At 69.0% G+C, this 55488-nt stretch carries 56 protein-coding genes and 3 pseudogenes; 26 read left to right on the top strand and 33 right to left on the bottom strand.

The features are described 5' to 3' along the window. Nucleotides 1-86 precede the first annotated feature (86 nt). Genes N415_RS11035 through N415_RS11025 form a run of 3 tightly spaced genes read left to right on the top strand, consistent with a single transcriptional unit; the run spans nucleotide 87 to nucleotide 2340 of the window. Nucleotides 87-884, top strand: coding sequence for an SDR family NAD(P)-dependent oxidoreductase (locus N415_RS11035; protein WP_068180924.1), 798 nt, complete (start codon nucleotides 87-89; stop codon nucleotides 882-884). Nucleotides 885-897: 13 nt separating this feature from the next. Beyond that, nucleotides 898-1734: an SDR family oxidoreductase gene (locus N415_RS11030; protein WP_068180921.1), complete on the top strand. Its 837-nt coding sequence runs from the start codon at nucleotides 898-900 to the stop codon at nucleotides 1732-1734. A gap of 12 nt (nucleotides 1735-1746) precedes the next feature. Continuing rightward, the gene (locus tag N415_RS11025) at nucleotides 1747-2340 is read left to right on the top strand and encodes a TetR/AcrR family transcriptional regulator (protein WP_068180918.1); all 594 of its coding nucleotides are present in this window, start codon (nucleotides 1747-1749) and stop codon (nucleotides 2338-2340) included. Between the two features lie 7 nt (nucleotides 2341-2347). On the opposite strand, the gene N415_RS11020 is transcribed toward N415_RS11025, so the two are convergent. Further along, entirely contained in the window at nucleotides 2348-3544 is a 1197-nt protein-coding gene (locus N415_RS11020; protein WP_068180915.1) for an acyl-CoA dehydrogenase family protein, read from the bottom strand. Nucleotides 3545-3604: 60 nt separating this feature from the next. On the opposite strand from N415_RS11020, the gene N415_RS11015 reads away from it, so the two are divergent. After that, the gene (locus tag N415_RS11015; protein ID WP_152531325.1) at nucleotides 3605-4249 is read left to right on the top strand and encodes a TetR/AcrR family transcriptional regulator; all 645 of its coding nucleotides are present in this window, start codon (nucleotides 3605-3607) and stop codon (nucleotides 4247-4249) included. Here N415_RS11015 and N415_RS11010 read toward each other — a convergent pair. Next, nucleotides 4212-4820, bottom strand: a complete 609-nt coding sequence (locus tag N415_RS11010; RefSeq protein ID WP_068180912.1) for a TetR/AcrR family transcriptional regulator — start codon at nucleotides 4818-4820, stop codon at nucleotides 4212-4214. The two genes, N415_RS11015 and N415_RS11010, sit on opposite strands and share 38 nt — an antisense overlap. Nucleotides 4821-4891: 71 nt before the next feature. Between N415_RS11010 and N415_RS11005 the strand changes: the two genes are divergently transcribed. Continuing rightward, nucleotides 4892-5995 carry a cytochrome P450 gene (locus N415_RS11005; protein ID WP_068180910.1) on the top strand — a complete coding sequence of 368 codons (1104 nt, stop codon included), beginning with the start codon at nucleotides 4892-4894 and terminating at the stop codon, nucleotides 5993-5995. Further along, nucleotides 5992-6504: a peroxiredoxin-like family protein gene (locus N415_RS11000; protein ID WP_068180906.1), complete on the top strand. Its 513-nt coding sequence runs from the start codon at nucleotides 5992-5994 to the stop codon at nucleotides 6502-6504. The genes N415_RS11005 and N415_RS11000 overlap by 4 nt, the downstream gene beginning before the upstream one ends. A 370-nt stretch (nucleotides 6505-6874) precedes the next feature. Here the strand turns inward: N415_RS11000 and N415_RS32630 are convergent. Then, nucleotides 6875-7390: pseudogene (locus N415_RS32630) on the bottom strand (PPE family protein); the annotation flags it as partial. Nucleotides 7391-7491: 101 nt separating this feature from the next. Then, nucleotides 7492-8127: a helix-turn-helix domain-containing protein gene (locus N415_RS10990; protein ID WP_068180901.1), complete on the bottom strand. Its 636-nt coding sequence runs from the start codon at nucleotides 8125-8127 to the stop codon at nucleotides 7492-7494. A gap of 94 nt (nucleotides 8128-8221) precedes the next feature. Here N415_RS10990 and N415_RS10985 point away from each other — a divergent pair, with 94 nt between their 5' ends. The 6 genes from N415_RS10985 to N415_RS10960 are packed head-to-tail and all read left to right on the top strand — an operon-like array spanning nucleotide 8222 to nucleotide 13214. Continuing rightward, nucleotides 8222-9766 (top strand): MFS transporter, encoded by a 1545-nt coding sequence (locus tag N415_RS10985; protein ID WP_068180899.1) that lies wholly within the window; start codon nucleotides 8222-8224, stop codon nucleotides 9764-9766. Nucleotides 9767-9797: 31 nt separating this feature from the next. Further along, nucleotides 9798-10622, top strand: a complete 825-nt coding sequence (locus tag N415_RS10980) for a class I SAM-dependent methyltransferase (RefSeq protein ID WP_068180897.1) — start codon at nucleotides 9798-9800, stop codon at nucleotides 10620-10622. Beyond that, nucleotides 10619-11422 carry a class I SAM-dependent methyltransferase gene (locus N415_RS10975; protein WP_068180894.1) on the top strand — a complete coding sequence of 268 codons (804 nt, stop codon included), beginning with the start codon at nucleotides 10619-10621 and terminating at the stop codon, nucleotides 11420-11422. The genes N415_RS10980 and N415_RS10975 overlap by 4 nt, the downstream gene beginning before the upstream one ends. A gap of 5 nt (nucleotides 11423-11427) precedes the next feature. Continuing rightward, nucleotides 11428-12312 (top strand): alpha/beta hydrolase, encoded by an 885-nt coding sequence (locus N415_RS10970; RefSeq protein WP_068180984.1) that lies wholly within the window; start codon nucleotides 11428-11430, stop codon nucleotides 12310-12312. Next, complete coding sequence (locus tag N415_RS10965; RefSeq protein ID WP_068180892.1) at nucleotides 12309-12704, top strand: DUF6632 domain-containing protein; 396 nt, start codon at nucleotides 12309-12311, stop codon at nucleotides 12702-12704. Before N415_RS10970 ends, N415_RS10965 begins: the two co-directional genes overlap by 4 nt. Nucleotides 12705-12710: 6 nt before the next feature. Next, a complete protein-coding gene (locus tag N415_RS10960; RefSeq protein WP_081665184.1) occupies nucleotides 12711-13214 on the top strand; it encodes a DinB family protein in 504 nt (167 codons plus the stop codon). On the opposite strand, the gene N415_RS10955 is transcribed toward N415_RS10960, so the two are convergent. Further along, complete coding sequence (locus tag N415_RS10955; RefSeq protein WP_068180883.1) at nucleotides 13185-14306, bottom strand: NmrA family NAD(P)-binding protein; 1122 nt, start codon at nucleotides 14304-14306, stop codon at nucleotides 13185-13187. The two genes, N415_RS10960 and N415_RS10955, sit on opposite strands and share 30 nt — an antisense overlap. 109 nt (nucleotides 14307-14415) lie before the next feature. Here N415_RS10955 and N415_RS10950 point away from each other — a divergent pair, with 109 nt between their 5' ends. Genes N415_RS10950 through N415_RS10940 form a run of 3 tightly spaced genes read left to right on the top strand, consistent with a single transcriptional unit; the run spans nucleotide 14416 to nucleotide 18233 of the window. After that, nucleotides 14416-15027 (top strand): TetR/AcrR family transcriptional regulator, encoded by a 612-nt coding sequence (locus N415_RS10950; RefSeq protein WP_068180881.1) that lies wholly within the window; start codon nucleotides 14416-14418, stop codon nucleotides 15025-15027. 45 nt (nucleotides 15028-15072) lie between these two features. After that, a complete protein-coding gene (locus N415_RS10945; RefSeq protein WP_068180878.1) occupies nucleotides 15073-15870 on the top strand; it encodes a beta-phosphoglucomutase family hydrolase in 798 nt (265 codons plus the stop codon). Beyond that, nucleotides 15867-18233 (top strand): glycoside hydrolase family 65 protein, encoded by a 2367-nt coding sequence (locus N415_RS10940; protein ID WP_068180876.1) that lies wholly within the window; start codon nucleotides 15867-15869, stop codon nucleotides 18231-18233. The genes N415_RS10945 and N415_RS10940 overlap by 4 nt, the downstream gene beginning before the upstream one ends. Here N415_RS10940 and N415_RS10935 read toward each other — a convergent pair. Continuing rightward, on the bottom strand, nucleotides 18227-18796 hold the full coding sequence (locus N415_RS10935) for a TetR/AcrR family transcriptional regulator (protein WP_081665180.1): 570 nt from the start codon (nucleotides 18794-18796) through the stop codon (nucleotides 18227-18229). The genes N415_RS10940 and N415_RS10935 overlap by 7 nt on opposite strands. 62 nt (nucleotides 18797-18858) lie before the next feature. Between N415_RS10935 and N415_RS10930 the strand changes: the two genes are divergently transcribed. Further along, on the top strand, nucleotides 18859-19776 hold the full coding sequence (locus N415_RS10930) for a TauD/TfdA family dioxygenase (RefSeq protein ID WP_068180871.1): 918 nt from the start codon (nucleotides 18859-18861) through the stop codon (nucleotides 19774-19776). A gap of 9 nt (nucleotides 19777-19785) precedes the next feature. Here the strand turns inward: N415_RS10930 and N415_RS10925 are convergent, their stop codons facing one another. From N415_RS10925 to guaB, 3 genes are read right to left on the bottom strand one after another with little or no spacing between them, the layout of a single operon-like run. Next, entirely contained in the window at nucleotides 19786-21522 is a 1737-nt protein-coding gene (locus N415_RS10925) for a GMC family oxidoreductase (RefSeq protein WP_068180868.1), read from the bottom strand. A 51-nt stretch (nucleotides 21523-21573) separates the two neighbouring features. Beyond that, nucleotides 21574-22701: a GuaB3 family IMP dehydrogenase-related protein gene (locus tag N415_RS10920; RefSeq protein WP_068180981.1), complete on the bottom strand. Its 1128-nt coding sequence runs from the start codon at nucleotides 22699-22701 to the stop codon at nucleotides 21574-21576. Nucleotides 22702-22715: 14 nt separating this feature from the next. After that, on the bottom strand, nucleotides 22716-24329 hold the full coding sequence (gene guaB, locus N415_RS10915; protein WP_068108016.1) for an IMP dehydrogenase: 1614 nt from the start codon (nucleotides 24327-24329) through the stop codon (nucleotides 22716-22718). Between the two features lie 140 nt (nucleotides 24330-24469). Here guaB and N415_RS10910 point away from each other — a divergent pair, with 140 nt between their 5' ends. Then, entirely contained in the window at nucleotides 24470-24880 is a 411-nt protein-coding gene (locus N415_RS10910; RefSeq protein WP_066933952.1) for a DUF5319 domain-containing protein, read from the top strand. A 1-nt stretch (nucleotide 24881) separates the two neighbouring features. Here the strand turns inward: N415_RS10910 and N415_RS10905 are convergent, their stop codons facing one another. From N415_RS10905 to N415_RS10895, 3 genes are all read right to left on the bottom strand, one after another. Continuing rightward, nucleotides 24882-25640: an anti-sigma-D factor RsdA gene (locus tag N415_RS10905; protein ID WP_081665179.1), complete on the bottom strand. Its 759-nt coding sequence runs from the start codon at nucleotides 25638-25640 to the stop codon at nucleotides 24882-24884. Next, complete coding sequence (locus tag N415_RS10900; protein ID WP_081665178.1) at nucleotides 25633-26208, bottom strand: sigma-70 family RNA polymerase sigma factor; 576 nt, start codon at nucleotides 26206-26208, stop codon at nucleotides 25633-25635. Before N415_RS10900 ends, N415_RS10905 begins: the two co-directional genes overlap by 8 nt. Nucleotides 26209-26289: 81 nt before the next feature. Further along, the gene (locus N415_RS10895) at nucleotides 26290-27090 is read right to left on the bottom strand and encodes a hypothetical protein (RefSeq protein WP_068180864.1); all 801 of its coding nucleotides are present in this window, start codon (nucleotides 27088-27090) and stop codon (nucleotides 26290-26292) included. Between the two features lie 365 nt (nucleotides 27091-27455). Between N415_RS10895 and N415_RS10890 the strand changes: the two genes are divergently transcribed. Next, nucleotides 27456-27764 carry a WhiB family transcriptional regulator gene (locus N415_RS10890; protein WP_067009583.1) on the top strand — a complete coding sequence of 103 codons (309 nt, stop codon included), beginning with the start codon at nucleotides 27456-27458 and terminating at the stop codon, nucleotides 27762-27764. A gap of 109 nt (nucleotides 27765-27873) precedes the next feature. Beyond that, nucleotides 27874-28214 (top strand): annotated as a pseudogene (locus tag N415_RS33365) (hemerythrin domain-containing protein); the annotation flags it as partial. Nucleotides 28215-28218: 4 nt separating this feature from the next. On the opposite strand, the gene N415_RS10880 reads toward N415_RS33365, so the two are convergent. Next, on the bottom strand, nucleotides 28219-28488 hold the full coding sequence (locus N415_RS10880) for a hypothetical protein (RefSeq protein WP_068180861.1): 270 nt from the start codon (nucleotides 28486-28488) through the stop codon (nucleotides 28219-28221). A gap of 114 nt (nucleotides 28489-28602) precedes the next feature. On the opposite strand from N415_RS10880, the gene N415_RS10875 reads away from it, so the two are divergent. Beyond that, nucleotides 28603-29331 (top strand): superoxide dismutase family protein, encoded by a 729-nt coding sequence (locus N415_RS10875; protein WP_068180859.1) that lies wholly within the window; start codon nucleotides 28603-28605, stop codon nucleotides 29329-29331. Nucleotides 29332-29336: 5 nt separating this feature from the next. Here the strand turns inward: N415_RS10875 and N415_RS10870 are convergent, their stop codons facing one another. From N415_RS10870 to N415_RS10855, 4 genes are all read right to left on the bottom strand, one after another. Then, nucleotides 29337-30437: a ferritin-like domain-containing protein gene (locus N415_RS10870; RefSeq protein ID WP_068180856.1), complete on the bottom strand. Its 1101-nt coding sequence runs from the start codon at nucleotides 30435-30437 to the stop codon at nucleotides 29337-29339. Between the two features lie 94 nt (nucleotides 30438-30531). Next, the gene (locus N415_RS10865) at nucleotides 30532-32034 is read right to left on the bottom strand and encodes an adenylate/guanylate cyclase domain-containing protein (protein ID WP_068180853.1); all 1503 of its coding nucleotides are present in this window, start codon (nucleotides 32032-32034) and stop codon (nucleotides 30532-30534) included. An 87-nt stretch (nucleotides 32035-32121) separates the two neighbouring features. After that, nucleotides 32122-33483 carry an adenylate/guanylate cyclase domain-containing protein gene (locus N415_RS10860; protein ID WP_068180851.1) on the bottom strand — a complete coding sequence of 454 codons (1362 nt, stop codon included), beginning with the start codon at nucleotides 33481-33483 and terminating at the stop codon, nucleotides 32122-32124. 226 nt (nucleotides 33484-33709) lie between these two features. Beyond that, nucleotides 33710-34294, bottom strand: a complete 585-nt coding sequence (locus N415_RS10855) for a TetR/AcrR family transcriptional regulator (protein WP_068180848.1) — start codon at nucleotides 34292-34294, stop codon at nucleotides 33710-33712. An 86-nt stretch (nucleotides 34295-34380) separates the two neighbouring features. On the opposite strand from N415_RS10855, the gene N415_RS10850 reads away from it, so the two are divergent. Beyond that, entirely contained in the window at nucleotides 34381-35397 is a 1017-nt protein-coding gene (locus N415_RS10850; protein WP_068180846.1) for an NAD(P)-dependent alcohol dehydrogenase, read from the top strand. Nucleotides 35398-35456: 59 nt separating this feature from the next. Here N415_RS10850 and groL read toward each other — a convergent pair whose 3' ends face one another. The 14 genes from groL to glmS all read right to left on the bottom strand — a co-directional run bounded on the left by groL (nucleotide 35457) and on the right by glmS (nucleotide 51030). Next, a complete protein-coding gene (gene groL / locus N415_RS10845; protein WP_068180843.1) occupies nucleotides 35457-37076 on the bottom strand; it encodes a chaperonin GroEL in 1620 nt (539 codons plus the stop codon). Between the two features lie 77 nt (nucleotides 37077-37153). Then, complete coding sequence (gene groES / locus N415_RS10840) at nucleotides 37154-37456, bottom strand: co-chaperone GroES (protein WP_007167930.1); 303 nt, start codon at nucleotides 37454-37456, stop codon at nucleotides 37154-37156. A gap of 251 nt (nucleotides 37457-37707) precedes the next feature. Further along, nucleotides 37708-38730, bottom strand: a complete 1023-nt coding sequence (tsaD, locus tag N415_RS10835) for a tRNA (adenosine(37)-N6)-threonylcarbamoyltransferase complex transferase subunit TsaD (protein ID WP_068180838.1) — start codon at nucleotides 38728-38730, stop codon at nucleotides 37708-37710. Next, complete coding sequence (rimI, locus tag N415_RS10830; RefSeq protein WP_068180835.1) at nucleotides 38727-39194, bottom strand: ribosomal protein S18-alanine N-acetyltransferase; 468 nt, start codon at nucleotides 39192-39194, stop codon at nucleotides 38727-38729. The genes tsaD and rimI overlap by 4 nt, the downstream gene beginning before the upstream one ends. Then, on the bottom strand, nucleotides 39191-39829 hold the full coding sequence (tsaB, locus tag N415_RS10825; protein ID WP_152531329.1) for a tRNA (adenosine(37)-N6)-threonylcarbamoyltransferase complex dimerization subunit type 1 TsaB: 639 nt from the start codon (nucleotides 39827-39829) through the stop codon (nucleotides 39191-39193). Before tsaB ends, rimI begins: the two co-directional genes overlap by 4 nt. Further along, entirely contained in the window at nucleotides 39808-40335 is a 528-nt protein-coding gene (gene tsaE / locus N415_RS10820; protein ID WP_152531322.1) for a tRNA (adenosine(37)-N6)-threonylcarbamoyltransferase complex ATPase subunit type 1 TsaE, read from the bottom strand. Before tsaE ends, tsaB begins: the two co-directional genes overlap by 22 nt. Continuing rightward, entirely contained in the window at nucleotides 40328-41380 is a 1053-nt protein-coding gene (locus tag N415_RS10815) for an alpha/beta hydrolase (protein ID WP_193376429.1), read from the bottom strand. The genes tsaE and N415_RS10815 overlap by 8 nt, the downstream gene beginning before the upstream one ends. 52 nt (nucleotides 41381-41432) lie before the next feature. Further along, nucleotides 41433-42611 (bottom strand): alanine racemase, encoded by a 1179-nt coding sequence (gene alr / locus N415_RS10810; RefSeq protein ID WP_068180974.1) that lies wholly within the window; start codon nucleotides 42609-42611, stop codon nucleotides 41433-41435. A gap of 172 nt (nucleotides 42612-42783) precedes the next feature. Beyond that, nucleotides 42784-44169: a glutamate decarboxylase gene (locus tag N415_RS10805; RefSeq protein ID WP_068180825.1), complete on the bottom strand. Its 1386-nt coding sequence runs from the start codon at nucleotides 44167-44169 to the stop codon at nucleotides 42784-42786. Nucleotides 44170-44189: 20 nt separating this feature from the next. Next, a complete protein-coding gene (locus tag N415_RS10800; protein WP_068180969.1) occupies nucleotides 44190-45605 on the bottom strand; it encodes an NAD(P)H-hydrate dehydratase in 1416 nt (471 codons plus the stop codon). A 20-nt stretch (nucleotides 45606-45625) separates the two neighbouring features. Beyond that, the gene (locus tag N415_RS10795; protein ID WP_068180821.1) at nucleotides 45626-47476 is read right to left on the bottom strand and encodes an alpha/beta fold hydrolase; all 1851 of its coding nucleotides are present in this window, start codon (nucleotides 47474-47476) and stop codon (nucleotides 45626-45628) included. A 3-nt stretch (nucleotides 47477-47479) separates the two neighbouring features. Next, the gene (locus N415_RS10790) at nucleotides 47480-48160 is read right to left on the bottom strand and encodes a rhomboid-like protein (protein ID WP_068180966.1); all 681 of its coding nucleotides are present in this window, start codon (nucleotides 48158-48160) and stop codon (nucleotides 47480-47482) included. Between the two features lie 71 nt (nucleotides 48161-48231). Continuing rightward, nucleotides 48232-49110, bottom strand: coding sequence for a DUF4436 domain-containing protein (locus tag N415_RS10785; RefSeq protein ID WP_068180818.1), 879 nt, complete (start codon nucleotides 49108-49110; stop codon nucleotides 48232-48234). Nucleotides 49111-49152: 42 nt separating this feature from the next. Next, nucleotides 49153-51030 (bottom strand): glutamine--fructose-6-phosphate transaminase (isomerizing), encoded by a 1878-nt coding sequence (gene glmS / locus N415_RS10780; protein ID WP_068180815.1) that lies wholly within the window; start codon nucleotides 51028-51030, stop codon nucleotides 49153-49155. Nucleotides 51031-51524: 494 nt separating this feature from the next. Here glmS and N415_RS10775 point away from each other — a divergent pair, with 494 nt between their 5' ends. Then, complete coding sequence (locus N415_RS10775) at nucleotides 51525-51731, top strand: Rv1535 family protein (RefSeq protein ID WP_068180812.1); 207 nt, start codon at nucleotides 51525-51527, stop codon at nucleotides 51729-51731. A 25-nt stretch (nucleotides 51732-51756) separates the two neighbouring features. Beyond that, on the top strand, nucleotides 51757-52596 hold the full coding sequence (locus N415_RS10770; RefSeq protein WP_068180810.1) for a dienelactone hydrolase family protein: 840 nt from the start codon (nucleotides 51757-51759) through the stop codon (nucleotides 52594-52596). A gap of 12 nt (nucleotides 52597-52608) precedes the next feature. Here N415_RS10770 and N415_RS10765 read toward each other — a convergent pair whose 3' ends face one another. Beyond that, nucleotides 52609-53274, bottom strand: coding sequence for a class I SAM-dependent methyltransferase (locus tag N415_RS10765; protein WP_068180808.1), 666 nt, complete (start codon nucleotides 53272-53274; stop codon nucleotides 52609-52611). Between the two features lie 95 nt (nucleotides 53275-53369). Here N415_RS10765 and N415_RS10760 point away from each other — a divergent pair, with 95 nt between their 5' ends. Genes N415_RS10760 through N415_RS10750 form a run of 3 tightly spaced genes read left to right on the top strand, consistent with a single transcriptional unit; the run spans nucleotide 53370 to nucleotide 55291 of the window. After that, on the top strand, nucleotides 53370-53798 hold the full coding sequence (locus tag N415_RS10760) for a MarR family winged helix-turn-helix transcriptional regulator (RefSeq protein ID WP_161630296.1): 429 nt from the start codon (nucleotides 53370-53372) through the stop codon (nucleotides 53796-53798). A gap of 53 nt (nucleotides 53799-53851) precedes the next feature. Further along, the gene (locus N415_RS10755) at nucleotides 53852-54202 is read left to right on the top strand and encodes a nuclear transport factor 2 family protein (protein WP_068180800.1); all 351 of its coding nucleotides are present in this window, start codon (nucleotides 53852-53854) and stop codon (nucleotides 54200-54202) included. Between the two features lie 45 nt (nucleotides 54203-54247). Further along, complete coding sequence (locus tag N415_RS10750; protein WP_068180797.1) at nucleotides 54248-55291, top strand: LLM class F420-dependent oxidoreductase; 1044 nt, start codon at nucleotides 54248-54250, stop codon at nucleotides 55289-55291. A 4-nt stretch (nucleotides 55292-55295) separates the two neighbouring features. Here the strand turns inward: N415_RS10750 and N415_RS10745 are convergent. Continuing rightward, nucleotides 55296-55488: pseudogene (locus tag N415_RS10745) on the bottom strand (hypothetical protein); the annotation flags it as partial.

Genomic DNA, 55488 nt, shown 5'->3' with positions numbered 1-55488 from the left:
AATCCGCAACTTGCTCTCCCACGCTTGCCGACCAGTTGCCACCGGTGTTAAGTTATCCAACTAACTCGATACGGAGGTTCGCACGCATGAGCATCAGTGCAGATCGGTTCGGCCCATGGGCGGTCGTGACGGGCGCGTCGTCGGGAATCGGGCGCGAATTCGCCCACCAGATCGCCGATTCGGGCATCAACGTGGTCCTCGTCGCGCGGCGCCTGGCAGTGCTGCGGGAGCTAGGGGAAGGGCTGAGCCGGGGCTACGGCGTCGACTACCGGGCCGTCGGCGTCGACCTGTCCGACCCGGGCTCGCTGACCCCAATCGTCCAGGCCACCAACGACATCGACGTCGGGCTGCTGGTCTCCAATGCCGGCACGGCCCTGCCCGGCGCCCTCGTGGGCTCCGACCTGCAGGCCCAGCGCGCGATCCTGCGGCTGAACACCGCCGCACACCTGGGCTTGACGCACCACTTCGGTGAACGGCTGGTGCGGCGCGGCCGCGGCGGCATCCTGCTGGTCTCCGCGCTCGGAGCGGTGCATGGCGTGCCCTACATGGCGCACACCGCGGCGACCAAAGCCTACATCACCAGCCTCGGCGTCGGCCTGCACGGCGAGCTGGCCAAGCAGGGGGTGCACGTTACGGTGCTGCACCCGGGGCCCACCCGCACGCCGGCGCTGGGCGACCTGGGCCTCGACCCCGACAAGATGCCGATATCGCCCATGGCGCCGGACGTTTGCGCCCGTGATGCGCTGCGCGCCCTCGAACGCAATCGCGCCAATTGCATACCGGGACGAATCAACCGGGTGACCGCCGCGCTGGTGCCGGCGGCCGTCACCCGCTCGGTGATGTCGCGGATGTTGTTGCGGCCCACCCTGGCCGAGTCCAGATAGGCGCTTGAAATATATGGACAGGCCCATCTGCCTCATCACCGGAGCCACCGACGGCATCGGCAAGGTCACCGCCACCGAGCTCGCCCGCACCGGCTACTGCGTGGTGCTGGCCGCGCGCAATGAGGCGAAGGCGGCAAGCGTCGCAAGCGAAATCGTCGCGGTGACCGGCAACCGCGACGTCGCTTACCTCACCGCCGACCTCAGGTCGCTCGCGCACCTGCACCGGCTGGCCGAGGCGTTTAGGGCCCGCTACCCGCGACTGGACGTGCTGATCAACAACGCCGGCGTCATCATGCCGCAACGCGTGTTGACCGCCGACGGATACGAGACGACGTTTCAGGTCAACTACCTGGCGCAGTTCTATCTCACCCAATTGCTGCTGGGCGAATTGGAAAAAAGCCCGCAGGGCAGGGTCGTCAACCTCAGCTCGAGCGTCTACCGCGCCGGCAAGTTCGAACCGGACAACCTGCAGAGCGAACGCCGTTTCTCGACGATCCGCACGTATGCCGCGTCCAAGCTGTACGTGCTGCTCTTCACCATCGAACTGGCGCATCGACTCCGTTCGACCCGCGTCACCGCCAACGCCGCGCACCCCGGAATCGTCCGTACGCCGATGATGCGCGGGGCCCAAGGGGTCTTCCGCGCGATCTCCTTTGCGGCGCTGCCGTTTTCCCGGTCGCCGCGGCAGGGTGCCGCCACCTCGCTGTTCCTCGCCACCTCGCCGGACGCGGCGGCGGCCTCCGGCCAGTACTTCACCAACGCCGCGCCGAAGAACGTCAAGAGCGCCTACAACACCCCGGAGAACAGGGAGCTGCTGTGGAACCTGAGCATGGCCGCGTGCCGTCTATAGTCCGTGAGTGATATGGCTGACTTAACCGACGCCGGCGAGGCCCCCTTGGCGCCACCGCCCGGCAAGCGCGAGCGACTGATCGCCGCCGCCTGCGACCTGTTCTACCGCCAGGGCATCGCGGGCACCACGCTCGCGCACATCGCCGAGGCCGCGGAGGTCCCGCTGGGCAACATGTACTACTACTTCAAGACCAAAGACGACATCGTGGCCGCCGTCGTCGAGGCGCGCACCGAGGAAATCCGCGCCGCGACCGCGGCGCTGCAGCGCAAGTACGGGAGCCCCAAGGCCCGGCTCAAGGCGCTGGTCGGGATGCTGGCCGAATCGAGCGAGGCTATCGCCGACCACGGCTGCGCCTTGGGGACCCTGTGCACCGAGCTGGCGAACCAACCTGGCCGATCACCTGCACTGACCGCCCCCCTGATGCAAACCCTGCTGGACTGGGCCGAGCAGCAATTCCACGCCATGGGCCGCCGCGACGCGCGCGACCTGGCGCGCGAGCTCGTCATCGCCTACGAGGGCAGCGCGGTGCTGACCAACGCGCTGGCTCAACCCGAGCTGATGGCGCACCAGGCCCGGCGGATGGAAAAGTGGATCAACGCCCTGTAGGTCGGTGTCACATCAGGTGTGTCGGCTGGGCGATGCCGAAGTGGGTTTTGGCGTAACGCTTCAGGGCGGCCGGGCTGAAGTACACGTGCTGGCCGACGGTGTGCAGATCCCGGAAGCATCGTTGCAGCGGATGGGCGGCGTGCACCGCACCCGCACCGGTCAGGCCGAACGCAGTGTCGACCGCTTGGCGCGCCGCGCGCATCGCCTGCTGTGCGGCGAGCTGGAACCGAGCTCGCTGCTCCAGCGACGGCGCGTCCCCGGCGAGGGCGGTGTCCCAGAGGGAGCCGGCCTCGTCGAGAACGAACGCCCGCGCCGACCGCAAACCCGCCTCCGCGCCGGCGAACTCGACCTGCGCGACGGGGTCCGCGGCGAGCGGCTCGAACGTGCCGGCACGGGTCTTCGTGGGCGCCAGGTCGGCGAATTCGTCGAGGGCGCGCCGCGCGATCCCGAGCGGGACGCCGACGAGGGCCACCCCCACCATCGTGAAGAACGGCAGCCGCCACAGCGGCCCGTCATGCCGGGCCGGCCGGAAGAACGGGGCGATGGTGTGTTCCTCGGCGACGCTCAGGCCCCGGGCCACCACGTCGTTGCTACCGGTGCCGCGCAACCCCAAAACGTCCCAGTTGTCGACGATTTCGGCCTCGGCGCGGGGGAAGAACCCGAGGCGCCAGTCCGGGCCCTGTCCCGGAATCATCCGCGGCGCCTGACCGTCGTCGAGTACGAACATCCCCGTCAGTAACCACTCGGCGTGCCGGCATCCGCTCGCGAACGGCCATCGGCCGTCGACGGCGAACCGGCCCGCGCCGTCGGGGACGGCCCGGCCGGTGGGGGAAAACACGGTGGCCGCCAAGAAGTCCGCGTCCGAACCGAACAGGTCTTCGGCGACGGCCGGCTCGAGCCAGGCGGTAAACGCCGGTGCGCCGGCGCCGATGGCCGCGATCCAGCCCGTCGAACCGTCGGCGCGCGCCAATTCCTCGATCATCTCGATGTAGTCGACCGGGGCCACTTCGAATCCGCCGAGCGCGCGCGGTTGCACCGCCCGGAAGATTCCGGCCGCACGCAGCCGCGCCACCAGCTCGATCGGCAGCGTGCCGAGCGCCTCGGCGTCGTCGGCGGCCCGCGTGATCTCCGTTGCCAGGGCGCGTGCTACCGCCGTGGGATGGTCGCCGTCGGCCAAAGTGGCGGCGCGTGTCGCGGTTGTCATGTCGGCTCCCCTTTTTCTGATACAGTAACCTGTAATAGATACAGGAGCATGTACTGAATTATGGGATCTGTCAAGAGCCAGCCCCCGCGCCGCTACGACTCGAGCCGTCGACGCCAACAGGCCCAACGGAATCGGCGCGCGGTGCTCACGTCCGCCCGCCAACGCTTCCTGGCGCAGGGCTATGCCGCGACGACCATCGCGGAGATCGCGCGGGACGCCGGCGTGTCGGTCGAGACGGTGTACAAGGCCTTCGCGACCAAGGCGGGGGTGCTCAAGGCGCTCTTCGACGTGTCCGTCGCGGGCGACGACGAACCGATCCCGATGGCCGAGCGCGACGTCATCCAGAAGGTGCGCGACGCCCCGGACGCCGCCCGCAAGCTCGAGCTCTACGCCAAGCACCTGGCCGCCACCATGCCGCGCAGCGCCCCGGTCCAGCTGCTGGCCCGCGACGGCGCCGCGTCGTCGGCCGACGCCGCGGAGGTCTGGAAGCAGATCCGGCACGAAACCCTCACGGCCATGACGATGTTCGCCGCCGGCCTCGCCGGCACCGGACAGCTTCGGGTCAGCGCCACGCAGGCGCGCGACATCCTGTGGACCTACCACGCGCCCGAGCTCTACGAGCTTCTCGTGCTCGAACGTGGTTGGTCGGCCACCCGCTACGGCAAGTTCATCGCCCAGGCGTGGATCGACGCCCTGCTCGGCTAGCGCCCGACGCGGCCTGGATCACGGCGTCGACGACGCTGCGGATTCGGGCGGCGGCTTGATCGGGGTCGGGCTGACCGGCGTCCAGCCAGGCGATGACGGCGTCGATCGTCATGGTGGGCAGCAGCCGCGCCGCCCAGTTGCGCCAACCTTCGTCGGCGATGCCCTCGAGGTGACGGCGGGTGATCTCGGCCGAACGCTCGACGAGGGTGTCGATGATGTCGCGGAAGTCGGCTTCGCGTGCGGCATGGCGATAGAGCAGCCGGAAGGTGTCGGGATCGGCTGCGGCGGCGCGGATTAGCGCGGGGATGCTGGCGTCGTCGAAGTCGTCGGGGCCGGTGGCTTCGCGAAGGCGCGCGTGACCGCCCTCGATGACCTCCCGATACAGGTCGGCCTTCGAGGCGAAGTGCCGGTACAGGATCACCGGGGTGACACCGGCTTCCGCGGCGATGGCGTCGAGTCCCGTGTTCGCGAAGCCGCCGCGGGCGAAGGCGCGCGTGGCGGCATCGAGTATCTGTTCCCGCCGCTGGGCGCGGGGCATCCGCCGGGTCGACTCGGACCGGACCACCGTCATCTCAGACTCCTCTTGTCTAGAGGAGAGTGTACAAGTAATCTTGTATAACTTGCCGTATACAAGGTGGCGCCATGACAGCGATTCATGCGGTGCGCACGCCGGTCGGCCACGAGGCCTGGCTGGTCACCGACTACGCGAAGGTGCGGCGGCTGCTCGACGACGATCGCCTCGGCCGCTCGCATCGGAACCCCGAAACCGCCTCTCGCACGGGGGAATCCGCGCTGTTCGGTGGGCCGCTGGGCGACTTCGACACCGAGGAGGCCGATCACGCGCGGATGCGCGCACTGCTGCAGCCCCACTTCTCACCGCGGCACCTGCGGTCGCTGGAACCCAGGGTCGCGGCGCTCACCGCCGGCCTGCTGGACGAACTTGCGGCGCAGGGATCCCCGGCCGACCTGCACGCGCGCCTCGCGCTGCCGCTGCCCATCCTGGTGATCTGCGAGCTGCTCGGGGTGCCATACGCCGACCGTGAGCAGTTCCGGGCCTGGGCGGAGGACGCCGGCAACGTGCGCGATCACGCCCGCTCCGAGCGCGGGCTGGCCGAGCTGTTCGAGTACGGCCGCCGGATGGTCGAACGTAAGCGCGCCCATCCCGGCGACGACGTGATGTCGCGGCTGTGCGCCACCGACGGGGTCTCCGACGAGGAGGCCGCCACGATGTCGATGTTCCTTCTGTTCGCCGGGCACGAGACCACGGTGGTCCAAATCGGACTGGGCGCAATGCTGTTGCTGACGAATCGCGATCAATGGCGGGCGCTCGTCGACGATCCCGCGCTGATCCCGCACGCCGTCGAGGAGCTGCTGCGGGCGACGTCGGGTGGCGGCGGTGTGGGCGGAGTTCCGCGCTACGCGCGCACCGACTTCGACATCGACGGCGTCGCCATCCACGCCGGGGACCTGGTGCTGCTGGACATCAACGCCGCCAACCACGACCCCACGGCCTTCGCCGACCCGCAGTGTGTCGACGTCGCCCGCAAGGAGACCGCCCACCTGACGTTCGGGCACGGCGCTCGCTACTGCATCGGAGCCCCGCTAGCCCGCATCGAGCTGAAAACCGTTTTTGCACAACTGATTCCGCGATTCCCGTCGATGCGCCTGGCCGTCGATCCCGAGACACTGCCCACGCGCTCCGACGTGCTGGCCGGCGGTCTCGCTGAACTTCCGGTGTCCTGGTGAGGCTCGTCACGCCGCGCGAACTGGTCAGCGTTTCGGGCGACGCTGTCCCGATTCCGGATCCAAATCGGCTCGTCCACCTGCAGTTTCGCCGGTTCGCCGGCTGCCCCATCTGCAATCTTCATCTGCGGTCGATCGTGCGGCGGCACGACGAGATCGCCGCCGCCGGCGTCCGCGAGGTCGTCGTGTTCCACTCGACCGACGAGGAGTTGCGACGGTACGCGGGCGACCTGCCGTTCGCTGTGGTCGGCGACCCCACCAAGGCTCTCTACGACGAGTTCGGCGTCGGCACCTCGCCACGCTCCGTGTTGCACCCGCGGGCGCTGGTGTCGGCGCTCCGTAGTGGCATGGGCAACGTGAACATGCATCCAACCGGCGGCCACCTGGGCTTGCCCGCCGACTTCCTCATCGGTACCGACGGCCGGGTCCTGGCGTGCAAGCGCGGCCGGCACGCCAACGACCAGTGGACCGTGGACGAGGTGCTCGCGCAGGCCCACAGCGAGAATGCCTGACTTGCTACGGCGGGAGCGGACTGGTCGGCGGAGGCGGAGCAGGCGGAGCCGGTAAAGCTCCGGTAGTGATGAGCGAAACGGCGTCGGCTTCGGCTTCGGCTTCAAGCCCCCTGGCCAGCCTAGCCATTGCGTCGGCGCCCTCTTCCACGCTGCGTTCGACGGCTTGCACCGGTGGTGGTACGGGAATCGCCGCGAGGGGACGGGCAACATTGTTCAATTGCTGGAGGTCAGCCCGGAGCGCGGCTTTGCCCATCTCGGATGCCAGGTCGACAACCACGTTGGCCTGGGTTCGCGCGGGGGCGAGCGCCGCGGTGATTTGACCCCAAGGGGTAGCACCGAGGGCCACCGCCGGAGTCGCCTGGGCCGACGGCAATTGCTGCCAGGGCGCCAGTTGGGCGACCACCGCCGACGCCGCGCTGTGATAGCCCGACAGCGCGGCGACGTTCTGAGCCCACATCTCCTCGTACGCGCCCTCGGTGGCCGCGATCGCCGGGGCGTTGAACCCGAACAGGTTGGAGCGCACCAGCGACAGCAGCTGCAGGCGGTTGCCGGTGACGGCCGCCGGGTGCGTGATCGCCGCCTTGGCCGCCTCGAAGATCTCGGCAGTCGCATTGGCCTGCGCGGCAGCTCCGGCGGCCTGAGCCGCCGATGCGTTGAGCCACTGCGCGTACTGCGTGGCCACGCCCGCCATGGCCGCCGATGCCGGACCCTGCCAGGGCCCGTCCGCCAGGCCCGAGGTCACCGAGGAGAACGACTCCGCCGCCGACCCCAGCTCGTCGCCCAGCCCGGCCCAGCTCGCCGCGGCGGCCAGCATCGGCCCCGAGCCGGCGCCGGTATACATCTGCGCGGACGTCACCTCTGGTGGCAGCACCGCAAAACTCATCAGACCCGTCCCTTCGTTCGGACATGCTCGAGGTGAAAACGGCGCAAAACGATACGACTGTATTGCAGTGTGGACCGAAAATCCACGATTTCGGAAAAGTCGATCTAGACGAGTGCGAATGCGCGGCGCACGGCGTCAACGGTGTCGGAGTCGGGGTCGCCATCGAAGTCGATGCGCCGCAGCGCCGCCCGCCGCTTGGCCTCGCTGGCGCCGAGGCGCGCGGCGACCAGGTCCGCGGCGCTGGCGGTGATCTTCACCGAAGGCTCGCCACGAGCGCCGGCGAGCCGCCCCTGCGTCACGGCGAATTCGAAACGACGGCCGTCGATTTCGATGCGGATCGTCGCCTCCAGGCCCGCCGCGCCGGCCGAATCGAAGCCGAGCAGGATTCCGGCCAGGAACCCGTTCAACGGCGTCGCGGGGCCGTCCCCGATCGGGTCCAGCCGGTCCAGCCCGAACCACGCGACGCTCCGCAGGACGGGCAGCGCACGCTGCCAGCCCATGTCGCTGAGGGTGTACACGGTGCGCCCGATCGGGGCGGGCAGGTCGGTCCGGTCGACGAGCCCGGCCGCCTGCATTTCCTTGAGACGCTCGGCGAGCAGATTGGTCGCAATCCCGGGCAACGCGTCGCGCAGGTCGCCGTAGCGGCGGGGTCCACCGACCAATTCGCGCAGAATCAGCAGCGTCCACCGCTCGCCGAGAACGTCGAGTCCGCGCGCGATCGGGCAGTTCTGGTTGTACATCCGGCGTGACGCCACGAGTCCACTCTAATCGGAGCAGACATCTTTTTCAACTTACTACTTGATTTATCTATCTCATGGCTTTAGCGTCTTGTGCATGAGTACCGAACCCGTCTTCCCGATCTTCAAAAACCGCCCGATAGCCGCGCTCGCCGTCATCTGCCTCGGCGTCTTCGTCATCAGCGTCGATGCCACCATCGTCAACGTCGCCCTGCCCACCCTGTCGCGCGAACTCGGCGCCGACACCGCCCAGCTGCAATGGATCGTCGACGCCTACACGCTGGTCATGGCCGGGCTGCTGCTGTCGGCCGGCAGCCTGTCCGACCGCTACGGCAGGCGGGGCTGGCTCAACTCCGGACTCGCGCTGTTCGCGCTCACCTCCGCCGTTGCCGCGCAAGTGAATTCGGCCGACGCGCTGATCGCGGCCCGCGCCGCGATGGGCATCGGCGCCGCGGTGATCTTTCCGACCACGCTGGGCCTGATCACCAACATCTTCACCGACCCGGTCCCACGCGCGAAGGCGATCGGGCTGTGGGCGGCCATGGTCGGCGTGGGGGTGGCCGTCGGGCCGATCAGCGGCGGCTGGCTGCTCGAACACTTCTGGTGGGGCTCGATCTTCATGGTCAACATCCCCATCGCGGCGCTGGCCATCGTCGGGGGAATCCTGTTCGTCCCCACCTCGCGCGACCCCGCGGCGCCACGCGTCGACGTCCCCGGCCTGATCCTGTCCGCGGTAGGAATCACGACGCTGGTCTACACCGTCATCGAGGCGCCCACCTGGGGATGGACCAACGTCCGCACCGCAGCCGGATTCGCCCTCGCGACAGCCGTTCTCGCCGCGTTCGCGGTGTGGGAGCGGCGCAGCACCCACCCGATGCTGGACGTCTCGGTGTTCGCCAACCGGCGGTTCTCCGGCGGCAGCCTGGCCGTCACCGCCGGCTTCCTTACCCTGTTCGGGTTCATCTTCGTAATTACGCAGTACTTCCAATTCATCAAGGACTACACCGCGTTTCAGGCCGGCGTGCGCCTGCTTCCGGTCGCCGCATCCATCGCGTTGGCCAGCATCCTGGGGCCCCGGCTGGTGGAACGAATCGGCACCACGGCCGTCGTCGCCGGCGGTCTGACCGTGTTCGCCGCCGGCCTGGCGTGGGCGTCCACGGCCGATGCCGCCACGCCCTACATCCAGATCGCCCTGCAGATGCTGCTGCTCGGCGGCGGCCTGGGCCTGACCGTTTCGCCGGCTACCGAGGCCATCATGGGATCGCTGTCGGTCGACAAGGCCGGCGTCGGCTCGGCCGTCAACGACACCACGCGCGAACTCGGCGGCACCCTCGGCGTCGCCATCGCGGGCAGCGTCTTCGCGTCGGTGTACTCCGGACGTCTCGGCACGGCCGCGTTGACCGGACTGCCCGCCGACGCGATGCGGCGCTCGATGGCGGTGGCGCACACGGTGATCGGACGGCTGCCCATCCAACAGGCGGGCCACATCCGCGCCGTCGTGGATCGCGCCTTTCTCGACGGCATGCAGGTGAGCTCCCTGGTGTGCGCGGGCATCGCGCTGGGCTCCGCGATCGTCGTGGCCTGGCTCCTGCCCGCCCGCGCGCGCCAAGCGACGCCGTCCCCCGAACTGGCCAGGGCCTAATAACTCCCAACCACAGAAAGGCACGAAACCAATGAGTACAACCGAAAGCAGCTATGTCCTCGGGCACGCCGACGAAGAGGTGCAGCGGCTGCTCCTGCAAGGACGGCTCTACGACGGCTACACCGAACACGCGCTGCGGCTGGCCGGGCTGCGACCGGGCATGCGGGTGCTCGATATCGGCAGCGGGCCCGGCGACGTGTCGTTCGTCGCCGCCCGGCTGGTCGGCCCGACCGGAAGCGTCCTCGGCGTCGACGCCGCGCCCGCGATGGTCGAACTGGCCCACACCCGCGCCGCCGAAAAGGGCTTGGCCAATGTGCGTTTCACGCAGGCCTCTATCGACTCGATCGCCCTGGACGAACCGGTCGACGCGGTGATCGGCTGGCTGATCCTGATGCACCTGCCCGACCCGGCCGCCACGCTGCGGCGCCTGACCTCCCTGATGCGCCCCGGCGGCGTTGTGGCGTTCGCCGAGATCGATATCACCCGGGCGCGCAGCGTCCCGGAGCTGCCGCTGTTCAGCCGGGTGATCGCGGGCATCGTCCGCGCCTTCGAGGCCATGGGCATCAGCCCGCGGTTCGGCACCACGCTGCACACGGTCTTCGCCGACGCCGGCCTTGGGGCGCCGCAGTTGGCCATCGGCGCGCCGATCGGCACCGCCGCCGACGTCGACATCCTCGCCTACGGCGCGGAAGTCTGGCGGCTCGTCTCGCCCATCGCCGAACAAGGCGGCTTCGGCCTGGATGATCTCGGTGACATCAACGAGTTCGTGCCACGTTTCCGCGAGGAGGCGCTGGCGGCCGGCGCCCTGATCACCATGCCTTCCATCATCACCGCATGGGCAGAGGTGCGGAGATGAACTCCGTAATCCAGGCCCAGTACTCGACAGGCTTGTCCCGCAACAACATCGAACGCGCGCTGCGCTCCGCCGGAATGGACCTCGACCACCTGGCGCCCGCCGACCTGGCGATGCTGGAGGACTTCCACACCATGGGCCGCATCGCCACCGCCCAACTGGTCGACCTGGCGGGGATCACCAATGACAGTGACGTCCTCGACGCCGGCAGCGGCGTCGGCGGCACCGCGCGCTATGTCGCGGACCGCTTCTGCGCTCGGGTCGCCGCGGTGGACCTCACCGACGAATACTGCGAAACCAACCGCTGGCTCAACGGGCTGGTCGGACTCGGCGACCTGATCTCGGTTCGTCAGGCCGACGTCACCGAACTCCCCTTCGCCGACGGCACGTTCGACGTCGCCATCAGCCAGCACGTCCAGATGAACGTGGCCGACAAGGCGCGCCTATACTCCGAGGCGCATCGGGTGCTCAAGGACGGCGGGCGACTCGCCCTGTGGGACATCACGATTGGCGGCGGCATCGAGCTCACCTATCCCCTGCCCTGGGCCGACGAACCCGCGCGCAGCCACCTGGCGACCCCCGACGAGCTGCGCGCCGCGGTCGAGTCCGCGGGTTTCACCGTCACGGCGTGGAACGACCTCACCGACCAGGCGGCCGCGCTCATGCAGGCCATCCTGGCCCAGCCCGACGGCCCGCTGGGCCTGCACGCGTTCGTCACCGACTTCCGCCGAAAGGCCGAAAACCTGACCGGGGCCCTGGCCGACGGGCGCCTGCGCGCCATCCAGGCGCTGTGCGAACGGTGACCACGATGGCCCCCAACGAGATTCCGGAACAACACTACACGCTGGCGTGGAGCGGCGGCCGCGGCGAGGTCAGGTTCCTCCGGCGATCGGACGGCTCCCGGTTGCGCTACTTCACGGCGGGAACCGGCCCACCGCTCGTCCTGCTGCACACCGTCCGCACGCAGCTGGACTACTTCCAGCGAGTGGTGCCGGCGCTGTGGGACGACTTCACAGTGTACGCGCTGGACCTGCCCGGCATGGGCTGGTCCGACGTCGTACCCGGCGCCCGGTACGGGGAGGCCGAATTGCGCTGCGCGGTCGTAGAATTCGTCAGGACTCTAGACCTGCGCGACGTCACGCTGGCGGGCGAATCGATGGGCGGCGCGCTCGCGCTGCTGGCCTCGATCGAGCTGACCGACCGGGTGAGCAACGTGATCGCCTTCAACCCCTACGACTACCCCAATGGCCTCGAACGCGGCAACTGGTTCGCCCGCGTGATCGGGACGGGCGTCCGCCTGCCCGGTTCCGGACCGGTCTTCGCCGCGCTCGAGAATCGCCTCATCCTGCGCGGCGTGCTGGCCGGCGGCTTCGCCGACGCCGGCGCGCTGCCGAAGGACTTCCTCGTCGAGTTGCGCCGCAGCGGTCGCCGCCCCGGCTACCCCCGGGTGAATCGGGCCATCATGCGCGTCCTTCCCGGGCTCATCAACGCGAAAGACCGCTACCCGCAGGTGAAGACGCCGGTCACGCTGGTCTACAGCGAGCACGACTGGTCCCGCCCCGCGGAGCGGGACCAGGTCGCCCGCCTACTGGGTGTCCGGGCCGTCACGGTAAGCGGCGCGGGCCACTTCTCGGCCCTCGAACGCCCCACGGAGATGGTCCGCATCATTGCGCACAGCCAACCGGGTTCATGAGGCAGGCCTGGCTTCGGGTAGTCATCCGGCTGACCGCGGTCGGGTACCTGCTCTTCTTCGTGCCCGACCTGGTGTTCGCGATAACGCATCGGGCCAACGCGCTCTTCGACTGGGGCTCCGGGGGCGACGCGATCGCGGTCATGTTCGCCACCGTCTACATCGTCTGGGCGCTGTTCCTGTTCGCATCGGCGCGCGACCCGCTGGCGAACCGACTCTTCCTCGATTTCAATCTCACCGCCAACGCAGCGCATTTCGGCGTCATGCTGGTCATGGCGATCGCGATGCGCGACGAGCACCGGCATCTGGCCGGCGTGGTCGCGCTCGGATTGCTCACCACCGTCCCGTTGGCCGCGTGTTGGCTACCGGTCCGTCGGCGCAGCGCCCGCCCATAAGCTGTGCTGGTGCAACGGTGCGATGAGTGCGGATTCGCATACGACCTGACCGCCGCAACGCGGGCCGGTGACGAGATCCGGGGTGGCGTTGCCGAATTGGCCCGGCTGCTCGCCACCGTCGAGGCGGCCACCCTCGCGAGGCGCACCGCGCAAAAGCTGTGGTCACCGCTCGAATACGCCTGCCACCTCCGCGACGTACTGATCACGCAGCGTGAGCGGGTGCTGCTGGCCCGACGCGTCGACGTGCCCGCCGCCGTGCCGATGGGCCGCGACGAACGCGTCGCCCACGAGGGGTACGCCGAAAGCGACCCCGCCGAAGTCGCCGAGGAGCTGACGGTCGCGGCGCGGCTGCTGGCGAACACCCTGCGCCGGCTCGACGACGCCGACTGGGAGCTCCGCATCGTCTACAACTGGCCGCGGCGCACCCAGCGGACGCTCCGCTGGGTGGCCGTCAACACGATGCACGAGGTGCGTCACCACCTACTGGACATCGACCGCCAACTTGCCTAGGCCGTACCGGTAGCGGGCCGGGTCAACCGACGGGGCGTGCTCGCGTTGCCACACGGCCGACTCGGCCGAATACCGGGGCCGGGCGGGCTGGGGATGTTGCTGGCGCCTGTCGAAGCGGTCGAGCCGGTGCGCGGGCACCAGGCCGGTCAGCATCAGATTCCCGATCTCGCGCAACACTTTTCCCGGGGTGCGCCGGGTGTCCGCCGCCTCGACGTAGCGGCGGGCGATCGTGAGGAAGTCTTCGGGTTCGACCCCGGCGACGTCGCGCACGTGGGTGGTCGGGCCGCCCACCTCCCAGACTCCCAGCGCGGTCTCGGGCAGGTAGTGGCGCAACCCGGACTCGAAGTACGTGTCGACTCCGAGTCGCTTGGCGTTCACGTGCACCGCTCGCATGAACATCCACGGGGGCATTTCCATGAGGCGGACCCGCCGCCCCATGGCGTCACCCACTATCTCCGCGACCTCTTTGCCGGACAACAGCTTTGGCCCGGTCGGGCGGTAGGCCCGACCGTCGTGGCGATGCGGGTCGAGCAATGCGCCCACCGCGACCCGGGCGATGTCCTCGTTGGACGGGGGCGCGTTGAGTCGTCCCCCGGTGCTCGGTGCCGGCAGCACCCCGAGTTGGACGGTAACCGGCAGCGCCATGAAATAGTTGTCCGCGAAGAAGCCGGGATCGACCGCGACGTGGGCGGTGTCTGGCAACAGCCGAAACAGCTTGTCGGACAACCAGTGCTGGCGCGTCATCAGCGACGGATGCTCGGGGCTGGCCAGCCACTGGCCCAGCGCGACCACCGCCTCGACGCCGGCGTCGCGCGCGGCCACGGCGAAGCTCACCGCGCTGTCGAGCGCGTGCGGGTGGTACGGAGGGTTGAAGAACAACCGGTCCACGCCCTCGACCGCGGCCCGAACCTGTTGAATGTCAAGCATATCCGCCACAGCGACCTCGGCGCCCAACGTCCGCAGCCGGGCACTGCGCGCGTCGTCGCGGCGCACCAGTGCCCGCGTCGGCACGCCCCTTTCCAGCAATTGGGCCACCACGGCGCCGCCTATCCTTCCCGTCGCGCCGGTGACTAGCACACGTGTGTTCGTCATTGAACTTTCCTTCCCTTTCGAGCCGAAATGTGACCGATGGTTACATCCGCAGTATGCGCCGCTAATGTGACCGTTGTCAACATTCCAGCCGGCGTGAGATCGTGATGGCATGAATTCCGTCGGCCCCCCTGCCAAAAGGGGCTACCACCACGGTGCGTTGCACTCGGCCCTGGTCGAGGCGAGCATCGCGCTGGCCCGCGAGGGTGGGCCCGACCGGGTGATCCTGCGCGAGGCGGCCCGCGCCGCCGGGGTGTCGCACTCGGCCGCCTACCGCCACTTCGCCGACCGTGAGGCGCTGCTGGCCGAGGTGTCGAGCTACGCGCGCGACGAGCTCGCCGCGCAGATGCGCCGGCGCGTCAGTCGCACCAACGACCCGCGCAAGAGGCTGCGCGCGGTCGGCACCGCCTACATCGACTTCGCGATGTCCGAGCCGGGATTGTTTCGCACCGCGTTCACGTCGCACCCCGCGACGTCCCCCGGGGCAACCGACACGACCGCCGACCCATTCGGGGTCCTCGGCCAGGTGCTCGACGAGGCCCAAGCGGCCGGCCTGCTGGACGCGCGGCGCCGGCCCGGGGCCGAGATCGCCGCCTGGTCGGCGGTGCACGGGCTGGCCTGCCTGCTGCTCGACGGACCGCTCCCTCAAAGCCCGGCGGCCGTCCGTTTCGCACGGACCCAGGTGTTCGACCTCATCGAGCGCGGCCTGCTGAACGACGCGTAAACGGGTGCCGCAAAGGCCGCGATCCCTGGCGGCAGGCATCTCAGCATGGTGGAGTGGGTATCGCACCAAGTAATCGCCCGATACCCGAGAGTGAGGTCACCTGTGCTGGGTCTGCCGGAGAAGGTGCGCGCCTGCCTGTTCGACCTCGACGGGGTGCTCACCGATACCGCGAGCGTTCACACCAAGGCCTGGAAGGCCATGTTCGACGCCTACCTGGCCGAGCGGGCCAAGCGAACGGGAGAAGAATTCGTCCCCTTCGACGCGGCCGCCGACTACCGCAAGTACGTGGACGGCAAAAAGCGCGAGGACGGCGTCCGGTCGTTCCTTCAGAGCAGGGGAATCGAGCTGCCGGACGGCGATCCGGACGACCCGGGCGACGCCGAGACGATATACGGCCTCGGCAACCGCAAGAACGACATGTTCCAGAAGGTCCTGCGCGACGACGGCGTCGAGGTGTTTGAGGGATCGCGCCGCTACCTGGAGGCGGTCTCGGCCGCCGGCCTCGGCATCGCCGTGGTGTCCTCGAGCGCCAACACCCGCGATGTCCTCGAGATCACCGGCCTCGACCGGTTCGTCCAGAAGCGGGTGGACGGCGTCACGCTGCGCGACGAGCACATCGCCGGCAAGCCGGCCCCCGACTCCTACCTGCGCGGGGCGGAGCTGCTCGATGTCCCCGCGGACGCCGCGGCCGTCTTCGAGGACGCGCTGTCCGGCGTGCAGGCCGGCCGGGCCGGTAACTTCGGCTACGTGGTGGGTGTCGACCGGGTGGGCCAGGCCGAGGATCTGCGCCGCAACGGCGCCGACGTGGTGGTCACCGATCTCGCGGACCTTCTCCAGTCATGATCACTGAAGAGTGCTACCCCGTCGAACCGTGGCAGATCCGCGAGACCCGGCTCGACCTGAACCTGCTGGCGCAGTCCGAATCGCTGTTCGCCCTGTCCAATGGGCACATCGGGCTGCGCGGCAACCTCGACGAGGGCGAGCCCCACGGCCTGCCGGGCACCTACCTCAACTCCTTCTACGAGATCCGGCCCCTGCCGTACGCCGAGGCCGGCTTCGGCTACCCGGAGGCGGGCCAGACGCTCGTCGACGTCACGAACGGCAAGATCATTCGGCTGTTGGTCGAGGACGAGCCGTTCGACGTGCGCTACGGCGAGCTGCTCTCGCACGAGCGCGTGCTCGACCTGCGCGCCGGCACGCTGACCCGCCGCGCGCACTGGCGCTCGCCCAACGGCAAGCAGGTCCGGGTCGTGTCCACCCGGCTGGTCTCGCTGGCCCAGCGCGGGGTCGCGGCCATCGAGTACGTCGTCGAAGCGGTCGAGGAATTCGTGCGGGTCACCGTGCAGTCCGAGCTGGTCACCAACGAGGACCAGCCCGAGACCTCCGACGACCCGCGGGTATCGGCGATCCTGGAGAACCCGCTCGAGGCCGTCGACCACGAAAAAACCGAAACCGGAGCGCTTCTCATGCACCGGACCCGGGCCAGTGCGCTGATGATGGCCGCCGCGATGGACCACGAGATCGAGGTTCCCGGCCGCGTCGAGTTCAGCACCGACGCCCGTCCCGACCTGGCGCGCACCACGGTGATCTGCGGGCTGCGCCCGGGCCAGAAGCTGCGCATCGTCAAGTACCTGGCGTATGGCTGGTCGAGCATGCGCTCCCGCCCGGCGCTTCGCGACCAGGCCGCCGCCGCGATCCACAGCGCCCGCTACAGCGGCTGGCAGGGACTGCTGGACGCGCAGCGGTCCTACCTCGACGACTTCTGGCAGAACGCCGACGTCGAGGTGGAGGGCGACCCCGAATCCCAACAGGCCGTCCGGTTCGGGATGTTTCACCTGCTGCAGGCGAGCGCGCGCGCCGAGCGCCGCGCCATCGCGGCCAAGGGGCTCACCGGAACCGGCTACGACGGCCACGCCTTTTGGGACACAGAGGGTTACGTGCTGCCCGTGCTGAGCTACACCGCGCCGCACACCGTCGCCGACGCGCTGCGGTGGCGGGCGTCGACGCTCGACCTCGCCAAGGAGCGCGCGGCCGAGCTCGGCCTCGACGGCGCCAGCTTCCCCTGGCGAACCATCCGCGGGCAGGAGTGCTCGGCCTACTGGCCGGCCGGGACGGCGGCCTGGCACATCAACGCCGACATCGCCATGGCCTTCGAGCGGTACCGCATCGTCACCGGCGACCAGGAGCTGGAGCGGGAGTGCGGGCTGCGGGTACTGGTCGAGACGGCCCGGCTGTGGATGTCGCTCGGGCACCACGACCGGCACGGCGTGTGGCACCTCGACGGCGTCACCGGTCCGGACGAGTACACGGCGGTCGTGCGCGACAACGTCTTCACCAACCTGATGGCGGCGCACAACCTGATCACGGCCGCCGACGCGTGCAACCGCCACCCCGAGGAGGCGGAGGCGCTGGAGGTCACCAACGAGGAGGCGGCCGCCTGGCGCGACGCCGCCGGTGCCGTCAACATTCCCTATGACGCGGAGCTCGGCGTCCATCAGCAGTGCGAGGGCTTCACCACCTTCGCCGAATGGGACTTCGAGAAGAACACCACCTATCCCCTGCTGTTGCACGAAGCGTACGTGCGGCTCTACCCCGCGCAGGTGATCAAGCAGGCCGACCTCGTGCTGGCGATGCAGTGGCAGAGCCACGCGTTCACGCCCGAACAGAAGGCGCGCAACGTCGACTACTACGAGCGGCGCATGGTGCGCGACTCGTCGCTGTCGGCGTGCTCGCAGGCCGTGATGTGTGCCGAGGTGGGCCATCTGGAGCTGGCCCACGACTATGCGTACGAGGCCGCCCTGATCGACCTGCGCGATCTGCACCACAACACCCGCGACGGGTTGCACATGGCGTCGCTGGCCGGGGCCTGGATGACGCTGGTCGTCGGGTTCGGCGGCCTGCGCGACGACGAGGGCGTCCTATCGCTGGATCCCCTACTGCCCGACGGCATTTCGCGGCTACGGTTCCGGCTGCGCTGGCGTGACTTCCGGCTGACCGTCGACGTCAACCACTCAGATGTGACCTACACCGTGCACGACGGGCCCGACCACGACCTGGACATCCGACACGCCGGCGAGCAGCTCACCCTGCACACCGATGCGCCGACGACCGTGGCGGTGCACATCCGCAAGCCGCTGCTTCCGACGCCGCAGCAGCCGCCGGGCCGCGAGCCGATGCACCGGCGCGCGCTGGCCCGGACTCAGTGAGGCTCGACGATGCGGGCCACCTCGGCCTGCACCGCCTCGCGTATTTCGTCCTCGGTCAGCTCGTCCAGACCGGTGGCCGAGCGCAGGAAGGGCGCGAACAGTCGCCAACCCAATTGCAGCGCAAAGCCATTGGCCACGGCCAGGCGGGCGCTGCGGTCGTCCTCGTGGGTCGGGCGGAACCGGTCGAACAACAGGGCGGCGCCCGGAAACCGCGACTGCAACTTGCCCGCGGGATAGCCGTCGAGCAACGTGCGGGCCATTACCCGCATGTGGCGGTCCAGCGCCCGCTCGGCCTCAGGAGAGGAGGGGTCGGCCTCCAGCAACGCGGTCGTCGTCGCGCCTAGGTGATCGAGCACGGCGCCCACCAACTGTTCCTTGGCGCCGAAGTACCGAAACACCAGGCCGTGGTTGACCTTCGATCGTGCGGCGATGTCGCGGATCGACGTGGCCGCGGGACCGCGCTCGGCGAACAGGTCGGTGGCCCCCTCCAGGATCGCCGCCACCACTTCCTCCCTACCGGTAGGACTCTCGCGGCGCTCGACCCTTGCGGAATTGTTAGTCACGTGACTACACTACACGTTAGTCAAGTGACTACCACCGAGTTACGGCAAAAAGGACGACTGAAATGACACAGCCAGTGACCGTCACCAAGCTGGGCAGCCGGATCGGCGCCCGAGTCGACGGGGTGAAGCTGGGCGGCGACCTCGACCAGGCCACCGTCGACCAGATCCGCGGGGCCCTGCTGACCCACAAGGTGATCTTCTTCCGCGGGCAGGACCACCTCGACGACGAGCAACAGCTCGAGTTCGCGCGGCTGCTGGGCACCCCGATCGGCCACCCCGCGGCCGCCTTCTTGGCGGGCAAGGACGCGCCGACCATCACGCCCATCAACTCCGAGTACGGCAAGGCGACGCGCTGGCACACCGACGTCACGTTCGCCGCGAACTACCCCGCGGCCTCGATCCTGCGCGCGGTCACGTTGCCCAGCTACGGCGGCTCGACGCTGTGGGCCTCCACCGCGGCGGCCTACGACGAACTGCCCGAGCCGCTCAAATCACTGGTCGACAATTTGTGGGCGCTGCACACCAACCGCTACGACTACGTGAGCCCGGAATCGATCGAGGCGATGACCGAGGCGCAGCGCGCATTTCGGCAGGCGTTCGACAAGCCCGATTTCCGGACCGAGCACCCGGTGGTTCGCGTGCACCCCGAGACCGGTGAGCGGACGCTGGTGCTGGGCGATTTCGTTCGCGGGTTCGTCGGGCTGGACAGCTACGAATCGACGGTGCTGCACGAGCTGCTGCAGCGGCGAATCACCGCGCCCGAGAACACCATTCGCTGGACTTGGAGCTACGGCGACGTCGCCATCTGGGACAACCGGGCCACGCAACACCGTGCCATCGACGACTACGACGACCAGCATCGGCTGATGCACCGGGTCACGCTGATGGGCGATGTACCCGTCAACGTGCACGGGGAACGCAGCCGGGTCGTCAGCGGGGCCCTGCTCGATGCCACCACGCCCGCCGAGATCGCAAGCTGATTTGAGGGGTCAGCCTGCTGTGCTCACGGGGTTGCTCGGTAGCCAGCGCAACGCGCCCGGCGCATGCGCTGGCACCACCGGGTGCGCAGGCGGAATCGGGGCCAGCCTGCGGTAGGTGTCGCCCTGCAGCGGGCGCAGGTCGTTCTCGCCCTTGTTCGGCCACAGCGACGCGGCCCGCTCGGCCTGCGCGGTGATGGACAGCGACGGGTTGACGCCCAGGTTCGCCGAGATCGCCGCGCCGTCCACCACGAACAGCGTCGGGTAGCCGTAGACCCGGTGATACGGGTCGATGACGCCGCTTTCGGGACCGTCGCCGATCACCGCGCCGCCGAGGAAGTGCGCCGTCAGCGGGATGTTGAACAGCTCGCCCCAAGTGCCGCCGGCCACGCCGTCGATCTTGGCGGCGATGCGGCGGGTGACCTCGTTGCCGACCGGGATCCACGAGGGGTTGGGCTCGCCGTGCCCCTGTTTGCTGGAATACCAACGGATTCCGAGCTTGCCGCGCTTGGTGAACGTGGTGATCGAGTTGTCCAGGTGCTGCATCACCAGCGCGATCACCGTGCGTTCGCTCCACTGCCGCACGTTGATCATCCGCAGGATTCCGCGCGGGTCCTCGCGGCCCTGGTCCAGCAGCTGCTTCCAGCGCGGCGTATCGGTGCCGCCCGGTCCGTGCCCGTCGGTCATCAGCGTCTGCAGCAGCCCCATCGCGTTGGAGCCCTTGCCGTAGCGGACGGGCTCGACGTGCGTGTCCGACGTCGGGTGGATCGACGACGTGATCGCCACTCCATGCGTGAGGTCCAGATCGGGCTTCACCTCCAGCGTCGCGGCGCCGACGATTGACTCGGAGTTGGTGCGGGTCAGCACGCCGAGGCGTTTCGACAGGCGCGGCAGCTTCCCCCGATCGCGCATCTTGAACAGCAGGTGCTGCGTCCCCCAGGTGCCCGCGGCCAGGATCAGGTGCGAGGCGGTGTAGGTGCGCCGGTCGCGGCGCAGCCAACTTCCGGTGCGTACCGTTCGGACCTCCCACAGGCCGTCCGGACGCTGCTCGAAGCCCTTCACCGTGGTCATCGGAATGACTTGCGCGCCATTGGCTTCCGCGAGGCCGAGGTAGTTCTTCACCAGCGTGTTCTTGGCGCCGTAGCGGCAGCCGGTCATGCAGCAGCCGCATTCCAGGCAGCCGGTCCGGTCGGGCCCGGCGCCGCCGAAGTACGGGTCCGGCACGGTCTTGCCGGGCGCCTTGGTGCCGTTCGGGCCGAAGAACACCCCCACCGGGGTCGGCACGAAGGTGTCGCCGCACCCCATCTCGTCGGCGACCTCCTTCATCAGGCGGTCGGCGTCGGTGAACGTCGGATTCTCCACCACGCCCAGCATCCGTTGCGCCTGCTCGTAATGCGGCATCAACTCGTCACGCCAGTCGGTGATGTGCGCCCACTGCCGGTCTTTGAAGAACGGCTCCGGCGGCACGTACAGGGTGTTGGCGTAGTTGAGCGAACCACCGCCCACCCCGGCGCCGGCCAGGATCATCACGTTGCGCAGCGGGTGGATCCGCTGGATGCCGTAGCAACCCAGCCTGGGCGCCCACAAGAACTTGCGCAGGTCCCAGGAGGTCTCGGCGAACTCCTGGTCCGAGAACCGGCGGCCGGCCTCCAGCACGCCCACCCGGTAGCCCTTTTCCGTCAGCCGCAACGCGCTGACGCTGCCCCCAAACCCCGACCCGATGATCAGGACGTCGTAATCCGGCTTCATTGCACCAGTATGGCCATACCAGCCGGTAACAAACCAGGGGGCTTTCGGGCCTCAGCCCCCGACGGTCAGGCCGACCTTCTGGAACTCCTTGAGGTCGCAATAACCGGCCTTGGCCATCGACCGGCGCAGGCCGCCCACCAGGTTCAGGCTGCCGAACGGGTCGTCCGACGGCCCGCCCAGCACCCGCTCCAGCGGCGGCCGCTCACCCACCGCGATCTGCAGCAACGCCCCGCGCGGCAGCGACGGGTGCGCCGCGGCGGCCGGCCAGAACCAACCACCCCCGAGCGCCTCGGCCGCCTCGGCCAGCGGCGTGCCCAGCACCACCGCGTCGGCGCCACAGGCGATGGCCTTGGCCAGCTCGCCCGAGGTGTGGATGTCGCCGTCGGCCAGCACGTGCACGTATCGGCCGCCGGTCTCGTCGAGGTATTCGCGGCGGGCGGCGGCGGCGTCGGCGATCGCGGTGGCCATCGGCACGCTGATGCCGAGCACCTCGTCGCTGGTGGTCACGCCCCGGGTGGAGCCGTAGCCGACGATGACCCCGGCCGCGCCCGTGCGCATCAGGTGCAGCGCGGTGCGATGGTCGAGCACCCCGCCGGCGACCACCGGCACGTCGAGCTCGGAGATGAAGGTCTTGAGGTTCAGCGGCTCGCCGTCGCTAGCCACCCGCTCGGCGGACACGATCGTGCCCTGGATGACCAGCAGGTCGATCCCCGCCTGCAGCAGCACCGGCGTCAGCGCCTGGGCGTTCTGCGGGCTGACCCGCACCGCGGTGATCACCCCCGCCTCGCGGATGCGCGCCACGGCCGACCCCAGCAGGTCCGGGTCCAGCGGCGCCGCGTGCAGTTCCTGCAGCAGCCGGATCGCCGCCGAGGGTTCGGGCTCCTTTTCGGCGGCCTCGAGCAGTTGCGCGATCTTGGCCTCGACGTCGGCGTGCCGGCCGATCAGCCCCTCGCCGTTGAGCACGCCCAGCCCGCCGAGCCGGCCCAGCTCGATCGCGAACTCCGGCGACACTAAAGCGTCGGTGGGATGGGCGATTACCGGGATCTCGAAGCGGTAGGCGTCCAGCTGCCACGCCGTCGACACGTCCTTCGACGAGCGGGTGCGCCGCGACGGCACGATGCTGATCTCGCTCAGTTCATACGTGCGACGGGCGACGCGGCCCATGCCGATCTCGACCATTGCCAGTTCGCTGTTCACCGGGCGAAATAGTTGGGCGCTTCGACCGTCATGGCGACATCGTGCGGGTGGCTCTCGCGCAGCCCGGCCGCCGTGATCCGGACGAACTGCGCCTGCTGCAGCACCTCGATGGTGGGCGAGCCGGTGTAGCCCATCGCGGCGCGCAGGCCGCCGGTGAGCTGGTGGATCACCGACGACAGCGGTCCGCGGAACGGCACCCGGCCCTCGATGCCCTCGGGCACCAGCTTGTCCTCGGAGAGCGCGTCGTCGGCGAAGTAGCGGTCCTTGGAGTAGGACTTGCCGCCGCCCGACCCGCCGGAGCCCCGGCCCGCCATGGCGCCCAGCGACCCCATGCCCCGGTAGCTCTTGAACTGCTTGCCGTTGACGAAGATCAGCTCGCCGGGCGCCTCGGCGGTGCCGGCCAGCAGCGAGCCGAGCATGGCCGTCGACGCGCCGGCGGCCAGCGCCTTGGCGATGTCGCCGGAGTACTGCAGTCCCCCGTCGGCGATGACCGGCACACCGGCCGGGCGGCACGCCGCGACGGCTTCCAGGATCGCGGTGATCTGCGGCGCGCCGACCCCGGCCACCACCCGCGTCGTGCAGATCGAACCCGGGCCCACCCCGACCTTGACCGCGTCGGCCCCGGCGTCGACCAGCGCGGCGGCCGCGGCCCGGGTGGCCACGTTGCCGCCGATGATCTCGACGCGCTCGCCGACCTCGGCCTTGAGTTTGCCGACCATGTCGAGCACCAACCGGTTGTGCGCGTGCGCGGTGTCCACGATCAGCACGTCCACGCCGGCGTCGACCAGCATCATCGCGCGGACCCAGGCGTCACCGCCGACGCCGACGGCGGCGCCGACCAGCAGCCGCCCGTCGCTGTCCTTGGTGGCCAGTGGGTGCTGTTCGGTCTTGACGAAGTCCTTGACGGTGATCAGCCCGGTCAGCCGGCCGTGCCCGTCGACGACCGGCAGCTTCTCGATCTTGTTGCGGCGCAACAACCCCAGCGCCGCGTCGGCGCTGACGCCCTCCTGGGCGGTGATCAGCGGGGCCTTGGTCATCACCTCGGCGACCTTCTTGGTCTGGTCAACCTCGAAGCGCATGTCGCGGTTGGTGATGATGCCGACCAGCGCGCCGTCGTCGTCGACGACGGGCAACCCGGAGATCCGGAACCGGGCGCACAGCGCGTCGACCTGAGCCAGTGTGTTGTCGGGGCGGCAGGTGACCGGATCGGTGACCATGCCGGCCTCGGAGCGCTTCACCATCTCGACCTGGCCGGCCTGCTCGGCTACCGGCAGGTTGCGGTGCAGCACGCCCATGCCGCCCGCCCGGGCCATCGCGATCGCCATCCGCGACTCGGTGACGGTGTCCATCGCCGAGCTGACCAGCGGCACCTTCAGCCTGATCTTCTTGGTGAGCTGGCTGGAGGTGTCGGCGGTGGCCGGGACAACATCGGAGGCCGCGGGCAGCAGCAACACGTCGTCGAACGTCAATCCGAGCATCGCGATTTTGTACGGGTTGTCGCCCCCGGTCGGCAGCGGGTCGTCGGCCAGTCCGGGGAGGTGGGGGTCGCGCAGGTACGGGCTGGCAACCAGGTCGGAGCTGTCTTCTAAATGGGACATGCCACGGGACATCGGTGGGGCCCTCCATACGCGCGCGGAGTGAGAAGCCCATCCTATCGGCTCGCACGGACAGCGGACCCGCTTGCCCGGGCGCCACGCGGCGCGCGTCTCCCTGCTGGCGCGATGACGGCCCGCCTGCGTAGTCTAGAGGCGTGCGTGACCACCTCCCACCGGGTTTGCCACCCGACCCGTTCGCCGACGACCCCTGCGATCCGTCGGCTGCGCTCGAAGCCGTCGAGCCGGGGCAACCCCTGGATCAGCAAGAGCGGATGGCGGTCGAGGCGGACCTGGCCGATCTGGCCGTCTACGAGGCCCTGCTGGCGCACAAGGGAATTCGCGGACTCGTGGTGTGCTGCGACGAATGTCAGCAGGACCACTACCACGACTGGGACATGTTGCGGGCCAACCTGTTGCAACTGCTCATCGACGGCACCGTCCGCCCGCACGAGCCCGCCTACGACCCCGAACCCGACTCCTATGTCACGTGGGATTACTGCCGGGGATACGCCGACGCCTCGCTGAACGAAGCGACGTCAGACGCGGACGGGTTTCACCGCCGCTGAGCTAGGGCGTGTCGTCCGGCGCCGCTGATGGCGGCGTGGACGAGTGCCCGTGATGCCGATGCCGCCCGGACGACGGGCTCGTTGTGGGGCTCGTCGTCGAACTTGCTGACGGGCTCGGTGGGGTCGTACTCGGCGCGGCCGGCGAGGTGGACGATGCGGCCGGCGCCTTGGGCTTCGGCGCGGCCGGCGGCAGCGTCGCGTTCGGGTTGCGCGATTCGACCCGGGTGTTGAGCAGGTTCACCTCGTCCAACAGGTCGTTGCGGCTGGCCCCGTCATTCATGGATTGCACCGTGCTGCTGACCTCGGCCAGCTGGTTCTGCGCTTGCGTCCACTGGCCCTGGTCGATCATTTGCTGAACCTTGGCCAGTTCGGCCTTGGCCGACAGCTCGATCTGGCTGTCCTTGACCCGCGGCTGGTCGAAGAACATCGCGTGCAGGCCGTACAGTGTGTCGCCGGGACGGGCCTCGACCACCATGGCCCCGAACCCGCTCAGCACCAGCAGCGTGGCGGCCACCGAGCCGATCGCGGCGAGCCCGCGGCGGGCGCGCCGCCGCTCGGCCAGCCCGGCGTGCAGCGCCCCGACGGCCTCTTCCGGCGAAACCAGCGCGCTGGCCGGCGGCCAGCGCAGGTCGTCTCGCCAGTCGGCCAGCAGCACGGCCAACGCGTCGTCGTTGGGATCGTCCAGATCGACCGGCCGGCGCTCGGCCAACGCGTCGAGAAGCAAGTCGGTGCTGGCGAATTCATCCAGGGATTCAGGCATAGTCACCCGCCGCGACGATTTCGGACTTGAGCCGGGACAGCGCCCGGTGCTGGGCCACGCGGACCGCTCCCGTCGTGCTGCCGACGGCGGCGGCGGTCTCCTCGGCGGACAGGCCGACGACCACCCGCAGGATCAGGATCTCGCGCTGCTTGGACGGCAGGATCTCGAGCAGCTCGTTCATTCGGCTGACCGAGTCGGCCTCGATGGCCCGCTGCTCCGGGCCCGCGTCGGTCGACCAGCGCTCGGGGATGGTCTCGGCGGGGTAGGCGAGGTCACGACCGGCGGCCCGGTGCGCGTCGGCGACCTTGTGGGCCGCGATGCCGTACAGGAAGGCCAGGAACGGGCGTCCCCGCTCGCGATAGCGCGGCAGCGCCGTGATGGTGGCCAAGCACACCTCCTGAGCCACGTCGTCGGCTGTCAGACCACCCCGCGCGACCGTGCCGACTCGCGCACGGCAATATCGGACGACGATCGGACGGATGGTCTCCAGCACCTCCCGTAGGGCGTTTCGGTCCCCCGCCACGGCCTCCGCGACCACAGCGTCGAGACGTTCCCCTTGAATTGTCATCGACGGCGGTTGCTCCAACGTTACGAACGGGACACATCGCGGGCTAACTAACGCACTGACAATAACGGGCCGAAGGCCGTTTCAAGCGGAACGCCACGCGCCCCCGGCGCGCCGCACCTGGCCTGCGCAGATATCGCGAATTTCGCGCAGCTTTTGTGTTGAAAACGTGACACTTTCGATGTCGATCAGCAAGCAAGCCAGCGCCCATCGAAGCGGGATCAGATTGGACCGGCCGGTGGCGTCCAGCGCCGCCTCGGCGACCGCGCGGGCGCGCTCGACGCGGCCGGCGCTGCACAGCGCGGCGGCGAGCACCACGTCGCTCTTCACCCGGTGCCGCACCGACGAAACGACCATCGCCTCCGCCAGCCGCACGGCCTCCTCGGCGTGACGCACGGCCGACGCACCGTCCCCGGAGGCCATCGCCAACTCGGCGGCCACCCATCCCCGGCGCACCGGGAGCCGGTCCGGGACCGCCCGCAGGTCCACGCGGCCCAACAACGTTGCCGCGGCGGCGAACCGGCCGACGCCCAGCGCGTCGGCCGCCAACCCGATCAGCGCATCGGCGCGCGCCTCTGCGTCCACCCCGGCCAACGCGAGCGCGCGGCCGTCCCAGCCCCGCGCCAGTTCATGCCAGCCGAGCTGGCGCAGGAACGAGCCATGCGTGCTGTGCGCCAGCGACTTCCATCGGCCGCCGGTGCGTCGCAGCTCCGCCAGGTCGTGGTAGGCGCTGCCGTAACGGCCCTGCCCGCCCGCCGCGACGGCCCGCCACCACAGTTGCTGCCGCGTGCCCGCCGCCGGCAGCGGCCAGGCTCCGGGTTGCTCCCCGAAGGCGGCGGCGGCCAGTGTGCTCTTAATCACCGAAGTGTGACCAGTTTCAATCACGGTGATAGTAGTAAACACTTCGTGCTGTTCTTGTTACCGAGCTGTTAATCGCCATGAGCTGCGTACTAATTGCTCCCCCCACTGTCTTGCGCGCTGAGCTGGGAAATCTCGGTCCGGTCAAGCGCCTGGTAGCACGGTCTTTGGTCAACAAAAGCGTGGCACATGAACGGCGAGTTAATTCTCTTACAACGCTTACATATTTTGGCGACCTAAGTGGCTATTGACGGAAATTCGCCGCCCACCCTAAGTTCTACTTCGACGGGTAGTCAGCGGTGACCCCACTCGAAAATCGGTTGCACAATCGCTTGTCGGACGCTTCGCGAACCTGAACTTCTGGGCGTGCCGTGCAGAGAGGGAACGATCCAATGCCACAGCCGGAGCAGCTACCTGGCCCCAACGCCGACATCTGGAACTGGCAACTGCAAGGCCTGTGCCGCGGCGTTGACTCGTCGATGTTCTTCCACCCCGACGGCGAGCGCGGCCGCGCCCGCATGCAGCGCGAGCAGCGCGCCAAGGAAATGTGCCGGCGGTGCCCGGTGATCCAGGAGTGCCGGTCCCACGCACTGGAAGTTGGTGAGCCGTACGGAGTTTGGGGCGGCCTGTCGGAATCCGAGCGCGACATGCTGCTGAAGGGCGACATCGGCCGCAACCGCGGGATCCGCCGCTCGGCCTAGTGCACCCCGGCGCCCAACAGGCCGCCGGACACGATCATCACCGCGAGCCACGAGGCTATCCCGCGCATCCCAGCACGGCGCCGGCGATGGCCAATCCCCGAGGCTGGCTGTCGAGGATGACCTGTTCTATCCGGCGGTGTCGGCGGCAACCGAGCTCGTCGCGATCGCCCATGCCGAACACCGCCAGGTCTGGGATCAGCTCACGGTGCTGCTGCGCACGGCGCCGAGCGCGCCGGAATATAGGACGAGTGGCGCTCGTTCGTCACCGTGCTGGACGCCCACGCCAGCGAGGAAGAGCGCGACTTGTGCCCGGCCCCAATCGATTTGAATGCAGACCTGCTTGAGGCGCTGGGAAACCGGATGATCGAGCGCATCGCCGAATTGCGTCGATCGAGCATCCACCGGCTCCGCGTTCGCGGGCGTAAGGCCCTGCTCAGCGCGCTGGGATAGCCGCTCAGAGGTTCGTCGGCGCGCCGAGGGCGCCCGGCGTGCGCGGCGCGCGGCCGGTGAGCAGGTCGTGCATTCGGGTGGCGTCGTGTGCGGCGGCGGTGGCGGCCCGCAGGTGCCACTCTTCGCCGTCTTCGGTGTAGGCGACCATCTGCCGGGCGGCGAAGCTGTAAAGCGACTGGATCATGGGCAGATTCCTCTTGCCCGCCACGTCGGCTATCCACAGGTAGCTCGACGCCTGCCGGAGCGCTTCTGTCAACTGCGGTTCGGAGACCACCCGACCCACGCTCGCACACGACGCGGGTGCGAAGCACCGGCCACGGCCCGGCTCATATACCTCTCATATCTTTGTGCGGGGTTTGATATTTGCTCATCGGGGTAGGCCCAGCCCATGAAACGGGAAATGGCCTTTGCGGTCGCGGCACTCACCGCGACCATCGCGCCATTGGGCGCATGCGCAAGCCAGGGCGGTAACCAGTCCACCACGTCGCCGTCCTCGAGCGCGTCGGCCGGCGCCGAGCGGATGACCACGCAGTTGAAGAGCGCCGACGGCACGCAGGTCGCCACCGCCACCATCGACTTCACGAGCGGCTACGCCACGGTGACGGTCGAGGCGGGCCCGAATCAGGTCCTGAGCCAGGGCTTCCACGGGCTGCAAATCCACGCCGTGGGCAAGTGCGAGGGCGGGGACTTCAGCTCCGCCGGCAGCGTCTATCAGGCGCCGGGGCACAGCGGCTACCCGGCCAGCGGCGACCTGACCGCGCTGCAGGTGCGCTCCGACGGCTCGGCGAAACTCGTCACCACCACCAACTCCTTCACCGCCGCGGACCTGAGAAACAGCTCGGGCACCGCGCTGGTCATCCACCAGGCCGCCGACAACCTCAGCGGCACGTCCAGCGGTGATTCCGGTAAGCGGCTGGCCTGCGGCGTGATCACCGCGGCGGCCGCGACGACGACGTCGTCGACCACGGAGACCACCACCGTCACCACGGTCACGACCGCCGTGCCACCGCCGTCCACCAGCACAAGCACCAGCACCGTCACGGTCACCAGCACCCCGACCGTCACGACCACGCCGAGCTACACCTGGACGACCCCGCCCAGCCTTCCTCCGCGCTAGCTGAGTCAGCCCGCGCCCGCCGCGATCACCTGGTCCACTTCGAGCGCCCGGTCGGCCATCTCGGCGTGTGCCTTGTCCAGCGCCTCGGCCTGATCCTCGTCGGCTTTCATCAGCGCCTCGATGTTCGAGCACGCCAGGTCGAGGACGCCCATCTCCGTGAAGGCCTTCTGCACCTTGTCGCCCCACAGCCCGATGTCCTTGACGATCGGCACGATCCGGCTGAACAGGTGGGCGCGGAACTGGATCATCAGCGGCGACGTGTCGACCCACTCGGCACACGCCTTGACGTCGAGGCCGAGGGTTTCGAAAACCTCCTCGCCGCGGAACCGGTCGCGCATCAGGTAGCAGGCGTCGACTACGAACTCTTCACGCTCATCGCGCTCGGCTTCGGTCAGCGCGGAGTAGTAGTCCTTCAACGAGATTCGGCCGAAGGCCACGTGCCGGGCCTCGTCCTGCATGACGTAGGCCAGCACCTGCTTGGCCAGCGAGTCCGGCGCCGCCAAGTCGCGCAGCGTCCCGAAGGCGGCGAGTGCCAGCCCTTCGATGAGGACCTGCATGCCGAGATACGGCATGTCCCAACGCGAATCGCGCAGGGTGTCGTCCAGCAATTGGGTCAGGTTCTTGTTGATCGGGTAGACGAGACCGACCTTCTCCTGCAGGAACCGCGAGAACGTCTCCACGTGCCGGGCCTCGTCCATGGTCTGGGTGGCCGCGTAGAACTTCGCGTCCAAGTCAGGGACGACCTCGACGATCTTGGCCGCGCACACCAGCGCCCCCTGCTCGCCGTGCAGGAACTGGGAGAACTGCCAGGCCTGGGAATGCCGGCGCATCTCGGCGCGACGCGATTCGTCGGCGGCGTCCCACACCGGGCTGCCGAACAGCGGATGGAACTCGTCGGGCAGCCCGACCGGGTTGTCGGGGTCGACGTCTTGCGCCCAGTCGATGCGCGACTGGGCATCCCACTGTTTGTCCTTTCCCTTTTGGTACAGAGAGAGGAGCCGGGCGCGACCGTCGTCGTACTCCCAGGTGAAACGCGCATCCCCGGCACTGGGGACCTTCCACGAGTAGGGCTCGGGTACGTCCGTGTACTTGTCCCTGGTGGTCATGAGTTCTTGCCTCTCCGCCCGGTATGACCAGTGGTCATATGACGAGTATCACATTGCACCTCGTACGGCAGCCGCGTCAACCATGACGCGTCGGCTACCGGGCTGAGCCGAGACCGAAGACCTCGGTGGGCGTCGACTTGCCCTTCAGGGCGTGAGCACCCCGGTGGGTAAGTCCCGACGGTCGAGCAACCAGGGCGTCGACCGTCTGGTGGGTAAGAAGCAGGGCGTCACCGGTGGTTTTGGTGAGTTGCTCGACGCGGGCCGCGACGTTGACGGTGTCGCCGATCAGGGTGAACTCCAGCTTGCCTGCGCCGCCGATGGTCCCCGCGATCACCTTCCCGGTGTTGATCCCAATGCCGATCCGCAGCGCACCGTCGAAACGCTGGGCGACGAGGCGTTGGATAAGGACCGCCGCGCTCACGGCGGCGTCGGCATGATCCGCGAGGTCATTGGGAGCACCGAACACCGCCAGCGCGCCGTCACCGAGGAACTTGTTGACGTGCCCCCCGGCATCAACGACGGCGGGGACCACGATCTCGAACAGGGCGTTGAGCCGGGCGACGGTGTCCTCGGCGCTGTTGGCCTCGGCGAACGAGGTGAAGTCGCGGATGTCGATGAACATCACGGTCACCTCACGGCGCTCGCCGGTGAAGACGTCGTCGCCCTGCTCGAGCAGGCGTGCGGCCAGGGCGGGGTCGACGTAGGTTCCGAACGCGGCCTGAAGTCGTTGCCGCTCAGTCAGTCCCGCCTGCATGCGGTTGAACGACGCCGCCAGCGCGCCGAGGTCGTCATCTTGCACCACCGGCAGCCGCCGGCTGAAGTCGCCGGCCGCGACGCGATCGGTTCCCGCGGCGAGATCCCGAATGGGTTGCAGCAGTGGCGAGTACGCGGCCCAGAGCGACGGCCCGATCAGGAGCACCAGCACACCACCGATCAGCATGGGGAGGATGGGGCCGTGCCTGGCCACGTCCAACACGGCGCCCAGAAGCGCGCCCGCGACGGCAAACGCGAACCCCACCGCGAGCATGGCCACATTGGTCCACGTGGCGAACGACGGGCGAGAGCGAGGCAGGGAATCACCGATCCCGGTGTCCGAGGCGATCGCGGCCCGGGCGGGCCGCAGGATTGACTCGGTGTAGCTGTGCACGGTGATCAGCTGGCCGGAAGATCCGGCAACGGCGCCCAGAATCGCATACTGGACGAGCCGCGATCCGCTCGCTCCGGCAACCATCCCGACCGCGACGAACAGCGCCGCGAGCGAAACAACGGTGACAGCCATCCCCCTCGCAATCACTTTGCGGCCGTAGCTGTAGGTGGCGCGCAGCGCACTCCCTCGATCGACGCCGTCGCCAGCGGCCCACCGCTCAATGAGGCGGGCTTCTTTTCCGTCGGGCATCACCAGCAGATACACATACGCGAGCACGGCGACCACGGTCACCGCGGCCGCCTCGGCGTAGCGATCGGACCTCTCGAACGCGACGATCCCCAGCGACCAGGCGAGGTAAACCGGGAGCGCCAGAGGAAGTGTGAGCGCCCAGGCCGCCCACGGGTACCTCGATTTGTACCGATCCCACGCCATCTGCCAGATGCGATCCATGCGAATAGCGAAACACCGCGCGCGACGAACCGGGAGTGTTTCGCGACTGCCGCGGTCCGACGGTCCGTTGAATCAGTTACCCAAGATCTAGCCGAGAAGACGCGAATGTGTGGCCGCCGGGTCGAGTCCGAAAAGCTCCGTCGGGACTGACTTGCCCATCAGCGCGTGCGGACCCCGGTCGACGAGTCCGGGCGGTCGAGAAACCAAGGCCTTGATGGTCTGCTGAGTCAGAAGAATTCCATCACCGGTGATTTTGGTGAGTTGCTCGACGCGGGCTGCCACATTGACGGCGTCACCGATGAGGGTGAACTCCAGTTTGCCGCCGCCGCCAACGGTGCCGGCGATCACCACGCCAGTATTTATCCCGATCTCCACACGAAGCTCCCCGCCGAATCGCTCGGCGACAAGGCGGTTGATCGATGTTGCGGCTCCCAGTGCGGCGTCGGCGTGCTGTGCAAGGTCGTTGGGAGCGCCGAAGACGGCCAGCGCGCCGTCGCCGAGAAACTTGTTCACGTGGCCACCGGCCTCTACGACGGCAGGCACGACCGTCTCGAACAGTGCATTGAGATGAGTGACCGTCTCCCCAGCGGTGTGCGCCTCGGCGAACGAAGTGAAGTCGCGGACATCGACGAACATCACGGTCACCTCCCGACGCTCACCGGTGAAGACGTGGTCACCTTGCTCGAGCAGTCGCGCCGCCAGCATGGGGTCGACATACATTCCGAAAGCGCCCTGGAGTCGCTGACGCTCGGCGAGGCCCGCCTGCATGCGGTTGAACGACGCAGTGAGCGCTCCCAGGTCGTCGTCCTGCACCACCGGCAGACGTCGACTGTAATCGCCGGCCGCAACGCGTCTGGTCCCGTCGGCGAGATCACGAATCGGCTGTAGGGACGGCGCGAAAACAGCGCCGACGGTTATGGGTACCCCGAAGACCAGAGTCATCCCGACGCCGATCACCACCCACAACAGCGGCAGCTGGGTCGCCCGGTCGACCACGGCCGCCAGCATGTCCCCAGCGGTGGAGAAGACGAACGTGACAGCGAGCACCGACAGGTTCGACCAAGCGGCGAAGCTGGGGCGCTGGCGAGGCAAGGAGTCACCGATTTCCTTGTCGCCGGTGAGGGCGACCCGTCGCGGCCGCATCACCGTCTCCGCCAGGCTGTGCACCCCGATGAGCTGACTGCCGACTCCGAAGGCGCAGGTCCAGATCACAATCTCGACCAGCCGCTCTCCTGTCGCGCTGGCAATGCGACCGACGACGACCGACAGCAGCGCGATAAGCCCTGCAGCCCCGGCCGCCACGAGGTAGCGGCTGGAGTTCTCGAAATCCACGATGGCGAATGACAACAACAGGTAGACCGGAAACGAAATGCCAACGGCGACCGCGGCCATCACCCACGTGTATCGCGTGGCGTACCGATCCCATGCCCACTGCAACAAGCGCTCCATGGCGCGAGATTTGACGCAAACCACCTCACGGAAACGCCCCGGCCTTCGTAACCGGGGGCGCTTCGTCTGAGCCGATGGCGCGGCCTAAGAGGTCACCCGCGCAGCACCAGTGACATAACGCGGAAACGACCTGGGATCGACATCGTCGAAGTATGTGCCCAGTTTCTCGATTAGAAGCGAGTAGCGCGGTGCTCGATAGACGGTCACCATCAAGCGCGAGCAGACATCAGTAACCCGGCAACAGGATCTCCCCGATCAACGGGGTGAGATAGCCGACCAGCTCGTCGGCCGTCATGGCGGCCAAGGGTCCGTCGGCGAGGACGTAGCGGGTGAACGTCACGCCGATTAACAGCGCTCCCAACAAATCTCCCCGCTGGTCGCGATCCGGGATATCGAGCGTGGCGAGGTAGGCGTCGGCAGGTTCCCTTCGCATCGCGTGCAGGAGCCGCTTCGCCACGGCGATGTCGCCCGCGCTGCGTATCAAGGCGATGAACGGGTCGCTCGATCCGTCGGTTTCGATCCTGTCGACGTAATCACGCGCTATCCGCGCCGGGAGGTTTGACAGGTCACCACCGAGGTCCGGCGGTGCGCGACGCCCGTCGAGCAGGGAGTCCGCGAAAAGCTGATCCTTGGTTCCGAAGTGGCGCACGACGAGCCCGTGAGTCACCCCCGCGCGGCCGGCGATTTCGCGGATGGTGCCCTGCGCATATCCCCGTTCACCGAAAACCTCGCGTGCTGCCGTCAGGATGGCCGCCCGATGGGCTTCCGGATTGCGGATGCGCTTCCGCTTTGGCAACTCCGGCCTAGGCATCTGCCTAATGTACAGCTGGACATTAGTGCGCGTGTATGCCTACTGTTGTTAATAACCAGTTGGTCATTAGGGAGTAGAAGGCAGACATGAGCGTCACCGCATATGCCGCGCCGAGTGCGAAAGCCGACCTGGCACCGTATGAGTACGACCCCGGACAACTGGGTCCGATGGAGGTCGACGTCGACGTGACGCACTGCGGAATCTGCCACACGGACGTCGGGATGATCGACGACGATTGGGGCTACTCGCAGTTTCCCGTGGTCGCCGGTCATGAAGCGGTCGGTGTTGTGTCGGCCATCGGGTCGGCGGTCGATCCCGACCGGCTGGCCGTCGGCGAGCGGGTGGGCATCGGCGCAATTGCGGGGACGTGCATGAAGTGCGAATTCTGCCTGAGCGGTAGGCAACAGCTCTGTCCCCAGCGCGACGACACGGTGCTCCGCGGGCACCGCGGGGCGTTCGCGACATCGGTGCGAGCCAGTGACTGGCGCTTCGCTTACCCGATCCCCGATGCCATCGAGTCTCAGCACGCGGGACCGTTATTGTGCGCTGGCGTAACGGTTTTCGCACCACTATTGCGCCACGGCGTCAAGCCCACCGACCGGATCGGAATTGTCGGCATTCGTGGACTCGGCCACCTGGCGATTCAGTTCGCTCACGCGTGGGGCTGTGACGTCACCGCGATCTCGTCGACGGCAGGTAAGCGCGACGAGGCACTCGAGCTGGGCGCAGACCACTTCATCGCGACCCGTGACTCGGACGAGTTGGCCCGAAGCGCCGGCACATTCGACTTCATCATGTCCACGGTGTCCGCCGACATCCCCTGGGACGACTACCTTTCCGCGCTGAAACCGCAGGGCACTCTGAGCGTGGTCGGTGTGCCCGGTAGCGCAATGTCGATCGGCCCGTTCGCGTTGCTGCCCGCCGAGAAGAAGATCTCCGGCGGCGTTCCCGCGTCGCGCCAGGAGACGGTCCAGATGCTCGACTTCGCCGCCCGCACCGGCATCCGTCCGGTCGTACAGACATACGCCATGGGAGACATCAACGAAGCTGTCGCGCAGGTGCGTTCAGGTCGAGCTCACTACCGTGCCGTCGTGGCGGTCTGATCCGCGGACGAAAACACCCCCGGGCCTAATGGGACCGGGGGTGTTTTCGTTGCGTAGTTCTAGTGAGCGTGACCGTGGTGGTGACCGGCGTGCTCGTCGGCCTCGGCTGGCTTGTCGACGACGGCCGTCTCGGTGGTGAGCACCATCCGGGCCACCGACGCCGCGTTGACGACGGCCGACCGGGTCACCTTGACCGGGTCGATCACCCCGGCGCCGAGCAGGTCGCCGTATTCCAGCGTCTCGGCGTTCAGGCCCTGCCCGACGGGCAGCTCGCTGACCTTGTTCACGGCGACCGAGCCGTCCAGCCCGGCGTTGGTGGCGATCCAGTACAGGGGCGCCGCCAGCGCCGTGGAGAACACGTCGACGCCGAGCGCCTCGTCGCCGCTGAGCGTTGCGCGCAGCTCCTGCAACGCCTTTCGGGCGTGGATGAGCGCCGTTCCGCCGCCCGCGACGATGCCCTCCTCGACGGCGGCCTTGGCGGCCGCGACGGCGTCCTCGACGCTTTCCTTGCGCTCCTTGAGCGCCGTCTCGGTGGCGGCACCGACCTTGATGACGGCCACGCCGCCGGCCAGCTTGGCCAGCCGCTCCTGCAGCTTCTCGCGATCCCAGTCGGAGTCGCTCTTCTCGATCTCGGCGCGCAGCTGCTTGACGCGGTTGGCGACCGCCTCCTTGGAGCCGCCGCCCTCGACGATGATCGTGTCGTCCTTGCTGACGACCACGCGGCGGGCCGAGCCCAGCACCTCGGCGCCGACCTCGCGCAGCAGCAGGCCGGCGTCGGGGTTGATCACCTGCCCGCCCGTGACCACGGCGAGGTCCTCGAGGAACGCCTTGCGGCGGTCACCGAAGAACGGCGCCTTGACCGCAACTGCCTTCAACGTCTTGCGGATCGAGTTCACGACCAGCGTCGCCAGGGCCTCACCCTCGACGTCCTCGGCGACGATCAGCAGCGGCTTGCCCGATTCGGCGACCTTCTCCAGCATCGGCAGCAGATCGGGCAGCGAGCTGATCTTCTCCTGGTGCAGCAGGATCAGCGGGTCGTCGAGCACGGCCTCCTGCGAGTCGAAGTCGGTGACGAAATACGCCGACAGGAAGCCCTTGTCGAAGCCGACGCCCTCGGTGAACTCCAGCTCGGTGTTCAGGGTGGAGGATTCCTCGACGCTGACGACGCCGTCGGCGCCGACCTTGGTCATCGCCTCGCCGACCAGCTCACCGATGTGCGGGTCGCGCGACGACACCGTCGCCACCTGCGCGATCCCCTCCTTGCCGGAGACCGGGGTGGCCTCGGCCAGCAGCGCCTCGGACACCGCGTCACCGGCCTTGCCGATCCCGACGCCCAGCGCGATCGGGTTGGCGCCCGCGGCGACCATCCGCAGCCCGTCCTTGACCAGCGCTTGCGCCAGCACGGTCGCGGTAGTGGTGCCGTCGCCCGCGACGTCGTTGGTCTTGGTGGCCACCGACTTCACCAGCTGAGCGCCCAAGTTCTCGAACGGGTCCTCCAGGTCGATCTCGCGCGCGACGGTGACGCCGTCGTTGGTGACCGCGGGCCCGCCAAAGGCCTTGGCCAGCACCACATGCCGGCCGCGCGGCCCCAGCGTCACCCGGACGGCGTCGGCGAGCTTGTTCACGCCGGCCTCCATAGCGCGGCGCGCGGTTTCGTCGTACTCAATAACTTTGCTCATCAGGCTCCTTCACAACGCATGCCGCCCCGGAAATCACCCGCGGGGTGCGCGGGGATCGCCGGGGCGGAACACGGTCCTTACTTGGATACGACAGCCAGCACGTCGCGCGCGGACAGGATCAGGTACTCCTCGCCGTTGTACTTGATCTCGGTGCCGCCGTACTTGCTGTAGATGACGGTGTCACCCTCCGAGACGTCCAGCGGGATCCGCTTCTCGCCGTCCTCGTCCCAACGGCCCGGGCCGACTGCGACGACGGTGCCTTCCTGCGGCTTCTCCTTGGCGGTGTCAGGAATGACCAGACCGGACGCGGTCGTGGTCTCGGCCTCGTTGGCCTGCACGAGAATCTTGTCCTCGAGTGGCTTGATGTTCACCTTCGCCACGATTGGAGCCCTCCACTAGTTAGATCGGGCCGGAGCCTTCGCCCCGGACATGTGTTAGATCCGGGTCCGGGGCATTCGCCCCGGCCGGATTATCAGTTGACCCAGCATCCATCCGTGCCCTCGCGCCGTCGTCGCGGGTGCCGACACAGGGGCTTGGCCGATTGCCACCTAGCACTCTATACATGCGAGTGCTAGCACTCAAGGGCGCCATGGTGCTTCTCGCCTCCCGGCGTGTCCGCGCAGAGCGAACGTCAGCCCACCTGGGCTTTTACCACCGGCAGGCCGGGGTCGCTGGGGACGTCCAGCGGCGACGGCGCCGCGCCCGCCGCCACCAGGTGCGCGGCGAAGGCGGCGATCATCGCCCCGTTGTCGGTGCACAGCCGGGGCCGGGGGATGCGCAGCGTGAGGCCGGCCGCCGCGCAGCGCTCGGTGGCCAGCTCCCGCAATCGCGAGTTCGCGGCCACTCCCCCGGCGATCAGCAGCGTCGAGACGCCGAGCTCGCTCGCCGCGCGCACCGCCTTTCCGGTGAGCACGTCGGCGACCGCCTCCTGGAAGCCGGCGGCGACGTCGGCGGTGGCCGCGTCGGGGTGGCTTTCGACGTAGCGCGCGACGGCGGTCTTGAGCCCGGAGAAGCTGAACGCGTACGGGTCGTCGCGGGGACCGGTCATGCCGCGCGGCAACGGGATGGCGTCGGGATCGCCGGTGCGGCCCAGGTCGTCGAGCACCTTGCCGCCCGGGTAGCCCAACCCCAGCAGCCGCGCCACCTTGTCGTAGGCCTCGCCGGCGGCGTCGTCGACGGTGCTGCCCAGTTCGACGATCGGCTCGCCGAGGGAGCGCACGTGCAGCAGGTGGGTGTGCCCGCCCGACACCAGCAGAGCCACGCATTCGGGCAGGGGTCCGTGTTCGTAGACGTCGGCGGCCAGGTGCCCGCCCAGGTGGTTCACGGCGTAGAACGGCACGTCCCAGGCGGCCGAATACGCCTTGGCCGCAGCCACTCCCACCAGCAGTGCGCCGGCCAGCCCGGGCCCGATGGTGGCCGCAACGACGTCGGGCTTGTCGAGCCCCGCCGTCGCCAGCGCGCGGCGCATGGCCGGGCCGAGCGCCTCCAGATGCGCGCGCGAGGCGATCTCGGGGACGACGCCGCCGAAGCGGACGTGTTCGTCGACGCTGGACGCCACCTCGTCGGCGAGCAGTGTCACGGTGCCGTCCTCGTCGAGGCGCGCGATCCCGACTCCCGTTTCGTCGCAGGAGGTTTCGATTGCCAGGACGATCATTGCCCCTCCCGCCGCATGGTGTACGCGTCGGCGCCGCTGACCCGGTAGTAGCGCTTGCGCAGGCCGATCTGCGCGAATCCTGCGCTGCGGTAGAGCCCGATGGCCGCCTCGTTGTCGGTGCGAACCTCCAGGTAGACGACGCCGTCGCCGGCGAAATCGAGCAGGTCGTCGAGCAGCCGGCGGCCGATGCCCCTGCCTTGATAGGCCGGATCCACCCCGATGGTGTGCACCTCGTACTCGAACGGCGGGACGCGGCCCAACCGCGAGATGCCGGCGTAGCCGACCAGGATGTCGCCGACCCGGGCGGCCGCGTAGTGGTTGTGCTTGGCGGCGAGCTCGCGGTTGAACGCCACCGCGGGCCAAGGGTCGTCGCCCGGGAACAGCACCGCCTCCAGCTCGGCGCAGCGCTCGGCGTCGGCGGGTGTCAAGGCGCCGATGGTCACGTGCTCGCTGCACGCGGTCATCGGGGTGCCGCCAGGGGCTTGGCGTCGGGGCGGCGCAGGTACAGCGCCACGAGCGGCAGTGGGCGCTCGGACCAGTCGGGTACCGCCGCCACCAGGCCCGCCGGCGTCGGGTGGGCCGGCCCGCAGACCGGCAGGCCGAACCGGGCGGCGTGCTCGGGCGAGCCGGCGACCGCGACGGCCGTGCCGGGGTCGACGTCGGCTGGGGCATTGACGCCGGGACCCGCCATGCGGAACCCGTCGCGATACCGGGCCCAGTAGACCTCGCGGCGCCGGGCGTCGGTGACCACCAGCACGTCGCCGGTGGTGCGCACCCCGATGGCGTCCAGGCTGCACACCCCGCGCACCGGGATGCCCAGCGCGTGCCCGTACGCGGCGGCGGTCGCCATCCCGGCCCGCAGGCCGGTGAACGGGCCGGGTCCGCAGCCCACCACGACGGCGTCGAGATCGCCCATGGTCAGCCCGGCGTCGGCGAGGGCGGCCAGCGCATTGGGGGTCAGCCGCTCGGCGTGCGCGCGGGCGTCGTGGGTGACCCGCTCGGCCAGGACCGTCAGGTCCTCGAGTCGTACGACGCCCGCCGTCACGGCAGGGGTGGCGGTGTCGAGCGCAAGCACGTTCACGAGCGCCCCCACTCCCAGGTCGCGATCCGCACGTCGGAGTGGCTGACGCGCTCGAGCCGGACGTCGAGGTGCCGCTCCGACAGCCGTTCGGCCAGGCCCTCGCCCCACTCGACCACGACGACCGCGTCGTCGAGATCGGTGTCTAGGTCCAGCGAGTCCAGCTCGCCCAGCAGGTCGGCGCCCCCGTGATCCAGCAGCCGGTACATGTCGACGTGAATCATCGCGGGCGCGCCCGGCCGCCGCGGCGGGTGCACCCGCGCCAGCACGTACGACGGCGAGGTGACCGGGCCATCGACGTCCATCGCCGCGGCAATCCCCTTGGCCAGCACCGTCTTTCCCGCACCAAGCGGTCCGGAGAGCACCACCACGTCGCCCGCGCGCAGCTGGCTGCCCAGCCGCGAGCCCAGCGCGACGGTGTCCTCGACGCGCTCGCAGGTGGCCGTGCCCTGCCCGTCGACGCTGTCAGCCCGCGGCGATCGCAAGCGCGGCGAAGCCGGGCGCGGCGGGTCGACGCGATCAGCCATTGCGCCGCAACCTTTCCCGCAGTCGCCGGTACCGCAGCGCCATCTCGCCCGGCACAGCCCGGTGGACGAGCCGGACCAGCCCGTCGTTGATGGCCTCGGGCTTGTCCAGCAGCGCCAGGTGGCTGGCCCCGGAGACGATGACCAGCTCGGAGCGCGGCAGCGAGGCCGCCATCTTCCGCGAGTATTCGTCCGGGGTGAGCAGGTCATGATCGCCGCACGCGATCAGGGTCGGCACCTTGAGCAACGTCCACAGCCCGGCGGTCTCGTCGTGTTTTTCCAGGGCGTCCAGAAAGCCAACCATGGTGTCGATCGGGGTGCCGTTCATCATCCGCTGGGAGAACGCGTCCAGGCTGCGGCTGACCTGTAGGTCGCTGTAGGAGGCGGCCCGCAGGATCGGGCCGATCAGCGACCGCGACACGTTGCGGCCGCGGTGCATCAGCTTGGGCGCGGACCGCGCCGTGAACCGAAATGCGTCCAGCGCAGGGTTTTTCAGGATCTCGCCCAACGGCGATCGCGTCACGCCCTCGGCCGCGGAAGAGATGATCGCGGCGCCGACGATCCGCTTGCCGTACTGGCCGGGGAACTGGCGCGCGTGCGACAACACCGTCATGCCACCCATCGAGTGGCCGACCAGCACCACCACCCCGTGGGGGGCCACGGCCCTCAGCACGGTCTCGAGGTCCTCGCCCAGTTGGGTGAGGTTGTAGGTTTCGGGCGCGCCGGCGCCGGATCGCCCGTGGCCGCGCTGGTCGTAGAACACCATCCGGACGGGCGGGGCCAATCGATTCGGCAGCCGGGTGCGCTGGAAATGGAAGGCGCCCATGCGCAGGCAGAATCCGTGGACGAAGACCATGGTCACCGGTGCGTCGGGCGGGCCGGCCTCGCGGACCGCCAGCGAGACCCCGTCGGGCGTGGTCACCACGTAGGCGCGGTCGTTGTCGATCGTCTCGAAATCCTCTTCGGCGTAAGGGTCTTCGAGCAGCGTCGCGCGCTGGGTCATCGAGCGGCGGGCGGAGGCTCCGACGATGGTGGCGACGGCGGTCACCCCGGCCCCTCCCGCAAGCCAGGCTCTGCCCCTGTGGCGCCTGCGGGTTTTGTCAGGGCTCAATGGTTTCGGCCTCGCGATAGGTCCTGGTGATCCGCCCCCGCGGGCTGGTGACCACTTCGTAGTGGATGGTGCCGAGCAGGTCTGCCCACTCTTGTGCGGTGGGCTCGCCCCGGGTGCCCGGCCCGAACAGGATCGCCTCGTCGCCCTCGGCCACGTCGAGCGGCCCGGGACCGAGGTCGACGACGAACTGGTCCATGCAGATGCGGCCCGCACCGGGGCGTCGCCTCCCGTTGATCAGCACCTCCAGGCGCCCACCCAGCGAGCGGAATACGCCGTCGGCGTACCCGATCGGCATCAGCGCCAGGTTGGTGTCGCGTTGCGCGGTCCAGGTGTGCCCGTAGGAAACGCTGTCGCCGGCGCGAATCGATTTGACCAGCGCGACAGCGCATTTCACCGTCATCGCCGGGACCAACCCCATGTCACCGAGCTGGGGCACCGGGCTCAGGCCGTACACCGCGATGCCGGGACGCACCAGGTCGAAGGCCAGGTCGGGGCGCGACATCGTGGCCGACGAATTTGCCAGGTGCGCGACCTCGAACCGCAGGCCCTCGGCGCGCGCCTGCGCGATCATGTCGGAAAACCGTTGGGCCTGAACGTCGTTGATCGGGTTCTCGGGCTGGTCGGCGAACACCATGTGCGACATCAGCCCGCGCAGCCGGATGGCGTCCTCGGCGACGGCCTGGCGCAGCGCGGTCAGCATCGCCGGGTAGTTCGCCGGGGCGACGCCGTTGCGGTTGAGCCCGGTGTCGACCTTGACGGTCACCGTCGCCGTGCGTCCCGTGCGGCGCACCGCGTCGGTCACCTCGTCGAGCTGACGCACCGAAGACACAGCGATCTCCACGTCCGCCAGCAGCGCGGGGCCGAAGTCGATGCCGGGCGGGTGCAGCCACGCCAGCACCGGCGCGGTGATCCCGTCGGCGCGCAGCGCCAGCGCCTCGTCGACGGTGGCCACCCCCAGCTCGGCCGCCCCGGCCGCCAGCGCCGCGCGGGCGACCCGAGTCGCGCCGTGGCCGTAGCCGTCGGCCTTGACCACCGCCATCACCCCCGCGCCACCGGCGTGCTCGCGCAGCACCCGCACGTTGTGCGCGATGGCGCCCAGGTCCACCACGGCCTCGGCGAGGACCCCGGGCGTCAGGGAGATCGGCGTAACGGCGGCGGGGCCTTTCATGACCGCCATTGTCCCAGAACCCTTCGAGGGGAAGCGCGCCTCGCCCTCAGCCGTCACTGCAGTCACCCGCTCGGGGCGGCCCACGATGTGCCCGGTTGTCGCTCTGAGGCGGGCACAAGAGACATCCCTCCCCCGCCGGGGCCAATGTGACGGATGTGACAAGCAGCGAGGCTCAGTGCGCGAAATGCTGGGCGTCGTAGTGCCCGCCGGGCTTGAGCTTGTCCAGCGACGCCAGCGCGCTGCGGGCGTCGTCATGCAGCGCGCGGGCCAGGTCGGCGGAGAGCCCTTCGCGCACCACGATGCGCAGCACCGAGATGTCGGTGGCGTTGTCCGGCATGGTGTAGGCGGGCACCTGCCAGCCGTAGCCGCGCAGCTCGTGGGAGACGTCGAACTCGGTGTAGCCGCGGTCCCTGGCGAGCCGGAAGCTGATCACCGGGATCGCCGAGCCGTCGGAGATCAGCTCGCAATGCTCGCCTTCGCGCAGCTGATCGCCGAGCCAGCGCGCGGTCGACGACAGGCTCTGCATCACCTTGGTGTATCCCTCGCGGCCCAGCCGCAGGAAGTTGTAGTACTGGCCGACCACCTGGTTGCCGGGTCGGGAGAAGTTCAGCGTGAAGGTCGGCATGTCTCCGCCCAGGTAGTTGACCCGGAACACGAGTTCGTCCGGGAGGTGCTCGGCGCTGCGCCACACGACGAACCCGATGCCGGGGTAGGTCAGCCCGTACTTGTGGCCGCTGACGTTGATCGACACCACCCGGGGCAGCCGGAAATCCCATTCCAGGCCCGGGTGCAGGAACGGCACCACGAAGCCCCCGCTGGCGGCGTCGACGTGCACCGGAACATCCACGCCACCGCCGGCCGCCAGCTTGTCCAGCGCCGCGCAGATCTGGGCGATGGGTTCGAGCTCGCCGGTGTAGGTGGTGCCCAGGATGGCCACCACGCCGATGGTGTCCTCGTCGACGGCGTCGACGACCTGCTCGGGGGTGATCACATAGCGCCCCTCCTCCACCGGCAGGTAGCGCGGCTCTACGTCGAAATAGCGGCAGAACTTTTCCCACACCACCTGGACGTTGGAGCCCATCACCAGGTTGGGGGTCCGCTTCTCCCAGCCTTTGCCGATCCGTTGGCGCCACCGCCATTTCAGCGCCAGCCCGCCCAGCATCACCGCCTCGCTGGACCCGATCGTCGACACCCCGATCGCGCTGGACGGGTCGTCGTCGCGCAGGTCCTCGGCGTGGAACAGGTCGGCCACCATGCAGACGCAGCGCTGCTCGATGGCCGCGGTCGCCGGGTATTCGTCCTTGTCGATCATGTTCTTGTCGAACGTCTCGGCCATCAGCTTGCCGGCCTCGGGATCCATCCAGGTGGTGACGAACGTGGCCAGGTTCAGCCGCGAACTGCCGTCGAGCATCAGCTCGTCGTGGATGAAGCGGTAGGCGGCCTCGGGGTCCATCGACTCCTCGGGCAGCCGCAGCGCGGGCACCGGCGCGGTGAACAAGCGGCCGGTGTAGGCGGGGGCGATCGCATGCGCGGGCAGGGACGGGTGGCGGCGGGACACGGCGGATCCTTTCTCGATGGCTACAACTCGGCCAGGGCGGCCCGGATGTGCGGGACCATCCGCGACGACGACGTCGGCGCCTCACCCGGGCCCGGGTCGGCGGCCGACAGCGCGGCCGCCCGCGCGTGCACGAACGCCGCCGCCGCGGCCGCCTCGGCGGCCGGCAGCCCGGACGCCAGCAGCGCGCCGATCATCCCGGACAGCACATCGCCGGACCCGGCCGTGGCCGCCCAGGACTGCCCGGCCGCATTGAGGTAGACCGGCCCGCCGGGGTCGGCGATGATCGTGACGTTGCCCTTGAGCAGCACGGTGGCGCCGAACGCGTCGGCCAGCTTCCGGCACGCGGCCACCCGGTCATCGCCCGGCGGATTCCCCGCCAGCCGGGCGAATTCACCCGCGTGCGGGGTCAGCACCGTGGGCGCGGCGCGGCTCATGACGAGCTCGGGGTGGGCCGCGAGGATGGTCAGCGCGTCGGCGTCGACGATCACCGGAAGGTCGCTCTCCAGCGCGAACCACAACGCCGCGGCCCCGGTTTCGTCGGTGCCCAAGCCCGGCCCGACCACCCACGCCTGCACCCGCCCGGCCGCGGCCGGGGTTGGCGACGCGATCACCTCGGGCCACTGCGCCAGCACCTGCGTGTGCGCGCTGCCCGCGTAGCGGACCATGCCGGAGGTGGCGGCTACGGCGGCGCCGGTGCACAGGACGGCGGCGCCGGGGTAGGTCGACGACCCGGCCATCACGCCCGTCACCCCCTGGGTGTACTTGTCGTCGTGCGGTCCGGGCACCGGCCAGCGCGCCGCGACGTCGGCGGCCTCGAAACCCAGCAGGTCGGTCTCGGGCAGATCCAAGCCGATGTCGATCAGCTCGACGCGGCCGCAGTCGGCCAGCGCGTGCACGGGTTTGAGCCCACCGAACGTGACGGTCAGCGCCGCGTGTACCGCGGGGCCGGTGACCGCGCCGGTGGCCACGTCGATGCCGCTGGGGATGTCGACGGCGACCACCGGGATTGCATCGGCGGACGCGAACACATCGGCCGCCGCGGGCCGCAGCGGGCCGGAGCCGGAGATCCCCACGACGCCGTCGATCACGAGATCTGTTGCGGGCGAAACTCTTTCGACGACGCGACCGCCGGCCTTGCGGAACGCCGCGAGTCCCTTGCGGTGGGTGCGCTCCGGGTTGAGCAGCACCGCGTCGGCGGCCGCCCCGCGGCGGCGCACGAAGGTCGCCGCCCACAGCGCGTCACCGCCGTTGTCGCCCGAGCCGACCACCGCGCACACCCGCCGGCCGGCGACCCCGCCCGCGCGCGCGGTCAGCTCGGCGACGATCGCGGTGGCCAGCCCGAAGGCCGCGCGGCGCATCAGCGCGCCGTCGGGGAGGCTGGCCAGCAGCGGCGCTTCGGCGTCGCGGATGGCGTCTACGGAGTAGTAGTGCCGCATCACCGCAAGCATTCCATGCCCTAGGCGCGCCGGGCGAACGCCTCCGTCAGCCATGCGGTCATCGCCTCGGCCAGAGCGGCGCGGTTCTCGCGCTTGGTGATCTCGTGGCCGTCGTCGGCGAACAACATGTAGCGCACCTGCCGGCCCGCGCGCCGCAACGCGTCGACGATCTGTTCCGATTCGCTGACCGGGACGTTGGTGTCGTGCGCGCCGTGCACCACCAGCAGCGGCGCGGTCAGCACGTCGACCCGGCGCAGCGGCGAGAGCCGCTCCAGCAGCGCGCGGTCGTTGACCGGGTGGCCGTACTCCGGGTAGGCGGCCTCGGCGATCCACGGCTCGGTGTTGCGGTAGAACGTGGTCAGATCGCTCATGCCGCAGATGGTGACGCCGGCCGCGAACAAGTCCGGGTGAAACGTCAGGGCCGCCATCGTCAGGTAGCCGCCGTAGGACCAGCCCGCACACGCGATCCGCCCCGGGTCGGCCAGCCCGTTGTCGACCAGGAAGCGGACACAGTCAACGACGTCGTCGATGGCCGCGAACCGCTTGCCCTTGTTGTCGGCGTGCACGAAGCTGCGGCCCAGCCCGCCGGAACCGCGCACGTTCGGCGTCAGCACGCTGATCCCGGCGTCCAGCAGCTCGGGGAAGATCTCGCTGTAGTCGGGCCGGGCCTGGCCCTCCGGGCCGCCGTGCAGGTAAACCAAAGCGCTTGAGCAGTTTTCGCTCGCCCGGTACAGCCAGGACGGCAGCTGCAGGCCGTCACGGGCGGTGATCATCTCGAGCGAAGGCCGGGCGGCCAAGCCCGAGGCGATCGGGCCGCGACTGGGTTCTGAGTCGATGAGTTGCCATGCCCGGGTGCGGGTGTCGACCAGCTCGACGGTTCGCGGCATCGCCGGGCCCTGCACGGTCATCGCCACCATCGAGCCGCCGGCGCTGATGGTCAGCTCGCCGGCGACGTCGCCCGGCAGCGGGATCGGTTCGGCCAGCGAGTAGTCGGTGTAGTGCAGGATCTGTAACTCGCTGCGGCCGTGCAGGTTCCACAGCAACGCGACGGTGGACATGTCGTCGCTGACGACGAACTCGTCCAGATCGCAGTCGGGCCGCTCGGCGACCACGAAGTAGCTCACCCCGTCCAGCGTGGCGATGACCTCCACCAGCCGGGCGTGCTCGCAGCCGTTGTCGCTGATGAGCAAGGCCCGGAAGTACCCGTCGCCGCCCGCGCCCGGACGGTACAGCCTGCTCAGCTCGCCGGTCGGGCCGTAGCGCAGGCGGCGCGGATGGTGGTCGTCGAGGATGACGCCCTTGGCCGTCACCGAGCCGGGATCCGAAGGCAACAGCGCGATTTCGGTGTCCCCATGCAGCATGACCATCTCCTGGTAGCCGCGCGGCCCGACCCGGATCAGCGCCGCCCCGGCCCACGCGTCGACGAGCCGGGCGCCGGAACGGCGGTCTAGCACAACGCAATTGCCGTCGGCCGGATCGATCAGGCAGGACTGCCCGACCCCGTCCTCACCGGTCAGGATCGCCGCCACCCGGGTGCCGTCCCACCCGATCAGCTCGGCGGTGCCGGCCTCCTCGCGGTCGATGCGCCAGGCCATCCGGTCGTCGGGATCGGTGGTGACGACCCAGATCTGCCGGCGGGTGAAGCCCTCCGGGGCCACCTCGCAGGCCAGCCAGTGCCCGTCCGCGGAGTGGATCACCCGCGAGACCGGGCCCTCGATCGGAAGCTCGACGTTGCGCGACGAGCTGGCCCGGCGGCCGCGCAGGAAGCGCTGCACCGCATGGGGATAGCCGCCGTCGTCGACGAGGTGGGCGAACGCGGTGGCGTCGGGGGACAGCGACGCGCCGTAGAGCGCGCGTACCTGCCGCCCCATCGCCTAGCCCTCGCGCGTTCCGATTCGCCGGAAAGCCGCCCTGATTTTCGCGGGATTCAGCGCCGGGCGCTTGCGCTCGCGCGCCATCGGATAGAAGCAGAGCCCGATCAGGATCGCGGCGAAATGACCGATCGCGGTGAAGTTCACCCCGTGGCGGGTCATCGTCAGCAACGGGAAACCGAAGATGACCAGCAGCACCCCGAGATAGCCCCAGCGCCAGGGCCGCGCGATGTGATAGGTCAGCACCGCCATCACGCCGACCAGAAAATAGCTGACCCCGATGTCGCGGGCGTGCACCAGCCGTTCCGGCGCCTCGTGCTCCTCGATCGCGAAGTACAGGATGCCCTCGCTGATATAGGTGGCCAGGATGTGGGAGGTCAATCCGATTGTGAGCCAACGTAACTGGCCCAGCCAGTGCTCGGCCGGCGCGAGGAACAGGGAGAACAGCAGCAGGTACGGTTCCAGGTTCTTGCCGTCGATCCACAGCAGGCTGGAGAACAGCACGTCGAGCGGGTCGGTGCCGAGCGCGTGAATGTTGGTAGATCGGTGCAACAGCACGGAGTGCAGTTGCCGGCCGGGCAACTCGTTCTGGATGATCGTCGTGATCGCCAGCACCAGCAGCCAGGTGTAGGTCAGCGGCGCGGTGACGACGAAACGCCACACCGCGAACCAGATTCGCCGCAGCCGTGTCCCGACCGATGCGTTCGCCACGTGGTCCACTTTGGCACGCCTGGCGTGACACGGTGAAACTTCGGCTAAGACGCCTCGGGTCGCAGGTGGCGCCACCAGCAGTAGATGTAGAGCAGCATCGCGTTCACCAACGCGACGATCACCCACAGCGTGACGGTCACGTCGATCCATGACCCGATGGGCGGCGAGTCGGGCAGAGCGTTGCGCAGCGGCATCACCGCAAAGAGCATCGCGGCATACCAGGTCGTCATCGGCGGCTGAAACTTGCGCCGGTCGAGCGCCGTCTGCAGGGCGACGAACAGGCCTATCCCGGCGAGCGCGATCAGCATGGCGACGAGGACGGCGGCGAAGGCCACCGTGCTCGGCGACCGGTGCAACTCGACCCGGTAGGGCGCGGGGATATCCGCTTTGCCGCTGACGGGTATGTCGACGCGCCAACCCGGAAGGCGGTCGACGAACGTCACCGACGCCCGTTGCGGCACTTGGGAGGCGCCGTGCAGAAGGTCAACCGTGATCGGGCCGGAGTGGTAGTGGTCGAACGGGTAATCCGACGGGTCCCCGGTGATGGTCAGCGGGACGGGAATCACGCCCGGCACCATGCCCTTCGACCAGGTGCGCCGGGTGGGCGACACCGCCGAGTGGACCGCGACAGTGAGGTCCTCCTTGAGGCCGCCCGTCAGCGGATCCAGCAGCTCGGGTCCGGGCGACACGGTGACATTGCCGGTCAGGCCGCCCTTCACCGACTGAAGCTCTTGCAGATCGATTGTCACGGTGGTGCCGTCGGGCGTCGGCTGGCCGTCGGTGACCTGGCGGGGGCAGCCGCACCCGGACTTGGAGTAGAGCCCCACCGTGATGGCATAGGTCGCAACGAAGAGGACCACCAGGCCGATGATCAAGACCCTTCGGAAGCGTCTCCCCCGCGGCGACGGACCATCGGCCGGCAACGTGCCTCCCCTTCACTCGGATGAATTGTCCGCGCGGAGAGACTATTCGACGGTGACGGACTTGGCCAAGTTTCGCGGCTTGTCGACGTCGTAGCCACGGGCCTGCGCGACCGACGCGGCGAACACCTGCAGCGGGATGGTCGACAAGAGCGGCTGCAGAAGGGTTGACACCGAGGGGATCTCGATCAGGTGATCGGCGTAGGGGCGCACGGTGTCGTCGCCCTCCTCGGAGATGACGATGGTCACCGCCCCGCGGGTCTGGATCTCGCGGATGTTGGACAGCAGCTTGGAATGCAGCGTGGCCTGACCCTTGGGCGAGGGCATCACGACGATGACCGGCAGCCCGTCCTCGATCAGCGCGATCGGGCCGTGCTTGAGCTCGCCGGCGGCGAACCCCTCGGCGTGCATGTAGGCCAGCTCCTTGAGCTTCAGCGCGCCCTCCAGCGCCACCGGGTAGCCGACGTGCCGACCCAAGAACAGCACGGTCGACGATTGCGCAAACTGATGCGCCAGCGCGGCGACCGGCTCGATGGTCGCGAGCACCCGGGCCACCAGGTCGGGCATCGCCTCCAGCTCGCGGTACTCGCGCTCGACCTCGTCGGGGTACTTGGTGCCGCGGGCCTGCGCCAGCGCCAGGCCGACCAGGTAGTTGGCGGCGATCTGCGCCAGGAAGGTCTTCGTCGAGGCGACACCGATCTCCGGGCCGGCGCGGGTGTAGAGCACCGCGTCGCACTCGCGCGGGATCTGCGATCCGTTGGTGTTGCAGATCGCCAGCACCTTCGCCTTCTGGTCCTTGGCGTGCCGGACCGCCTCCAGGGTGTCGGCGGTTTCCCCGGACTGCGAGATGGCGACGACCAGGGTGCTGCGGTCCAGCACCGGGTCGCGGTAGCGGAATTCGCTGGCCAGCTCGACCTCGACCGGCAGCCGGGTCCAGTGCTCGATCGCGTACTTGGCCAGCAGCCCCGAGTGGTACGCGGTGCCGCAGGCGACCACGAAGACTTTGTCGATCTCGCGCAGCTCCTGATCGGAGAGCCGCTGCTCGTCGAGGACGATCCGGCCGTCGACGAAGTGCCCGAGCAGCGTGTCGGCGACCGCGGTGGGCTGCTCGGCGATCTCCTTGAGCATGAAGTAGGGGTAGCCGCCCTTTTCGGCCGCGGCGAGGTCCCAGTCGATGTGAAAGACACGGGCACTCGCGGCGTCGTCGTTGCCGTGGAAGTCGGTGATGCGGTAGCCGTCCGCGGTGATCACGACCGCCTGGTCCTGTCCGAGTTCGACGGCGTTGCGGGTGTGTTCGATAAACGCCGCCACGTCGGAGCCGACGAACATCTCGCCGTCGCCGATCCCGAGCACCAGCGGGGTGGAGCGGCGCGCGGCGACGATGGTGCCCGGCTCGTCGGCGTTGGCGAACACCAGGGTGAAGTGGCCCTCGAGGCGGCGCAGCACCGCCAGCACCGAGGCCGGGAAATCACCAGCAGTCGGTCCATTTCGGTAGGCCTGCGCCACCAGGTGCACCGCGACCTCGGTGTCGGTGTCGCTGGCGAACTCGACCCCGGCCGCCTCCAGCTCGTGGCGCAGGGCCGGGAAGTTCTCGATGATGCCGTTGTGGACGACGGCGATCTTGCCCGCGGCGTCGCGATGCGGGTGCGCGTTGCGGTCGGTGGGCCGGCCGTGGGTGGCCCAGCGGGTATGGCCCAGGCCGGTGGTGCCGGCCAGCGATTCCGGCGCCGTCGCGGCCGTTTCCTCGATGGCCGCCTCCAGGTTGGCCAGCCGGCCGGCACGTCGCCGCACGGTGAGTTTGCCGTGGCCGTCGACCAGGGCGACTCCCGACGAGTCGTAGCCGCGGTACTCCATCCGGCGCAGCGCGTCCATGACGACCTCGCAGGCCGGGCGCTGCCCGACGTAGCCGACGATCCCGCACATTCTGACTAGGGTACGGCAGGCATCCCGGCAAGCCGCTTTTACGCGGCTGACCTGCGGCTAACCCGGCAGTCCGCCGTCAGGGCGGCGCCGCGGACCGGAATCCCACGCCCGACCCGACCACCCGACGTCACCGCGGGTTCATTTGAATTCATGCCTTATTCATAAATCCGAAGCTCATTTCACCTGATGTATTACCGACGTTTTCGGAGGCGTCATTGCCGCAGCGAACTGTGCATTTAAGCTTCGCGGTATCGGCTAGTACTGGCAACCACCGGGGAGTAAGGCGAACTGCGAAATCTATGGCACCGGCCAGCGGAAAAGGACGGCACTGACGCTCGCCAGATCAGGAATGACGACTGTCCAGCTAACCCGTAGGCGCGTCAATTTCCGCAATCCGTGAACGTAAAAACAAATCGAATATCGGGCGTGTGCCGCATTCAGACAAAGACAACTCTTGAATCTTTCGCCCGCGTAACAGCTTCCAGGAGGGAATCATGACCGCTGTTCTGTACAACGACGTGGCGACCAGCCCGCCCGCGACCCGAGCGGCCGTCAAGCCGGCGCCGAAGCAGCCCCGCCGGTCGCCGATCGGCGCCGGGGGCGACCCCTTGGCGGACGCCGCCGCGCATTTGCTGAGCATCCCGCTGCGCCAGCTCTACGCGGTGCTGTGGCGGGTGGGCCTGATCGAGGTCATCGCCTAGGACGCCCATGCGCTAACGTCGACGGGTGGCCCGCACCCGCAAGCTCGTCGCAGCCCTCAGCCGCCGTGGCCCGCACCGTGTTTTGCGCGGCGACCTGGCCTTCGCCGGTTTGCCAGGGGTGGTCTACACGCCCGAAGCGGGCCTCAACCTGCCCGGCATCGCGTTCGGCCATGATTGGCTCGCCGGCGCGGCCCGCTATTCGGGCCTGCTGGAGCACCTCGCCTCTTGGGGCATCGTGGCCGGTGCCCCCGACACCCAGCGCGGGCTGGCGCCCTCCGTGCTGAACTTCGCCTTCGATCTCGGTACCGCCCTCGACATCGTGGCGGGCGTGCGCCTGGGACCCGGCAACATCAGCGTGCATCCCGCCAAGCTCGGCGTGGTGGGCCACGGCTTCGGCGGCTCGGCCGCCGTGTTCGCCGCGGCCGGGATGCCCGACAAGCCCGCGGCCGTCGCGGCGCTCTTCCCGGCGGTCACCAGTCCCCCGGCCGAGCAGCCCGCCGCGGCGCTGAAGGTCCCGGGCCTGATCCTGACCGCGCCGGACGACCCGAAGTCGTTGAACTCCAACGCCCTGGCGCTGGATGCCGCATGGGAGACGGCCACGCTGCGCATCGTCGCCAAGGCCAAGCCCGGGGGGCTCGTCGAGGGTCGGCGACTGACGAAGGTGGTCGGGCTGCCGGGCCTGCACCGACGCACCCAGCGGTCGGTCCGGGCGCTGCTGACCGGATACCTGCTCTACGCGCTGGGCGGCGACAAGAAGTATCGCGACTTCGCCGATCCGGACGTGAAGCTACCGCGGACGGTTCCGGTGGACCCCGAGGCCGAGCCGGTCGCGCTCGAAGAGAAGGTCGTCGCGCTGCTGAAGTAGCGAGCGGTCAGATCACTTTCGGAGCCACACTTCGAGGCCGACCCCTTCGGCCCGAATTTCCTTTTCCCGGAAGGGAATATCCGCCAGCAGCTGTTCGACCTGTGCTCGCGTGTAGGCCCGCTTCAGCAGCATGAACCGAAACGTCGCAATGGTCACCCAGCGGTCGACCAGCCCAAGTCCCATGGCGCGGAAGTAGTTTCTGATCTCCGACATCGGCGCGTCCTTGTGCAAGTCGACCACCAGCGCCGTGCCGCCGGGCCGCAGCACGCGAAATATCTCCTCGAGCGCCTGGTGCGGTTGGGTGAAATTCTTGAACGCCGCGGTGCACACCACGAGATCGAAGCTGTTGTCCCCGAAGGGCATCGCCGAGGCGTCGCCCCGGTGGAAGTCGGCCTCGACACCCGCCGCGGCGGCGTTGTTGCGTGCCAGCTCCACCATCGTCCGGCTGATGTCGAGCCCGGTCACGCGACGAGTTCCATCCTTTGCCAATTCGATCGCGAGATAGCCCGGTCCCGGCGCCACCTCCAGCACATCGCCGCCCTGCGGCACCACCTCGCGCAGGCGCGCGGCCAGCGCGCGGAAGCGCTCGATGTCCTTGCGGGTGCTCTTGGCATACCAGCGGGCGATCACGCCCTCCATGCCGATCCCCCGATACGCTTTCGTCGTCGGTGCCGTCATGTCCAGAGTCTCCTCGGTAGGAAAGTATCTTATTGGATAAGATACTTATTTTTTAAAGCGAGTTGAGGTCGATGTCAAACCCTGAGAACGCCCAGTTGCGCGAGACGTTCGTCCGAACCATCAGGCAGTTCATCGCGGGGAGCATTCTCTACAACCAGCAAGTCGCCGACCGGGTGGGCCTGCGCCTCACCGACATGCAATGCATCAATGTGCTCGACCTGATGGGGCCGTCGACACCGGGCGAATTGGCCCGCTGCACCGGACTGACCACCGGCGGCGTCACGGTGATGCTCGACCGACTGGAGAATGCCGGCTACGTGAAGCGGGAGCCGAACCCCCGCGACCGCCGCAGCGTGCTGGTGCGCTTGAATCCCGCGAAACTGAAGAAGGTGAACGCCTTCTACGGGGAGATCAACGAGCACATGGCCGGCCTGCTCGATGACACGCCGGAATCCGAACTCCGCTCTGTCATCGACCTGTTCTCGAAAATGAACGCGTGGCGGACGCAACAACCCCGGTCCTGAAGTCGTCGCGCCCCTGACGTGATTGCGGCCCTGCGAGCGGGTAGTCGCTGACCATGCAGTCCGTGGATGAGCTTTACGACCGCTGGATCACCGAACTCTGGGCCGGCCGGCCGATCGCGGCCGAGATCGTCACCGAGGACTTCGTGGGTCATTGGCCCGACCGCGACGTGCACGGACCCGACGAACTTCAGCGGACGGTTGCGCAGACCCGAAGCATGCTGGCGGACTTGAACTTTGCGGTACAACTCGGCCCGCTCTGCGACGGCGACCTGGTCGCGGCCCGCTGGATCGGCCAGGGCCGCGCTGCGGACGGCCCGGTCTCGTTCACGGGCAACGACATCCTCCGCCTCAGCGCCGACGGTCAACGTTTCGCGGAGTACTGGACGGGGACCTCGGCGGGCTGAGATGCCAGCGACGGCGCGCCGCGCCCCCCGTGGTAAGAGTCGTTGATGCGAATCGGGATCGCTCTGGATTACTCGGGCGGCTTTCACGAGGCCGTCGACCGCGTCGTCGAACTCGAAAAGGCCGGCATCGAGGTGGCGGTGGTGGCCGAGGCGTATGCCTTCGACGCCGTCAGCCAGCTCGGTTATCTGGCCGCCAAGACCAACACCGTCGAGCTGGCGTCGGGGGTGTTGCCCATCTACATCCGCACGCCATCGCTGCTGGCGATGACGGCCGCGGGCCTGGACTTCGTGTCCGACGGGCGGTTTCGCCTCGGCATCGGCACCTCGGGGCCGCAGGTGATGGAGGGGTTCCACGGCGTCGAGTTCGACGCGCCGCTGGGCCGCACCCGCGAGATCGTGGAGATCTGCCGCCAGGTGTGGCGCCGCGAGCGGGTGCAATACGCCGGCAAGCACTACCAGATCCCGTTGCCCGCGGACCGCGGAACCGGGCTAGGCAAGGCCCTTCAGCTCATCAATCATCCTGTGCGCGAACGAATTCCAATCTCGATCGCGGCGCTGGGCCCGAAGAACGTCGAGCTCACCGCCGAGATCGCCGAGGGCTGGCAGCCCGTCTTCTACCTGCCGGACAAGGCCTATCTGGTGTGGGGCGAGGCGCTGGCCGCCGGCGCAGCCAAGCGCGACCCGGCGCTGGGGCCGCTCGACGTGATGGTGCACGCGTCGCTGGCGACCGGCGACGACGTCGAAGACCGGCTGGCCTGGAGCAAGCCGCAGCTCGCCCTTTACCTCGGCGGGATGGGCGCCAAGGGCCGCAACTTCTACCACAACCTGGCCACGCGCTACGGCTTCGGTGAAGTCGCGGACCGGATCCAGGAGCTATACCTGTCGGGGCGCAAGCGCGAGGCCACCGCGTTGGTGCCCGACGAGTTGGTGCGCGGGATGTCGCTCGTCGGTCCCCGCGGATACGTCGCCGAACGCCTGGCCGCCTTTGCCGAGTCCGGTGTGACGACGCTGCTGGTCAACCCGCTGGGGGCCGACCCCGGCGAATCGATGGACTTCGTCGAGGACGTGCTACGGATGCGCCCCGCCTGAGCCGTCACTGCCCGGCCTGCGGAAGCTGGTCCGCGGCAATCTCGCACGGCGTCGACGCCTCGACCGCCGGCGGCGCCGGTGCGGGCTCCAGCGGCGCGGCAACTGGCGCCGGCGCGTCGACCGGTGCCGGCGCGTCGACCGGTGCCGGTGCGTCGACCGGTGCCGGCGCGTCGACGGCCGGCGCCGCCGGCTCATCG

The sequence above is a fragment of the Mycobacterium sp. UM_CSW genome, assembly GCF_000455205.1.
In the GTDB taxonomy this organism is placed as follows: domain Bacteria; phylum Actinomycetota; class Actinomycetes; order Mycobacteriales; family Mycobacteriaceae; genus Mycobacterium.
The sequence above is the reverse complement of the archived record's forward strand: the minus strand, read 5'-3'. Positions and strand labels throughout refer to the sequence as shown.

Excerpts from the sequence above, each read along its gene's own strand:
- N415_RS11035 (WP_068180924.1), top strand. The coding sequence starts at position 87 with ATGAGCATCAGTGCAGATCGGTTCGGCCCATGGGCGGTCGTGACGGGC.
- N415_RS11030 (WP_068180921.1), top strand. The coding sequence starts at position 898 with ATGGACAGGCCCATCTGCCTCATCACCGGAGCCACCGACGGCATCGGC.
- N415_RS11025 (WP_068180918.1), top strand. The coding sequence starts at position 1,747 with ATGGCTGACTTAACCGACGCCGGCGAGGCCCCCTTGGCGCCACCGCCC.
- N415_RS11020 (WP_068180915.1), bottom strand. The coding sequence starts at position 3,544 with ATGACAACCGCGACACGCGCCGCCACTTTGGCCGACGGCGACCATCCC.
- N415_RS11015 (WP_152531325.1), top strand. The coding sequence starts at position 3,605 with ATGGGATCTGTCAAGAGCCAGCCCCCGCGCCGCTACGACTCGAGCCGT.
- N415_RS11010 (WP_068180912.1), bottom strand. The coding sequence starts at position 4,820 with ATGACGGTGGTCCGGTCCGAGTCGACCCGGCGGATGCCCCGCGCCCAG.
- N415_RS11005 (WP_068180910.1), top strand. The coding sequence starts at position 4,892 with ATGACAGCGATTCATGCGGTGCGCACGCCGGTCGGCCACGAGGCCTGG.
- N415_RS10990 (WP_068180901.1), bottom strand. The coding sequence starts at position 8,127 with ATGTACAACCAGAACTGCCCGATCGCGCGCGGACTCGACGTTCTCGGC.
- N415_RS10985 (WP_068180899.1), top strand. The coding sequence starts at position 8,222 with ATGAGTACCGAACCCGTCTTCCCGATCTTCAAAAACCGCCCGATAGCC.
- N415_RS10980 (WP_068180897.1), top strand. The coding sequence starts at position 9,798 with ATGAGTACAACCGAAAGCAGCTATGTCCTCGGGCACGCCGACGAAGAG.
- N415_RS10975 (WP_068180894.1), top strand. The coding sequence starts at position 10,619 with ATGAACTCCGTAATCCAGGCCCAGTACTCGACAGGCTTGTCCCGCAAC.
- N415_RS10970 (WP_068180984.1), top strand. The coding sequence starts at position 11,428 with ATGGCCCCCAACGAGATTCCGGAACAACACTACACGCTGGCGTGGAGC.
- N415_RS10965 (WP_068180892.1), top strand. The coding sequence starts at position 12,309 with ATGAGGCAGGCCTGGCTTCGGGTAGTCATCCGGCTGACCGCGGTCGGG.
- N415_RS10955 (WP_068180883.1), bottom strand. The coding sequence starts at position 14,306 with ATGACGAACACACGTGTGCTAGTCACCGGCGCGACGGGAAGGATAGGC.
- N415_RS10950 (WP_068180881.1), top strand. The coding sequence starts at position 14,416 with ATGAATTCCGTCGGCCCCCCTGCCAAAAGGGGCTACCACCACGGTGCG.
- N415_RS10945 (WP_068180878.1), top strand. The coding sequence starts at position 15,073 with ATGGTGGAGTGGGTATCGCACCAAGTAATCGCCCGATACCCGAGAGTG.
- N415_RS10940 (WP_068180876.1), top strand. The coding sequence starts at position 15,867 with ATGATCACTGAAGAGTGCTACCCCGTCGAACCGTGGCAGATCCGCGAG.
- N415_RS10930 (WP_068180871.1), top strand. The coding sequence starts at position 18,859 with ATGACACAGCCAGTGACCGTCACCAAGCTGGGCAGCCGGATCGGCGCC.
- N415_RS10925 (WP_068180868.1), bottom strand. The coding sequence starts at position 21,522 with ATGAAGCCGGATTACGACGTCCTGATCATCGGGTCGGGGTTTGGGGGC.
- N415_RS10920 (WP_068180981.1), bottom strand. The coding sequence starts at position 22,701 with ATGGTCGAGATCGGCATGGGCCGCGTCGCCCGTCGCACGTATGAACTG.
- guaB (WP_068108016.1), bottom strand. The coding sequence starts at position 24,329 with ATGTCCCGTGGCATGTCCCATTTAGAAGACAGCTCCGACCTGGTTGCC.
- N415_RS10905 (WP_081665179.1), bottom strand. The coding sequence starts at position 25,640 with ATGCCTGAATCCCTGGATGAATTCGCCAGCACCGACTTGCTTCTCGAC.
- N415_RS10900 (WP_081665178.1), bottom strand. The coding sequence starts at position 26,208 with ATGACAATTCAAGGGGAACGTCTCGACGCTGTGGTCGCGGAGGCCGTG.
- N415_RS10890 (WP_067009583.1), top strand. The coding sequence starts at position 27,456 with ATGCCACAGCCGGAGCAGCTACCTGGCCCCAACGCCGACATCTGGAAC.
- N415_RS10875 (WP_068180859.1), top strand. The coding sequence starts at position 28,603 with ATGAAACGGGAAATGGCCTTTGCGGTCGCGGCACTCACCGCGACCATC.
- N415_RS10870 (WP_068180856.1), bottom strand. The coding sequence starts at position 30,437 with ATGACCACCAGGGACAAGTACACGGACGTACCCGAGCCCTACTCGTGG.
- N415_RS10865 (WP_068180853.1), bottom strand. The coding sequence starts at position 32,034 with ATGGATCGCATCTGGCAGATGGCGTGGGATCGGTACAAATCGAGGTAC.
- N415_RS10860 (WP_068180851.1), bottom strand. The coding sequence starts at position 33,483 with ATGGAGCGCTTGTTGCAGTGGGCATGGGATCGGTACGCCACGCGATAC.
- N415_RS10855 (WP_068180848.1), bottom strand. The coding sequence starts at position 34,294 with ATGCCTAGGCCGGAGTTGCCAAAGCGGAAGCGCATCCGCAATCCGGAA.
- N415_RS10850 (WP_068180846.1), top strand. The coding sequence starts at position 34,381 with ATGAGCGTCACCGCATATGCCGCGCCGAGTGCGAAAGCCGACCTGGCA.
- groL (WP_068180843.1), bottom strand. The coding sequence starts at position 37,076 with ATGAGCAAAGTTATTGAGTACGACGAAACCGCGCGCCGCGCTATGGAG.
- tsaD (WP_068180838.1), bottom strand. The coding sequence starts at position 38,730 with ATGATCGTCCTGGCAATCGAAACCTCCTGCGACGAAACGGGAGTCGGG.
- rimI (WP_068180835.1), bottom strand. The coding sequence starts at position 39,194 with ATGACCGCGTGCAGCGAGCACGTGACCATCGGCGCCTTGACACCCGCC.
- tsaE (WP_152531322.1), bottom strand. The coding sequence starts at position 40,335 with ATGGCTGATCGCGTCGACCCGCCGCGCCCGGCTTCGCCGCGCTTGCGA.
- alr (WP_068180974.1), bottom strand. The coding sequence starts at position 42,611 with ATGAAAGGCCCCGCCGCCGTTACGCCGATCTCCCTGACGCCCGGGGTC.
- N415_RS10800 (WP_068180969.1), bottom strand. The coding sequence starts at position 45,605 with ATGCGGCACTACTACTCCGTAGACGCCATCCGCGACGCCGAAGCGCCG.
- N415_RS10795 (WP_068180821.1), bottom strand. The coding sequence starts at position 47,476 with ATGGGGCGGCAGGTACGCGCGCTCTACGGCGCGTCGCTGTCCCCCGAC.
- glmS (WP_068180815.1), bottom strand. The coding sequence starts at position 51,030 with ATGTGCGGGATCGTCGGCTACGTCGGGCAGCGCCCGGCCTGCGAGGTC.
- N415_RS10775 (WP_068180812.1), top strand. The coding sequence starts at position 51,525 with ATGACCGCTGTTCTGTACAACGACGTGGCGACCAGCCCGCCCGCGACC.
- N415_RS10765 (WP_068180808.1), bottom strand. The coding sequence starts at position 53,274 with ATGACGGCACCGACGACGAAAGCGTATCGGGGGATCGGCATGGAGGGC.
- N415_RS10755 (WP_068180800.1), top strand. The coding sequence starts at position 53,852 with ATGCAGTCCGTGGATGAGCTTTACGACCGCTGGATCACCGAACTCTGG.
- N415_RS10750 (WP_068180797.1), top strand. The coding sequence starts at position 54,248 with ATGCGAATCGGGATCGCTCTGGATTACTCGGGCGGCTTTCACGAGGCC.